The following is a 43,895-nucleotide window of genomic DNA, read 5'->3' on the forward strand; positions in this document are numbered from 1 at the left end:
CAGCGACGCCCAGAAGGCATTTGAGTATCTTCCGCAAGAAAGGTTTCGCCAAAGCCACCAGCACCCAGCGCTCGAATGATGCGATATCGGTTGTTTAAAAGTGCTGGTGTCATTTGATTTCAGGGAATAAAGCAAATAGGATGTTAGCTAATTATTTCAAGTCCAGCAAGCCATTTTCCTTAAGCTTCGGGTTGAAGCGAATTTCCGTTTGTACGCCCCGTTCCTTTAGCTGCTCTACAATTTCCGCTTCCACGCGTCGAGCCACTTTTTTCAACAGCTTGATTTGCATCAACTCATCACCGTTGTTATAGCTTGAGCGTTCCTCCTCCGTCATTGTCGGTTTTGCATCTATCGGTTGAGTCCAAGCTGCTTCATCCGCCCCATTACCCGGAGGAACATCACCATTATCGCGAATCCACGCTTCCCGCACGCCTTCTAATAAAGTGCGATTGGGGCGATCAATGGTTTGTACTTTTAGCCAGTAACAACTGTTGGGCTGACGCACAAGATGCTGTTTGATGCTGAGATAAATATCGCGAGAATAGCCAACAAATTGTAGGACTTGCTGACGATCAAAAATCGCATAAATCCCAATTTTCCCCAGCAGTTGTTCCGGTAATTCACCGTCCTCATTTAGGTACGGGATATAGTCTAAAGTTTGAAGAGGTTTAATTTCTGTTTCAGTAGACATTGGTAAATAAATATTCTAGTTAACGATCTTATAAATGGCGCAAAGTCGGCTGGGGTTGAAAACTTTTGCTTTGAACATAAAGTTCGGTGGCACGTTAATGATCGCATAATCATCAGATTCGTGATACTGCTCAAATTCTGCTGGCATCCCTTTGGGAGTTGCCGTTGTGTAGGGAATCGGTTGAAAAAGTAACTCTGTAAATTCCACAGTTTGACATTTAGCTTGTCCGGCTATTTGGCTCAAGAAGCCTTCACTTTTTAACAAAGTAAATAAGTTTTCTCTAGCTTCTGGGTCAAGAACAAAATCACTGTCAAAACTATTAACGATTTTTAATCTAGCCATGCTTAATAAAACGGGTGGAGCGTAGTTGACAACAGGGGTGATTATACCTGAGGTACCTAGCTCTTACCAAAGCAGAAGCCGTCATGGTAACAACTTGTAGCAGTTTAGTCTGGCAATTTTGTAACTAGGAATCAGACTCAACAAAAGTCTAACCTTCGAGGCAAAAAACCTCTTAACTGGAAGAGTACTGACATAATAGGTTTGGCGGCGCTGAAGCCCCTACTACGAACCCTCAAGTCTCCTAACCTCTCTTCTCTGTGCCTCTGCGTCCTCTGTGGTTTATAAAAAAGAATAGACTTTGCACCACAAGCTAAACCCCAAAAGGAGAAACAGATGTCACGCGTTACCGAGATTTTAAACTTCTGGTTTGGTTCCCCTGAGTCAGAGGAATATGGCAAGCGGCGTCAGTTCTGGTTTACCAAAAGTGCCGAGTTTGATGAAGAAGTGCGATCGCGTTTCTTAAGCGACTACGAACAAGCCGCATCAGGACAACTAGACGACTGGAAAGACTCCCCTCTTAGCTGTTTAGCGCTAATTATCCTCCTCGATCAGTTCCCCCGCAATATGTTTCGCGGTACAGCCAAAGCCTTTGTCACCGATCCGCAAGCCCTCGCCGCCGCCCAACACGCCGTCGCCCAAGGCTTCGACAAGGAACTGCTACCAGTACAGCGCTGGTTTATCTACCTACCCTTTGAGCATAGCGAGAACCTAGAGCATCAGCACCAAGCCGTTGAGTTATTTAGCCAACTACCTGACAATCCCGACAATGCCGAAACCCTAGACTACAGCAAGCGACATAGGGCAGTAATTGAGCGTTTCGGACGCTTTCCCCATCGCAACAAGATTTTGGGGAGGGAAAGTACTCCAGAAGAAGTGGAGTTTCTCAAGCAGCCAGGTTCGTCGTTTTAGAGATGAGATGCGTGCATTCTTATCAATAGTTATGAGTAGCGATCGCTTTCATATTGTAGGGAAAGAGCGATAAGCCTACGGCATAGCTTCGCTTAGCGCTTTTCGTGCTGCTTCGGCTTTGGGGGAGTGACTTTCGAGGAGGATGGAGCGATTGGAATATTGCTATGATACTATCCGTGATACTATTCCCGGATGGGCAAATTAAGGAAATTAATAGAGCAATTCCTCAACCAACCGCCGGAAGTGCGGTTTGAAGACGTGCGCTATCTATTGGAAGCTTTTGGCTTTGAAGAAAAAAGGTCTAAGGGTAGCCACCATAGTTTTCGAGATTCACAAGGTAGAAAAGTCACTGTACCCAAAAAAGGCGGACAGAAAGTTAAAGGAGTTTATGTCCAGCAAATTGTTGAACTATTGAACTTGGAAGAATGGAGCGATGACAACACTGAATCAGAAGAACAAGCAGATTGAGAAGCAACCACTGGAGTATTACTTGAACCTTCAGTATCCAGTAACACTTTACCCCGACCGAGAGGGGGGATATGTGGCTCAAATTAAAGACTTGCCTGGATGTTTAACTCAAGGTGAAACGTTGGATGAGGCGATCGCAAACATTCAGGAGGCGCGGGAGTTGTGGATTGAGACAGCTTATGAAGCTGGAGATGAAATTCCTTTACCCAGTACTGATGATTCTTACAGCGGTAAACTACTCCTGCGGATGCCGAAATCTCTGCATCGTCGTTTGGCGGAAAAGGCTGACGGAGAAAATGTGAGTCTCAATCAGTACATTGTGTCTGTGTTGAGTAGGGGATGAAGCGGCGCGATAAGCCTACAGCGTGGCTCCGCTTATCACTTTTCGTACTGCTAAGGACTATAGAATTTAGATTTATCTGCTAGGCGAATGATTGTATTGCGAGAGCCGCAAAATGGTCAGTACGCTACACAACAAATTATTTATGAAGGGGCAATTGTGCCGTTAGCATTTCTAGATATTCAGGTATTGGTTGAGAGACTTTTGGCTTGAGCCTTTTGCACCCGTGGATAGGGGGCGATTGCGATCCTCTGTAAGTATTTACTTCAACTTGCCTTAAAGCCTATTTCTCCACGTTTCTAGAGCTTCAGATACCAGATCGTCTATATAACCGCCAACTTGTTTGCCTCCTTCATATAAGAAATACAATGTCGTGCGTCCTATCTCCATTTTGCCAATTCCTTTTGGAACATGACCGAATGCCCAATAAACATTCCACTCAGTATCAACATTACCTACTTGCATCCTACCAACAGCTTTTGTCTTACGCTTAGGAATGGGTAACCAGAGGAATAGTATAAGCTTTTTCGACTTTCTTTCAAAAACTAACTCTGCACATAACTTTGTCTTTCCTCTTCCATACTTTATACTCTTAGACTCCGTTATTTCTTGCATAAGGTTATCAAAGGCAAGTATCTGCTGTCGAATTTTGAGAATTCCTTCTTCCTCGCTAACTGTACACGAACCTAACCAATCTAGGAGTAATCTAGGAGGAGTTAGTACACCTTCATTAATATTATTAAAGTCTATCTCACGATAGGGAATTTCTATTGAATAAACTTGTTCTGTATCTATATTATTTAATTGCAAATAAAAATTATCCTTCTTAAAAACTCCTAAATGTAAAAAATCTAATTCAAGCTTGTTGTATTTACGATCTATCAAATTATGCTTATGAAAACTTGGTGCAACTGCCACTAGACGAACAGGTTTTTCATAATCCAATTGTTCCTTGAAGGGTTTTCCCTCTAGCAAGTTGTCATAATAACGAGTTAGTTGCTGAACAAGATAGCGATCTTCAGCATTTTTCAGCTCAATTACAACTAATTTCTGATTGTTATCAATTGCTAAAATGTCGCAGACTTCGCCTTTGACAGAGTATTGTCGCTTTAGGGGAACCAACCCTAGTAGCTGCTTCAAATTAGCCCAGACGAAATCTTCCAAAGCTGCTTCGCTTGAAAATTCCCATCCCGACCCTGTCTTCCTTAAGGCTGCACCACTCAGCATTATTATCTCCTTGTTTCAGCAAATAGCTACCTTACGACCAAGGCGCGATCGCACGGTTTAAGGTTAGTCTGTTTGTCGTTACAGTCACAATCGCCCCCTTCCTACATCTAGTTCGGGAGGCTGTAAACCCAACTTTAGCAGAGCATTGCGGAACTTATTTCCGATGCCGTTGGCACAACTAAAGAGCGTGAAGCGTAGCTATCCCGTAAGGAATCGCCACCCTACAATACGGCTTAGTCCGCCTATCATCCGAATGATGCCTTAAGAGCGATCGCCTTTGTAAAGCTCCAACACGATCGCTCCGCCATTCCAACAAGTTAACCTTGAGAACAGAGCAATCAGGAAGTTAGCAATGTCACGAGCAATTGACGCAACAGAAGTTGGTAACCACATTAGTGAATTGATCCAGCAGGTTGTTGAACAGCAGCAGCCTCTGATTATCGAATCTGAAGGGAAGCCTCAGGTTGTCATGCTTTCTATCGCTGAGTACGAGCGTTTGCTCTCAGCTAACAGAGTAGAAGTAGGGCAAACCCCTTTGGGCAGGAAACTCTCTCGAATTCGTCAGCAGATTGTTGCTACTGGTGAACCGCTTCTAGATTGGGATGAAGTCAATCGGGAAGTGGCTGAACGTCGAGGCGAAAACGGCTAGAACATTGCATGAAGCGTACTTTCATTGATAACGACTGAGAAACCCAGTAAACCCATGCATCGTGTAACGAAGATCAAGGTTATTTCGATCGCTCTAAACGAGTCCTGAAGTGCGATCGGAAGCACAATTGCCTTTGGCACTATCTAAAGAGCGATCGCTCTCCTTAACCATCAACCTGATTCGACTCCGGTAGGAATTCAGGATTCATCACTTGCTCTGGAGTGTAGGGACATTCTTCTGGAAAAACCTGTTCGCCCAACTGAGTCTCTCGAATCGCCAAAGCTAAGCCGAGTTCGTAAGCAGCGAGGAAAACCTCATTAAGATAGGACTTCAAACTAGGACTATCCTGCAAAAGTAATCTAATCTGAACCCGTTGTTCTCGAATTGTACCCAACCAACTATTGCTGCGTTTGTCAGGTTGAAATTGCCATTTCAGCAGGTGTCCTAACAATACTCCCAGCCGATTTCTCAGCTCTTGTCGCTCTTTCCTGCCCAACGATTCAATTTCCTCAATCAGGTTGAGTGTGTCTAATTGCTCCCACTGCTGAGCTTTGAGCAGAGTTACCTGCTCTTGAGTCCAGCCATAAAAATCTGTTTCATAGAGGTGAGATATATGCATTCTCATCAAATGATTTAGTAGAGAGAGTTTGAGAGAAAGAGCGATCGCCTAAAAAGGCAGGTACTCAACCACATTGAGCCATTCCTCAGGTTCTGAGGCGAGAGCAATCAGTTCCAAATCCTTGACAAACTGCCCAATCGTACCTCCTAACTGGTGTCCAAATATCAAACCCGCAAACGGTCGTTCCTGACGCTGCCAATCTTCAGCCAGTGCTTTAAAGCGGATATCCTGAGTGAACAAAACTCGACCCAGCGAACTAGTGCGTTCCAAAAGTGCCTCATCAGTTAACTCGGCTGAATTGTCTTCAATTGCAGTGAGAACGTCTACACCACGACGACGCAACTGATCCGTAATAGCTTGAGGTACATGAACATCCATATAGAGCGCGATCGCCACTTACAACAGCCCTCTTGCCTTCATCCGCACAAAGAATGGAGTTGGCGATGCTTGAGATTTTGCCTGTTGCGCTTGCTCCCATTCCAGGCGAATTTCATTGTCAATCTCATCTTGGCGATCGAAGTAATACACCATCGCCGCATGAGCTTCTGATAGCGTCAGGTAAGGATGCTGTCGGCACATTTCTTCAACTGACCAACCATAAGCCAAATAATCCATGACAATCTGAGCAACGCGCACACGCGGTATCCGTTGTAACCTTGCGGGTTGACCTTCTGCTTTCTCTATATGAGGATAAATTACTCCTGATGTCATGGCATTGGTTTTGAATCCCTACTGAAGCCTAGAATAACAAGTCTGTTGGGTATTCGCTTTCCTTAACTATTCACCTAATTACAAGTTCTTTAAGCATCACCCTTCCCAACTCCCGGAACTTTGCGATAAATCGCCGCAATATCGCACCGGAAATCTATACTATCGAAGTAAACTTTATCTCCTGTTTCATAAGTTTTAGAAACCCAACCTTCTGACTCAGACAAGCAAAAACACTCAACACTCATCTGAGATTGATTAATCAACACATATTCCCGTAAAGATGACAAAGTTTGATAATCAGCAAATTTTTCTCCTCTATCAAATGCTGCTGTTGAGGGAGATAGCACCTCAATAATTAAAGAGGGGTAGAGAATGAAATCTTCTGTAGAGTTTGTATCTCGCTCATCACAGGTGACAACAACATCTGGATAATAATAGCAGTTCGCTTCCTCAAGTCTGACTTTAATATCTGAGGTAAGAACAAGGCAAGGGCTATCATTGAAGTGATTACCCAAAAGTATTATTAAATTACTTGCAATAACAATATGAGGTTTCTTTGCCCCAACCATTGCATAGACATGTCCGCGTCTATACTCGTGTTTGATCGGGCTAACTAGTTCTCCCTCTAAGTAATCTTTTGGAGAGATGTAGAATTGGTTGTTGCTAACAGTCATTGAATCACCCCAGTGGGAAGAATATGTTCAATCGCTATTGGTCTAGCAATCCAGTCACATCTGGTACGGTGGATCTCGGCATTAATTTATAGATTGCCTCCTTCCCGCATTTAGTTTAGTAGGCTGTGACCTAACTTTAACAAGCATTGCGGCACTTAGTTTCAAATGCAGTTGGGATGACCAAAAAGCGATCGCACTCTAAACGAATTTACTCAGGCAATTCTCCAAAACGTTCTCGATAACGAGCCAATAGAGCCTCAGCTTGTTCTGCTCGCTCCTCGGCTTGCTTCCGAGCCGTAGCTTCTTCCTGAAGAGCCTCCACCAACTCCTCCGGAATCAACAACTTCTCGCCCGTATCCTCGCGGGTAAAACTAATCAGTTCCCCCTCCACAGCCAAGCGTAGCTGTAACGGTTCGCTCCGACTATCTGTAATCGGCTCATAGCTCTCTCCCCGGAGACGATAGCCCCGCAATCGTTCTTCTATCCACTCCCCTTTGGGGTCAAATAGCCAGTATTCCTGAACCTCTAATTGCTCGTACAAGGTTTTTTTGAAACTTATATCTTGCCCTTGCGTTCCTGCGGAAGTCATCTCAAAAATTACAACAGGTACTTGACCTTCTTCCCAGATTTTGTAATTGTCCCTTCCTCCAAGCTCAACATCAAAAATCACCATCACATCCGGAGCAACTCGCAACTTAGGAAAACCCTGAGCGTAGTACAGAAACTGATTACCTAAAACTGTTGCCTGACGACCCTTCAGATATTGCCTCAAAACTTCTAGAGTTGTCAGTAAGGCGTAGAGATGAACAAAAGTTTCTGCCACGGGTTCGCCGTCACTACTGGGGTATAAGAGTTGGGACTGTTTGGCTGCGGGAGTAATAGCTGTCATAGTTGCAGATTTTAGCGTTACTGTCTATTATGTCAGCCTCTAATTAGCTAGCCCTGTCAAGATGAGCTTAAGAAATTTACGTTATTGAGCGCGAAGCTTGTTAATAATCAATAGAGAATGACTGTATTAAAACAGCAATTTTTGTTTAGTCGGTTACGGCTTCGCCTAACTACGAAATTCTAAGACGCCACAAGAACAATCATGATTGAGGTGGCTAAGAAGAGGTCAAACGTTATTTGTTATGTCTGACAAAGAAAATCTCTACCAACAACTTCTACAACTGGATGGTCGCGGGTACAAAGCCTACAAAGCCATTCAAGGTCGCTACAATTTCCCAGAATTTACCCTAATTATCGCTCGTGTTCAGGGCGATACGTTCGCTTCTCCCAGTCATTTCCGGGTGCAGATGTCGCAGTTAGTTGCGGGTTTTCCTCCTCAGCTTTATCAAACCCACAGCCGGGAAATTGCGCTGCGAGATTACCTAACGCGGCAGTTTGCTCAGGTAGCCAGACAAACTAGCAGTCGTCGGGGAACGGGTAGGAGTGGGTTAATTGCCATTACCTCTGTGGGGCAAACGGTGCTGGAACGCACTGCATGTGGGGTGAATGGGGAATCTGTGGAAGTGCGATTTGTGGTGGGATTACCTGCGAGGGGGAGGCAAATTTTAGGGCGTCAGGCGGCAGAGATGCTGTGTGAAGATATCCCGGAAATTGTCGGGCGATCGCTAAAATACTCACAGCTTGACCCAATAGCGATTCAGCATCACGTTGAAACGGTTGAGGATGCAGACTGGCTGCGGCAGCAGTTAAGGTCACGGGGATTAGTGGCATTTATTCCCGATGGGGCAATCTTACCTCGCCGCAGTGGAGTGGACGATCGCCCGTTAGAAACAGATGCTGTACCGTTTGAGTCACCCGACTCCTTACGCGTGGAGTTTACCTGTCCCAATCGCGGTTTAGTTAGGGGGATGGGAGTACCAGCAGGAATTACCTTGATTGTTGGCGGTGGCTATCATGGTAAGTCAACCTTGCTCAGAGCAATTGAGTTAGGCGTTTATAGCCACATTCCCGGTGATGGGCGGGAGTTGGTGGTGACTGACGCGGCAACGATGAAGATTCGCGCCGAAGATGGACGCAGTATTGTCGGGGTGGATATCTCGCCGTTTATCAATCAGCTTCCCCAAGGTCGTTCTACTAGTAACTTTTCCACTCCTAATGCTAGTGGTAGCACCTCTCAGGCGGCAAATATTATTGAAGCGTTGGAAGCGGGAACTCAAGTATTGCTAGTGGATGAGGATACCGCCGCCACTAATTTTATGATTCGCGATCGCCGGATGCAACAACTCATCGCTAAGGACAAGGAACCAATTACCCCCTTCATTGACAAGGTGCGGCAGCTATACAAGGACTACGGGGTTTCCACCATCCTAGTCATGGGGGGGAGTGGCGATTACTTTGATGTTGCCGATACGGTAATCGCGATGGAGAATTTTCAATCCAGCGAGGTGACGGAAGATGCCAAAGCGATCGCCCAACAATATGCCACCCAACGCATCGCTGAAGGCGGGAAGCAGTTTGGGCAAATTACTCCCCGCGTGCCATTACCCGAAAGTATCGATCCGAGTCGGGGAAAGCGAGAGGTGAAGTTGAAAGTCCGGGATGTGGATCAGGTTGTCTTTGGCAGCGAAGATATCGATCTGTCGGCGGTGGAACAAGTTGCTGAGGCGGGACAATTACGGGCGATCGCGGAGGCGATTGTTTATGCCAAGCAGCAATACATCAACGGCAAGCGTACCCTACCAGAAGTTCTTGATCGCCTCATTGCAGATATCGATTCTGAGGGGTTAGATATCCTTACCCGCTTTCCTGAAGGAGATTTAGTGCGATTTCGTCGTTTTGAGTTTGCGGCTGCCCTCAACCGCCTTCGTACTCTCGAAGTTCGCTAACTCAGGGATTGTTGCAGTCAGGGCATGGCAGTGCTATGCCCTTATAAGTGGTGTTCTAAGCCAGAAAATACGTAAGTCCTGTTCGGATCGGCTCGGATGGGAACTCAAGTTTAAAGCGCGATCGCGTACTCACCTGGAGGATAATAAGCACATGATCGCGCTTAAGGGAGCAAAACCCGTGCAATCCAATCTCGAAGCCTTCTGGATGCCCTTTACTGCCAATCGGCAGTTCAAAGCAAAGCCCCGCTTGCTAGTTGCGGCGCAGGATATGCACTACACCACGGCGGATGGTCGGCAAATCCTGGATGGAACAGCGGGATTGTGGTGTGCCAATGCAGGGCATTGTCGCCCTCAAATTGTCGAGGCAATTCACAAACAAGCCGCGAATCTGGACTTTGCCCCGACGTTTCAGATGGGGCATCCAGGGCCGTTTGAGTTGGCAGAACGCTTGCTGCCCATGATGCCGGGGAATTTTGACCACGTCTTTTTTGCCAATTCTGGTTCGGAAGCGGTAGAGACAGCCTTAAAGATTGCGATCGCTTATCATCATGTTCGCGGTGAAGGCACGCGACAGCGACTGATTGGGCGAGAACGGGGCTATCACGGCGTCGGCTTTGGCGGCATTTCTGTGGGCGGGATTGCTAACAATCGCAAGTACTTCGGCAGTTTGTTGGCAGGCGTCGATCATCTTCCCCACACCCATAACTTAGAACACAACGCCTTTACTCGCGGACAACCGCAATGGGGGGCGCATCTTGCCGATGAGTTGGAACGCCTAGTTGCGTTGCACGATGCCTCAACCATTGCGGCGGTAATTGTCGAACCTGTAGCGGGTTCGACAGGGGTACTGATTCCCCCGGTAGGCTACCTAGAACGCCTGCGGGAAATTTGCGACAAGTACGGCATTTTGCTAATTTTCGATGAAGTCATCACCGGGTTTGGGCGTTTGGGAGCCAGCTTTGCCACAGAATACTTTGGGGTAATGCCGGATTTGGTGACAGTCGCTAAGGGTTTAACGAATGCGGCGGTGCCGATGGGGGCGGTATTTTGTCGGGAAGGGATTTATGACGCATTTATGAATGCCCCAGAAGGAGCAATTGAGCTATCCCACGGTTACACCTATTCTGGTCATCCCCTTGCTTGTGCGGCGGCAATAGCAACCCTCAACATTTACAAGGAAGAGGATTTGTTTGCTCGTGCTCGCGATTTATCTAGCTATTGGGAAGATGGTGTGCATTCTCTCAAAGGCTTACCCCACGTCATCGATCTTCGCAATCTTGGTTTAGTTGCGGGAATTGAACTAGAGGCGTTTCCTGGTAAACCGGGTTTCCGGGGTGCTGAATGTCTCCAGCGTTGCTACGACAATGGGCTACTGATCCGCACAACAGGGGATATCATTGCCCTCTCGCCACCGTTGATTGTCCAGAAAGAGCAAATTGACCAAATGTTTGAGATTCTGGCTGGGGTGTTACGGACGCTGAATTAAGTGCATCGGTTGCTTTCTTGAGAAGTTGTCTGCAATGTCCGAAATCTGTCAGGGCTGAGGCGATTTTTAACGAACCGCACTAAGCACCGGGGTAGTCAAACCTCAGCGCTTCATTATCCGCACAAACGTGTAGAGACGGTTGGTTTTATACTTGCCGCTGCGATCGCGTATCGAAATACAGTTACGTCCTTCGCTCATCGTAACCCCTGCTCCCGCAACAAAGCATCAGCCCAAGCCGCATCAGTTTCTGATAACGCTGGCACTGGTTCGCGGGTGTAATCTATCCGCATCTCGTAACCCGCTACGTCATACATGTTATTCAATAACGCCTGCAAATCTAGAACGGGTTCGACATCTTCTGACTTCAAAGGTAGGGAGAACTTAGGAATTGTATGTTGTAAGTTAAAAGCGTATAAATCGGCTATAGGACGGCGATCGCTCCGACAAACTAAAATCCGGTAATCGCTTTGAATCCCATTACTAAAAAATGGCATGGGCTTCCCACTTCGTAGGAGGTCGATCTCCAGTAAATGCGTCGAACTCCCCAAGACTTTCTGACGTTTTTTCTCATAGGCTTTGCGTCCTTCCCCAGAGCGTTTGTTGACGGGAGAGAGAATTTCTATTGCTGTTACGACTTCTTTTGTTTCCACCTCTCGGATTTCTAAATATCCCTGCTTGACCGTTTCCGGTATGGGAACTGTTACTTTCAAAGGTTGCGATGGCGGTGCAGCGACAGTAACATTTGTTTTGGGATTTGTTGCCGTTAGCGGGCGTTGTACCACCACGTCGGGAATACCGACAAGCAGCGAATCTTCTCCGCTGGTTTCATAAATTCGCACCTCAACTGCAACTATGTATTTAGGACGCAGTTGAGGAGCTAATGTTCTCAAAATCTCACTAATTAGCAAGTGATGTACTCCCGACCAAAAGTCAGGATGTTCTAAATAGGGATTCATTCCCGGAAATGGAGAAGGCATAATCATATCGCCTCAAGTCTTATCCATCTGGAGTTCTACTTCACATCGTAGCCAAACAAATTAGGGTCAACTTTGGAAGAAATTGCCCACACCACCTGACGCGGAGCGCGGATATTGATGTCTTTATCCACCACAATTACAAACTTGGTGTAAGTAAATTGGGGCAACGCACTCCAAAAAGCGAGGGCAGCACGACGGGCTTGTCCGGGATAGGCTTTGTCAATGGAGATAATTGCCGCTTTGTAGCTGAGGGCTTCCATGGGCAGGAAGAAGTCTACAATTTCTGGGACTTGTTGCCGCAGGATGGGGGTATAGATGCGGTTAAGGGCGATCGCGCACAAATGTTCCGTAGATTTTTTTACTTCATCAAAACTTGATAATTTCCTCAGTTAATATACTCAGTATTTAAAGATTAGATGAAGCTAAGTTTTGTGAATTGACAGTATTTATGCCAAATGGAGTATTGTACTGGGTATGAAATTCAAGTTTTAAATTTAGTAAGAGCGGGGACAAAATCCATTCTTACGCGGTTTTCGTAAATAACAGCTCTTAATAAGCGATTTAGTAAGCTAACAAGCTTGCTAAAAGCAATTTATTTTTTAGCGTCTTCAATTTTGAAGTACGTAAAGATCTGCTTTTATTTAGCGATTTCCTAATAAAAAACTGGATCTAATCAGTTTTCCTACAACTACATAAGTCATAAATCATGAAAGTTTTACCTAGGAATGTACCTCGTTCCCAGGCAATTGTTGCTGCGGAATCATCGACTAGTTTTGTATTCCAGAAAGTCAAGCCTTCAGACAACAAGCAACTGACTTTACTGACATCCTTTGCTGGAATTGTTGCCAAAGATTTGTTTCTGGGAACGCCAGCTTTAGGTGAACCCCAAGAGCATTTAGAGGCTGCCATTAGCTGGCTCAAGCAAGCCCACAATCTTAGCCCTGACGAGGGTGTGAGTTGGGGATATTCCCTTAAAGGTGGGTGGCGAGCCTCTTACCGCGAGACATCTGGCTATATTGCGGTGACGTTCTTTGATCTGGCGAAACAGTTGCAGGACGAGGATGCTTGGCAACGGGCAGTAATGGTTTGCAAATGGCTGTGCCAAATGCAAAATGCCGACGGCTCTTTTTCTGACCCCCGCTATGGTTCCGAGGGAATTGTGTTTGATACGGGTCAGGATTTGTTGGGGCTAGTCCGTGCTTATACGGAGACGCAAGATCCGTGTTTTCTAGAGGCAGCGGAGAGAGCGGGAGACTGGCTCGTTGAAGTTGCGGATGCCTCCGGACGGTGGACGCGTAACACGCATTTAGGCATTCCCCATGTCTACAACACCCGTGTTGCCTGGGCGTTGTTGCAGTTACACGCCATCAGCCCCAATGCAGAACGGGAGCGGGTAGCACGGACAAATTTGGACTGGGCATTGAGCCAGCAATGCAATGGATGGTTTGAGCAATGTGCCTTTACTACGGGGGCTGCTCCCTTTACCCATAACATTGTCTACGCGATTCGAGGTCTTTGGGAATCGGGCTTGCTGCTGAAAGAGCAGAAATATCTCGATGGAGCGATCGCGGGTGCTGAAGCAATGCTGGGACATCTGCGTTCTGATGGCTTCATTCCCGGTCAGATTGACCCCAGTGGCAAAGCTCAAGGGCGCTACTGCTGCCTAACTGGTAACTGCCAAATGGCGATCGTTTGGCTTCAGCTTTTTCAACACACAAAGGAGCAGCGTTATTACGATGCTGCCGCCGCTAGCCTCCGTTATGTGATGTCTTGCCAAGACATTCACACTACTAACGCCAACATCCGGGGCGGCATCAAAGGTTCGCAGCCTATTTGGGGCAGATACACGCGGTTGTCCTATCCCAACTGGGCAACCAAATTCTTTATTGACGGCATGTTAACGCTAATTAGGGCACTACCATGACTCAAGTACAAGTTTTAAATCGCCGGGTTGACTCTAGAACAAACGCCGATGCTGTTTTGGATGACAGGATTGAGCGGGTGCAAATTCTCAACAGCAGTTTTGACGAGATTACGACAAAAGAAACGGTGGATTGGGCAACTCGTTTAATCCTGTCCGGTCGTCGAGGATATATCTGCACTGTCAACGTTGCCATTTTAATGATGATGGCTTCTGATACCCGGCTACAACAGTTTGTCGATCAAGCCGCGTTGATTGTAGCGGATGGTCAACCACTCGTTTGGGCGTCGCGGTTACTTTCTCGCCCTTTACCGGAGCGGGTAACGGGTGTTGATTTGGTGGATGCTCTAGCCAAACGAGCTGAACAGAAGCAGTTTAAAGTCTACCTAATGGGCGCAACTCAAGAGGTGATCGAAGCAACTGCCACGAAGCTCAAGGCGAAGTATCCTCTGCTAAAAATCTGCGGCGTTGCCGATGGCTATTTCTCAGAAACGGAAGCGCCTGCACGGGTTCGGGCAATCCGCGAGAGTGGCGCACAAGTTCTCCTAGTAGGGATGGGAGTACCGAGACAGGAATACTTTCTGGATCAGTATTGGTCGGAGTTGGGGGTTAATCTGGCACTCGCCGTTGGTGGCAGTTTTGAAGTGATTACCGGGAGGAAGAAACGTGCGCCACGCTGGATGCAGAAAGTTGGGCTGGAGTGGTTTTACCGACTACTTCAGGAACCGCAACGCCTCTGGAAACGTTACCTAACGACTAATTCAGAGTTTATTTATCGGTTACTAGTAGAAATGCTCCGGACGAGTTTTAGAGATCATCGTCCGGAGCAAAGTCACCTGGCTTACAAAGACAGGTTTGCGAAAGTCAAGTCTTGAGTTGGGGAACTCAGACCAGTTGAGCGATCGCGGCTACGATCGCTCTCGATAAAAAGTAACATTTTTTTCTGGCAATAGTGATTTGAAGAGGTGGGCATTGCCCACTTTTTTGATCGCGGCTCTACACCGAGGCTGGGATGGGAAGGAGGGTTGGCAACCATTCGGCTCGTAATTTCGCGATCGCCTCTTGTTTAAGTTTGGCTTCAATCTCAATCCAAGGCGCATCGGTGTAGGCACTGGGCATAGTTGCAATCAAATCGCTATGATGTCTGTCTCCAAAGGATTCCCGCCCATTAGAAATATGCACTAACTGCCATTGGGGAACTGACCAGGTTGTCCGCGCCGCCGCCAGAATTTCTGCAATGCTGGGGTGTTCGTAACTATCTAAGGCTTCGTGAATAACGTGGTGGTGGGCATCAAAAACCATCGGCACCCCAGCTTCACGACAAATCGCTAAAATCTCATTGGCACTGTAGGCGTATTCGTCATTTTCCAGTGCTAGTCGGGTGCGAATGTTATCGGGTAGGTTGCGGATTACCTGAATGAGTTGTGCGGCGCGATCGCTTTTACCACCATGAATCTCGATAATTGCCCAAGGCGATCGCGGTAAGGCGAGTTTATCCATAATCATCGCCTGCATTTCTAATATTTTGATGCTATTGGCGACGACTTCTGGTTTATCGGAACTCAGGACAACAAACTGATCGGGATGCACAACCATACGCAAGGGAACTTGAGAAGCGCGATCGCCAGTATGCAATAACTCCTCATTCAGTTCCTCTAATACACTTCTTCCTAATTCGATATCTGCGAAGGGAAATAAGCCAGAAGGAATCCGATAAAGCTGAATATTATTGGCAACGCAAAAATCAATTGCCAGATTCAGGCGTCGTAGGTTATCAGCGTACAGTTCCCGTAGCATTTGGGCTTGCTGTATTTCGGTAAACTGCAACAACCGCTTTCGCGTCAAAGTGCGAAAGCGTACCTCTTTGGAGGTGGTGATGCAGACTAACCCCAAATGAGGTGTACTGCTGCTCGGACTCATATTGACCACGGGTTACTACAGTTTCATTGTGATCAAAGTCTCCCAGCACGGCACCCGCCGTGAGAGTGACTCTTTAAGGCTTTTAATTATTTGCGTCCATCATGAGTAGACCTCTTGCATAAGTCGAATAGACCCCCCTTAGTAAGGAGGGAGACTTGAAATCTTGCCCCCTCCCCTTACTAAGGGGAGGGTTGGGGAGGGGTCTGGTACATTTTTGCAAGAGGTCTAGTGACGCATTTTGGTTTAAGACCCCACCTATAGCGGGGATACAAATTACTGGCGTCAGTCCTGTCCATCTCAATTGAAGGTTACTGACTTGAGGGAAAAATAGTTGTTCTTGAGAAAAACCCAGTTTGGGGGGCTTCCCCCCAATCCCCCCAATCCCCCACGCTTGGGATGAGTGCCTCCCCCAGACCCCCTGCACAAGGTTTGATCGGTTGTGAGGAATTTTCTGGAGTCAGTGCCATTCCGATCTCAATTGAAAATATAGGGGTTCTCGTTTGCCTAGAGTACAGGTTTCTGACTGAGAGCTGCTGAAAAAAAAGGACAGCAGATTAATGTGCTGTCCTTCAAGGAATTAACCAATTAGAAGTGTTTTGAGACTAGGCGATCGCTGCCATTTTGATATCGTTGTTTGCCAGTAGCTCTTGCAGTTCCTCAGCATCAACGGTTTCTTTCTCAATCAGCATTACCGAGAGTTTGTCGAGGATGTGCTTGTTGCTGACCAACACATCTTTGGCGCGTAGATAGGCTTCATCGACGAGCTTGCGGACTTCGGCATCGATAGCAGACGCGGTGGTATCGGAGAAGTCGCGGTCAGAAGCAATTTCCCGACCCATGAACATGTTGCCGTTCTGCCGTCCGAGGGCAATCGGGCCAAGGCGATCGCTCATGCCAAAGCGAGTCACCATCTGACGAGCAACGCGGGTTACTTGCTGCAAGTCGTTAGAAGCACCAGTGGTGACTTCTTCTTCACCGAAGATGATTTCTTCTGCAAGGCGACCGCCCAAGGCAACTGCCATTTGATTTTGCAGGTAAGAGCGGGAGTACAAGCCAGAATCCATCCGGTCTTCGCTGGGTGTGAACCAAGTCAAACCACCTGCACGACCGCGAGGAATGATACTGATTTTCTGCACGGGGTCGTAGTCGGGCATCAAAGCACCCACCAAGGCGTGACCCGCTTCGTGGTATGCAACTAGGGTCTTGCGCTTCTCGCTCATCACCCGGTCTTTCTTCTCTGGCCCTGCCAACACGCGGTCGATGGCGTCGTTGACTTCGTCCATTGAAATTTCGGTGAGGTTACGACGGGCGGCTAGAATTGCCGCTTCGTTCAGCAAGTTAGCTAAGTCGGCTCCAGTAAAACCAGGGGTACGACGGGCGATTTTTTCCAAATCAACGTCTTTTGACAGGGTTTTACCGCGAGCGTGGACGTTGAGGATTTCACTACGTCCAGCATAATCAGGGCGATCGACGACCACTTGACGGTCAAAACGACCGGGACGCAGCAGGGCAGAATCCAAAACGTCGGGGCGGTTAGTAGCGGCAATAATGATGATGCCAGTATTGCCTTCAAAGCCGTCCATTTCCGTGAGCAACTGGTTGAGGGTTTGCTCGCGCTCGTCGTTACCGCCCCCTAAGCCAGCACCGCGCTGACGACCAACGGCGTCAATTTCATCGATAAATACGATACAGGGAGCATTGCTCTTGGCTTGCTCGAACAAGTCGCGCACGCGAGAAGCACCGACACCCACGAACATTTCCACGAATTCTGAGCCAGAGATGGAGAAAAACGGCACTCCTGCTTCTCCTGCAACAGCACGCGCTAGGAGGGTTTTACCTGTTCCCGGAGGGCCAACTAACAGTACACCCTTAGGAATCTTGGCACCAATTGCGGTGAAGCGGTCGGCGTTTTTCAGGAAGTCAACAACTTCGTTGAGTTCTAGCTTCGCTTGCTCGATTCCGGCAACATCCCCAAAGGTTACTTGAGTTTGTGGTTCCATTTGCACTCTGGCTTTGGACTTACCAAAGTTCATGGCTTGGGAGCCAGGGCCATTTTGGGCGCGTCGGAGGAGAAAGAACAATCCGACCAAAAGCAGCACGGGTAAGAAGAGGCTGCTTAAGGCTCTAAACCAGAAGCTGTCATCGCTCTGGGGTAGAACGGATATGTCAACATTGTTGGTACTCAGGATGTTGATCAGCTGCGGGTCGTTGGGCAGGTTAACAATGACCTGGGTACCGTCTTGAACCGTAGCGAGGGCTCTGCTGCGGTCAGCACTCAGCTTGACGTTTTCAACTCTGCCAGATTGAACTTCCTGAATCAGTTGGCTGTATTTCCAAGTCTCCCGACTTTGGGGCTGTTTGTCTAGAAATGCTGTTGCTAGTGCAACAACGACTATCGCTAGTAATGCGTATAGCCCAGCATTTCTCCACTTCTTATTATTCACTCTTTTCTCCTAACTTTAGGATGGGGATGTCCTAGGATGTTTCTTCTATTATTAACTAATGTTAACGTCTCTCAGGATGTATTGACACACTGTCGCTGGAGAGAAGTTAGTCCTCTTAATTTAATCTTACCTACAGGACTGGAACTGGGGGAAGCAGGGGAGGCAATAGAAGGATGCCCTCAACAAGAAAGGGGAAGGCGACGGATAGTAACGACAGTCAAGCTCTTTCGGCACTCAAAAGCATGAGATTAGCTTTCATCAGCAGCTTGCAGAACAGTCTCATATCACTTCATCGAAGTTGGGTTGTGATGCTTTGTAGAAGCCAGGTTTTGAGATCAACCATGGCAAAGCTCAGTGGAAGAAACGACTATAATTTTCTGCTTTATACAAACTCCGCAAAAATTCTAGACTCCCGTGCTGGGAGTTGTAGGTGAGGGGAGTGGTGGTTGTGATTACTGTATGGATGGGGATGACTTCTACGACGCTGTTTGTGTAGGCGATCGCTTCAAAGTTTCTCACCAACTCCCTATCCCAAACCTCCTCTTGCACAGGTTGATGATCATTGAGCCAGTTGATGATTTGCGATCGCGCCACTCCTGGTAAGATGCCTGCGGCTAAGGGTGGTGTCCACCAACTACCCTGCTGATAGCCCCAAAGATTACCCGTACTCGTCTCCACCCAATTTCCAGATTCATCGACTAAAATCGCTTCCGTCGCCCCTAGTTGCTGGGCTTTTTGCAGAGCCAGCCAAGCGGGTAAATAGTTTCCCGTCTTGTGTCCGGGAAGAGAACGAATAAATTCTGGTGCATCGCCTAGCCACGCCGTTATCCCTTGTTGCTGACGTTCGGCTAAGTTGGCGGGTAAGCCACGCCCTGTAATCCACTCGCGTCCGTCAGGAAACAGGGTAATTCTCAGCACTGGGTAAGACGCCAGCAAGTTTTCTGCCCCTTGTCGGACTCGTTCCCAATCAGGCAACTGCCAACCAAAAGTTTGTAAGCTGGAATAGAGGCGATCGCCATGGGCTGTCCAGTTCGTCAACGGATGCTCTAAAGACTGGTGATAGACACGCAGCGTTGTAAATACCGTGGCACCGTAAAGCAAGCCAGGGTCATTAAGTGCTAGTTCTAAACTATTACCTTGAAGAAGCTGACCATCATACCAAAACAACAATTTTGACACCCGCCTAATATCATCACCTGTTAAGTAATTCGCCGCCAGACATTGATGCTACCTTTACTCAGAATCAATCATTTGTAGGAAGTTTATCTGTCGTCAACTGTCTTAAATTAGTTCGTAGTGAGGGCTAAATTCCTCAAAATAAAGCCAACCCCCTGACTACAAATCTCTAATTATTGGCTTCGTCCTACTTCGCATCTTGTAATCTATCATCATTGCCAACTACACAGCTAATTTAAAAGAACTGTACTATGGGTTTCTATTCAAACGTTATTCTCCCCCGTTGCCTAGACTGGGCGATGTCAGATTCCACTCTTAGCCAGTATCGTGAAGAAGTCTTAGCTGAGGTATCTGGGGAAGTTTTAGAAATTGGCTTTGGAACCGGGTTGAATTTACCTCATTATCCCAAAACTGTTGAAAAAATCATCACGATTGATGCCAATCCTGGCATGAGCTCAATCGCCACAAAACGGATTCAATCTTCTTCAATACAGGTAGATAATCGCGTCCTGAATGGTGAGAATCTACCCATGGCTGACAACAGCTTTGATAGCGTGGTAAGCACCTGGACATTGTGCAGCATCGCCAAAGTAGAGCAGGCTCTTAAAGAAATTCATCGAGTGCTCAAGCCCGGTGGTAAGTTCTATTTCATTGAGCATGGACTGAGTAATGAACCCAAAATCCAGGTATGGCAAAACCGCTTAACCCCAATTCAAAAGGTAATAGCTGATGGTTGTCATCTCAATCGAAATATTAAGCAACTGGTGGAAAACAACTTAAAAATTGTCAAGTTAGAAGAGTTTTATGCTCCCATTGGTTCAAAAGTTGTGGGTTACATGTATAAAGGCGTTGCTACTAAAAATCTCTAATCCTAATTCTTGAGCAGCCGCTGTGACTCTAAATTAAATAACCATTTAAAATAAGTAGGGGGTAATAAATCAAAGTATTGGGTTCGGTGTAAATGTTTTTAAATTGATTCGTAGTCAAGGATTAGATTTTATGAATAGGGCTAAGAGACTGTTTCTAAAGTAATGCTAACTGGCTAGATTGCCTAACGATTGGATAGATCCCCCCTAGCCCCCCTTAAAAAGGGGGGAACAAAATCTCTTGAAAGTCCCCCGTGATATCAAAGGCGAAGCAACATCTAGCTTCCCCCTTTTTAAGGGGGACGGGAGGGGGATCTCCGAGGGGGATCTCCAGGAATTTACAATAAACCTTTAATTATTTACATGCCATACTTATTAGTAAAGGTCTGTAAATTAGATACAAAATAGCTGATCAGGAAACTCTCAGAATCTTTCGTTAAACTCAAAATTAACTGATTGTAACCCGTTCTAAGTTTCCCATCAATGAAATTTTCCCAGTATTTGCGGCAAGCAATGGGTAAGGCTTTACAGCAGGTTGACCCTTCTTCACTACGGGTGCGGTTGACTGTGGGAGTGGCGGCTGTCTCGGCTGTGGGATTAGGGGGGGTTGCTTTCTGGACAAGCTGGAAGATGCAGCAAATCTTGGTGGCGACTCATAAGCAAACTGTTGAATATATTGCCGATCGCTTCCCAACAGATGTAGAAATCTACAGCGATATGATGTCGTTGGAAAGTGGGGTGCCAAGGGCGATCGCTAATCTGACAAACGTTAATACATTATTGTGGGTGCGGCATCCAGATGGCAGGGTTGGGGCGCGATCGCTGAGGTTGAGCGCCGGGGCTGAAGCAACGCCGTTGCTATCTTTACCCCAAAAGCCCTTTCCGCCTCAAGTACAACTGCTCAACGGACGCTACTGGGTGCTATGTGCCACTCCCTTGCAAGTCGAGGGGGAAAATTTGGGAATGCTCTATGTTGCTCAGGATATTACTAACGATCAGGTGATGTTTTTTAGCCTGGTGCGAACGTTAGGGTTTGCTAGTTTGCTGGCGATTGCAGGAATGACGATCGCGATCGCCATTTATATTCAGCGATCGCTCCAACCCCTGCAACGCATGAGTCAACTCACAGAAAATATTTCCGCTGAAGATTTGGGAGAAGCGCGAATTCATCTGGATAATCCCCCTAGTGAAGTCAGAGAACTCGTCCAAACCTTCGACAAAATGCTGGTTCGCCTTTTTGAGGCTTGGGAACAGCAACGGCAATTTGTCAGCAACGTATCTCACGAATTACGCACGCCGCTGACGATCGTTTCTGGCTATTTGCAAAGCACTCTCCGCCGGGGAGACAACCTCCGAGAACCCCAGCGAGAAGCCCTGGAAATTGCTGCCTCTGAAGCCGAGCGTACCATCCACCTGTTAAAAGATTTACTCGATTTGGCACGGGCAGATAGTGGTCACAGGCACTTTCAACTAGAACCTGTGGTGCTAAATGACCTCGTTGAGGAAGTTGCCAGCATGGCAAGACAATATAGCGATCGCGTCATTAATGTGGCATCGACTATCCCAACCCTGTCATCCGTGAGCCAGATAATCACAGCCAAAGCCGACGCTCATCGCCTCAAACAAGTGCTGCTGAATCTAATTGATAATGCGGTGAAATATTCCCATCCCGATCATCCCGTAACCCTAAACTTAAAGGAGCAGGGTGAGTGGGCAATGATTCAAGTCTGCGATCAAGGTACGGGTATCCCCTTACCCCAACAAACGAGAATTTTTGAGCGTTTCTACCGTGTTGACGAAACCCGCGCCCGTTCTACAGGCGGCACAGGTTTGGGCTTATCAATTGTGAAAACCTTGGTGGAGGGAATGGGAGGAACAGTCAGCGTGCGATCGCAACTCGGAGAAGGTAGCACCTTTACCGTCACCTTACCGAATGCCGAATCAAAGTAAGGTTAGTTTCTGGAGACTTTGGTAACCTAGGGGTGCCAAGGGTTTTAGATGGGTTTAATAAAAATCCGCTCCTCCTGTGAAGGTGATCGCCCAGGGAAAAACAAGTATTGGAAGATCTCAGGCGGCTTGTTGAAGCGGTTTTTAACTGAAGTTTCTCCTTAAGCGTGTCTGCTGTTGCGGTGATGGGGAGAGGAACTAACTGTTTTCTCCCCAACCGGAAAATATGCGGTTAGATACCCATTAGATTAATAGCTGCTAATTGCATGGCCGTGTCGCGATCGCAAATGGCATCAATCTCCCCTTGTTGCTCAAAAGTCAACTGGTGGTAGACTTCCATAAATTCTTCATAGCTATAATCTTCCATCAAGGCGTAATATTCTCTCAAGCTCTGAGCCGTTAGTACGGCGATTTTGAGCCTAGCGATTGCTCTGCAAGTTGTCATCTATTGCTCCTCCTATCCCCAATCCAGGCGAGACACTGGCGCTACGAATGGGGAAACTTAGCACTTTGCATCCGCCTGTTCGCAGGCTCCAATACTCACCCAATTACTGGAACCATCGCTAGAATGTTCTTTTTTCCAGATGGGCGCATTGTGCTTGAGGGTATCAATCGCATACTTGCAGGCATCAAAGGCTTCAAGGCGATGGGGACAGCCGACAGCAACGAGCACGCTAATTTCTCCGATTTGCAAGCGTCCGATCCGATGATGAATGACAACGCGATTGACATCCTTCCAGGTAGAGCGAATCTCCGCCGCGATCGCTGCAAATACCTGCATTGCCATCGGTTCGTAAGCTTGGTATTCCAAGGCAACCACAGGCTTTCCTGCCGTTTGATTGCGTACCGTACCACTCATCACAACCACCGCTCCATTGGCTGGATCGTCTGCTAGTGTGTAAACTTCAGCGACAGATAGCGGTGCCAAGGTAATCGAGAGACTATCAGCGTTCGATGGTTGAATCGGTGCACAGAGCGGTGTCGTTAATCCTAAATTCATTGATTAGCGTTTTCTCTATTAAAGCGTCTAAGTGCTATTTTGTTCGATCTAACAGAACAAAACTAGGAGAGCAATGGAGGAAAGAGAGTTTAGTGACAACTCCCGACGCTGATACTACGCATACAGCGTGGGCTTCTCAAGATTGCTCCTGAGAGTTTCCTGCTTCACTCGGTCTTGTCTAGGCAATGCCCCCGACAGCCCCCGTCCACAGGCAATTTCATCCACGATGAGTCCCACCGCAGAAAGTCCACGATTTCGTATCACTTGAGCACTAGCAATATCTCTGGGCTTAGTTGACCCACAATCAGGACAATAATGAACCCGAACACTCAAATCCTTTTTGACGACAGCACCGCAGTCAGGGCATTCCTGGCTAGTCCCCTTCGGGTCAACCTTTCCATAGTAGACATCCCGCTTCCAGCACACCCAAGGCAATATCTGATTAACGAATTGCCCCAAACCAGCATCAAGGGTATGTTTACCCAACATCCCTTTAGCCATAATGCGGAAGTCGAGAGCTTCAACAAATATCATCCCAGCTTGATCACAAAGATGATGTGCCAATTGAAAGTGAAAATTGCGTCTACATTCACCGAGCTTTTCGTGCAACCTGCCAATCTTCTGATTCAGTTTGCGACGGTTGGACGAGCCTTTTTGCTTATTATTTAATCGGCGTTGCAGCAATTTCAGCTGGCGGTGCAATTGATTGAAAAAGCGAGGACGTTTTACCTGTTCGCCATCAGAGGTAGACAGAAAATACTCCAGCCCGACATCAACTCCAACAGCATGACCTTGCGGCATAGAATCAGGGACACTGACATCCATCTGCACAGCAAGAGCAACATACCATCCCGAAGCCTTGCGAAGGAGCCGTGCTGTTTTCAGGGTAAACCCATCGGGGATGGGGCGATGCAGGTTGATAGCAACTTTGCCAATCTTGGGCAGATTGATTTCATTCCCCTCAATGGCATCATTGCCAATCTGAGGAAACAAAAACGATTTGAATTGCCCAAACTTTTTGAATCTAGGAAAACCGTGTCCACGTTGCTTCATAGCGGCAAAAGCAGTATCAACCCTACCAATGACATCTTGAAGTACTTGCGAGTGAACGGCTTTCAATCCCAGATTCGTTTTCTTGGCTTCAGTCATTGTTTGTCTTAGCCGCACCGAGCGGCACGACTCACGCGGAGAGTCCATGTATCCCGACGCTCACCTTTCATGTAGAGCGCGGGGATTATAGCTCCCCGAACCCCTCGTTAGCTAAGAAAATTAGTGCTGAAATACACGAAATGAAATCTCGCTCTTACAGTGGAAGAAGAGCGTCGTCTCTAACTAAAGACGTAGATGTTCAAAAACTGAAGCAGCGAATGAACAAATGTGGGTTTAGTCGATCGCTGCAACGACAATTCACCAGCCTACAGCATTGTACCTATGCGAACTAGCGAGCAAATCCGATTAGAAATTAAAGAGACTTTAGGTTTTGTCCCTCCTTTCTTCGACCCCGCGCAGCCTAGCCCACAAGTACTAGACCATCTTTGGCAACAAACTTTAAGTGGCTATATCAACAATCCTCTACCGGGGCTATTCAAGGAAAAGCTCTCTGCCTATCTCTCGCGCTACTGTGCCGTTCCTTACTGCATGATTTGTCACAGTTGCTCCTTATACCCTTATGGGGTCAAGGCACAGGAGGTATTGCAATTACTAGAATCGCCTCCTCCCTTGGCAGACGAACTTGACGAGCACCTAAGCCGACTCGCTACCTACCCAGAAAAGGTAACAGTCTTGCCACAAAATTCGGAGCTGGAACAAAGCCTCCTCTATTGTTCCATCTATGTTGCCTTAGAACGGGAGCAAGCTGATTACTGCCGTAGCGAGCTACAGCGTCTTCTAGGCACTGAGATCTATCAGTACCTGGTGATGTTTATCGCCTACATCAAAACTTGCCATGTGTGGATGGAGGCTCACCCAGAAGTCACCTATGAAACAGACAGGAGAGTACTGGATTATCTCAATTGCTTGCTTGAGGAAGAACCAGGTTTAGGCGAGTTCTTTGACAACTATCGAGAAAGAGTAAAGCGCGAACAGCAAAACTGGACGGAACGACTGGCGGTGATTGCCGAGCGAAAGCGGAATGAAGAGGCACTACGGAAAGCCGCCATTGAGAATCGGCGTCTGGCAAAGGCGATCGCTTCCGTTTCCGATGGGGTACTGATTACCGACCCCCATCAACCGGATAATCCCATTATTTATCTCAATCCCGCATTTTCCCGGATTACGGGCTACGAAGCTCACGAAGTCCTCGGTCGCAACTGCCGTTTTTTGCAAAGCCCCGCCACCGATCCCGAGGCGATCGCCAAAATGCGCCAAGCGATTAAGCAACATCAAAAAATTAAACTCACCTTACTCAACCAGCGCAAAAATGGTCAGCATTTCTGGAATGAGCTAAGACTCTCGCCCGTGTTTTCCGAGGAAGGCGATTTACTTTATTTTGTCGGCATTCAGACAGATATCACCGAGCGCCAGCAAGCAGAAGCTGAATTACAGTTACAAGGTCGGCGATCGCAATTATTTGCCGATGTCACTCTCAAAATTCGCCAATCTCTACAACTCGAAGACATTCTCCAAACGGCTGTCATTGAGGTGCAAAAAGTTCTCCAGGCAGACCGAGCCCTAGTTTATCGCCTGTGGCCCAATGGTACAGGCAGTGTAGTGACTGAAGCCGTGGGGCAGGGTTTGCCGAGCATTTTAGGACAAAGCTTCAGTGCAGAAGTCTTTCCCAAAGAATACCGACAGCTTTACAACCACGGACGCCTTCGGGTAATTGAAGATGTAAAAAAGGGAAAGATTGCACCTTGTCTAGTGGACTTTTTGCGGCAGTGGAAAGTGAAGGCAAAAGTAGTTGTGCCAATTCTTCTCAAGGAAGAACTTTGGGGATTACTGATAGTCCATCAATGCAGTGAACCTAAACAATGGGTGGCGGCAGATGTTGAACTGCTGCAACAACTCGCCGATCAAATCGGAATTGCCCTAGCCCAAGCCCAGCTTTTGGAACGAGAAACCCGCACCTCCCAAGAGCTTGCCCAGTCGAATGCAGAACTGCAACAGTTTGCCGCCGTTGCTTCTCACGATTTGCAGGAGCCACTGCGGAAGGTGCAGGCATTCGGCAATCGACTGCAATCAACCTGCGGCGAGGCGCTGACAGAGCAGGGGCAGGACTACCTAGAGCGGATGCAAAATGCCGCCCAACGGATGCAGGTGCTGATCGATGACTTGTTAGCCTTGTCGCGAGTCACTAGCAAGGCGCAGCCATTTGTGAGTGTCGATCTCGCTACAGTGACCAAGGAAGTCTTATCGGATTTGGAAGTGCGTCTCCAGCAAACGGGAGGACGCGTGGAGTTGGGTGAGCTGCCGACGATCCAAGCTGACCCCCTGCAAATGCGTCAATTGTTGCAAAATTTAATTAGCAACGCGCTAAAATTTCAGCGATCTGGGGAACCACCTGTTGTCAAAATTGATTGTAGACCTATTAACAATCAAGAACAGCCAGCTAGTGAAGGGATAGGAGGCGTTAAAGTTTGGCAAATTACGGTTCAAGACAATGGTATTGGATTTGATGAGAAGTATTTGAACCGAATTTTTAATGTTTTTCAGCGCCTGCATAGCCGCAGTGAGTACGAGGGAACAGGCATAGGTCTAACAATCTGCCGTAAAATTGCAGAGCGTCATGGTGGGAGCATCACTGCACAAAGCACACCCGGTCAGGGGGCAAAATTTATTGTTACCCTACCAAGTCAACCAGCATAAGGAGCGATTTGCGTGAATGGGATGGGAGCAACTGTCAAAATCCTCATTGCTGATGACGATGAAGAAGATTGCATGTTGGCGCGTGATGCCTTATTAGAAAGCCGATTAGCCAATGAGCTGTATTTTGTTCACAACGGGGAAGAGCTGATGGACTATCTGCATCGCCGGGGCAAATATGCGGCATTGAGCCAATCGCCACGTCCGGGGTTGATTTTGCTGGATTTGAACATGCCGAAAAAAGATGGTCTTGAGGCATTAAACGAAATCAAGGCAGACCCTCATCTTCGGCAAATTCCCGTTGTGGTGCTGACAACCTCAAAAGCTGAGGAAGACATTTTTCGTAGTTATGACTTGGGTGCAAACTCATTTATTACCAAACCCGTGACCTTTGAATCTTTGGTGGAGGTGATGAAAAGCATCGGAAAATACTGGTTTGAAATTGTTGAATCGCCACCAGAGTGGGTTGGAGAAAGTCATGGACAACACTTACATTAAAGTCTTGTTAGTTGATGATGATGAGGACGACTATGTCTTGACCCGTGATTGGTTTGCGGAATTTCAAGACACTAAGTTTAAGCTGGAGTGGGTGGCAACTTATGATACGGCCCTAGAAGCGATCGCCAGCAATCAGTACGATGTTTATCTCTTTGACTACCGCCTCAATCAGGGCAATGGTCTAGAACTGTTGCGAGCCGCGATCGCCCTTGGCTGCTCTGCACCGATTATTTTGTTGACTGGACAAGGCGATCGCGACGTTGACGTGGAGGCAATGAAAGCGGGAGCAGCAGATTATCTGGAAAAAGGTCAGCTTGGAGCCCCTTTATTAGAGCGTTCCATCCGCTACGCCATTGAACGCAAACAAGCTGAACATAAAATTCGCGAACAAGCTGCCCTCCTCGATATCACTACTGATGCGATTCTCGTTCGCAGTCTAGAGCAACAGATTCTCTTTTGGAATAAAGGTGCAGAACACCTCTTTGGCTGGCACTCTGATGAAGTGCTTGGCAAGAATGCTGACGAGCTGTTGTACAAGCAACGCTTCCCAGACCTGGAAAAAGCCCTCAAAAGTGTGGTTGAGAAAGGAGAGTGGCAAGGGGAGTTAAGGAAACTCACTAAATCTGGCAAGGAAATCATTGTCGAGAGCCGCTGGACGCTGGTACGAAATACCGAGGGAAAACCCAAATCTATCCTCACCGTCGATACTGATCTCACGGAGAAGAAACAACTAGAAGCGCAGTTTCTTCGCGCCCAGCGCATGGAGAGCATCGGTACTCTCGCCAGCGGCATCGCCCACGACCTCAACAACGTGCTAGCACCGATTCTGATGACCGCTCAACTTTTGGAAACCCAACTGCACGACCCCCAAAGTCAGCGGTTGCTCTCAATAGTGGTTACCAATGTTAAACGGGGGGCAACTCTTGTCAAGCAAGTTCTGTCCTTTGCCCGTGGACTGGAAGGGGAACGAACGATTCTACAAGTCCGGCACCTAATTGCTGAAATTAAGCACGTTATCAGAGAAACATTTCCTAAATCGATTGAATCTTATACCAACATTGATGAAGAGCTTTGGACCGTTTCAGGAGATGCCACTCAACTGCATCAAGTCCTGATGAACCTCTGCGTCAATGCTCGCGATGCCATGTTAGATGGCGGCACCTTGACGATTTCAGCAAATAACCTTTTTATTGACCAAGATCAGGCTCGGTTGCACCTAGAGGCTAAGGTTGGCCCTTACATCTTAGTTACAGTCGCAGATACTGGCATGGGCATTCCGTCGGAGATGTTGGATCGAATTTTTGAGCCTTTTTTCACAACCAAGGAATTGGGCAAAGGTACTGGGCTAGGTCTTTCCACCGTCTTGGGCATTGTTAAGAGCCACGGTGGTTTTATCAATGTGCAGAGTGAGCTTGGCAAGGGAACAGAATTCCAGGTGTACTTACCCGCAGCAGAAAGAGGGGAACCCAAGATTTTAGAAGACCATGAGCCATCAAGGGGTCAGGAAGAATTGATTTTGATTGTTGATGATGAAGCGGCAATTCGGGAAATTACGAAAACCTCTCTGGAGCTCTCTAACTATCGGGTACTAACTGCCAGCAATGGTATTGAAGCCGTCACGCTCTATGCACAATATCAAGAAAAAATTCATGTTGTGCTGACGGATATGATGATGCCATCTATGGATGGACCGACAACTATCCGCATGTTGCAAAAAATTAACCCGCAGGTCAAGGTTATTGCCGTGAGCGGACTGATGGCAAGTGAGAAGCTATCGGCGGCAGCTAACTGTGGTATTAAAGCTTTTTTGTCGAAGCCCTATACAAAAAAGGAATTACTAGAAAAAATTCAAGACACTCTTTATCCCACAGGAGAAAACAACCCTCACTACCCGCCGATCAGTTCCCAGTTTTAAATTTTGCTACCCCCCATCAAATACAGCAACGCCATTCGCACCGCAACGCCACTGGTTACTTGCTGAGAGATCAGACTGAATTGCGGGTCATCCATCAACTCTGAGCTAATTTCCACCCCGCGATTAACCGGGCCAGGATGTAAGACTTTGATGTCCGGCTTGCAGAGTTTGAGACGATCGCGCGTGATGCCATACCGCTGATGGTACTCTCGCAAACTTGGCAAGAGATGGGCACTCATGCGTTCTTTTTGCAGCCGCAACGTCATCACAAAATCCGCGTCTTGTAAAGCGGGTTCGATCTCCCAGTGGAGGAAGGGAGTCTTTTTTGAGTCCTGAGTCCGAGTCGGTGAGTCCTGAGTGGGGGAAAAAGTATGAAGTAGGAAGGATGAAGTATGAAAGAGGTTATTGGTCTCCTCATCACGCCCGCTCCCGTACTCGGCAAATAACTGAGGCACCAAAGTGGGGGGACCGGCTAAATGAACTTCTGCGCCGCTGGCGGTGAGACTCCAAATATTGGAACGGGCAACGCGGGAGTGCAGGAGGTCTCCGACGATGGCAATTTTTTTCCCGGCTAGCAACTCTAAGCGCGGGCGTTCAAAGTCTAAAAGGGAACAAATAGTAAACAAGTCAAGCAATGCTTGAGACGGGTGTTCATGCTGACCATCCCCTGCATTGAGGACGCCGACGCGGACACCGAGCCGATTCATTTCAGTGGCGATCGCTTGCGGAACTCCCGCTTCTCGGTGGCGAATCACCATCATATCTGCTCCCATTGCCAAATAAGTCTTGGCAGTATCGAGAATTGTCTCGCCCTTACTCAAGGAGGAGCTTCCCGGAGTAAAGTTGAGGGTATCGGCGGATAGGCGCTTGGCTGCTAGTTCAAAACTACTGCGGGTGCGGGTAGATGGCTCAAAAAATAAGTTAGCGATCACCTGACCTTGCAGAGCCGGCACTTTTTTTGTCCGCCGTGACAGCACCTCCCGAAAGCTAGCAGCCGTTTGCAGTACGGTGTCGTACTCTGTCGGCAAAAAGTCAGCTAAAGAAAGGATATGGCGGCGAGTCCAAGTAGTAGTAGCCATGACGTTATCAAATGTTGTGGGCGATCGCATCTAAGGGTGAAGAATATCTCCACGTCCGCTCTTGTCAGTTCTTATTATGAGTATTTAACTGGCTTCTCGTGTTAAAGGCTTGCTGAAATTCTCCTGATGCGCCGCCCTCAACACTGAATAGTGACGAATGGCAGGCACCTCAACCCGTAAGTTTTCCTCCATCTAGCTGGCGTCGGCGATCGCTAAGTAGGGAATTGGGCTGTCAGCGCTGAGTGTACAACTTTCCCAACTTCCCTGAAGGTGTGTTTTTTCAATCCCATTGCCATCGAGCGGCACTTTATCAAATCGTTTTTCTGAGCCTCTATGAACAGTATCAAAAAATGTTTCGCTCCTCTCCTCACTGGGGTGATGCTTATTAGTCTCAGTAGTTGTGGTGGTCTTGATACAACTCAAGACAATCGTTCTTCCGACGCCACCCAGGGACAGACGGCTACGGGGTCTAACTCCAGCGCCTCTCTTTCACCTTCCACTGAAACCCAACCCCCCGTCGCTAGCCAATCACTGAAGGCTGACAACAAAGCCACCACTCAAAACACCACCACCCTCAACATCTATCACGCTGATAGTCAGTGTGAGACGCTGGTACCGGAAAAAGTGGCTGTTCCTGCTGACAATTCTGTAGAAACCGCCATAGGTAAAGTACTAGAACATCGAAGTACGAGTGACTTTAGCCTAGCGGGGTATCGGGTTAACGTTAATTCCAGTACTGGCGTCGCCACAGTCGATTTTCGCCGATCTCCCAATTCCCAACGGCAGTTTGTTTCCCTCTCTAGCTGCGAACAGTTTGCCCTATTCGGCAGCTTACGAAAAACGCTGATGGAGAATGGTCAGTTAAAAATCAAAGAGGTTCATTTTACTGAGCAAGGGGAAGAAATTTATTTGTAGTTACTCGGTCAGTACTCAGTAGTCACCCTTTCAACACAAACTCTAAAGTTTAGAAACCGCTGGACAGTCCTTTAGATACCAGCGCCACGGCAAATCAACGCCTTTAGTTAAACCAATCCGAGTCGTTTGCACCACTTCGGGGATCAAGTGCGGCGAACGGTGTTCCAGCCACAAGGGTTCGCCGAGTTTTAACGGGGTGGCGTTTAGGCTGCGGTCGATTTGCAGAACTTTACAGAGTTTACCTGGCCCGGCGGCGAGGCGATCGCGTTTGAAGGAAGTCCCCGGATCAAGTTCCGGTGGGATACACTGAATCTGCAAGGCGCGAATCAGAACAGCGCTGGGAACTTGATCGCGATCGGTGACAATATTTAGGCAGTGATACATGCCGTAGATCAGATAGACGTAAACTTGTCCGGCTGATCCAAACATCACCTCATTGCGAGGGGTTTGACGCCGATAGGCATGACAAGCCGGATCGCCAGGGGCGTAAGCTTCTGTTTCTACAATCATGCCCCTGAGAAGTTTTCCATCTGCTAACTGACGCACGATTGTACAGCCTAGCAAGTCCGGTGCTACCACCGTCGATGGACGTGCCAGCCAAGAAGGTTCTACAATTTGAGTAGATTGAGTACAATTGCCCATTTACTATAAAAGGAGGCCAGTCACAAAATGGATGTCAAATTGGTTTTAGTCGTACTAACAGTTGTTTTTACTGTAGCGTGTTTGTTCTTCGGCACCAAAAATGGTTTTTACGATTCCGACAACTACCACGGCAACGGTTCTGCCCACTAAAAGCGCGTTCTAAGTCGTTAGCTTTCAGCGGTTAGTGCTTTTGAGCCGTGAGTCACCTTGGCAACTAAATCTAGCCGAGGATTTTCATCAGCCTTGACCTAAAAGCTGATAGCTAATTGCTAATAGCTAACAGCTAGTAATGAGTCCACGTTTACCTTCTACATCCTATAACCACGAACAGCTTACTTGCTTTCCCTACGGTGTTGGTCATGGGGGAGAAGGGATGTGTTTGCTGGTGCAAATGGGACCCCATCGCATTCTTCTAGATTGTGGCTTAACTGATATTTCGTCATTGCAGACAGACGGCACTCCCCCAGCAGATTTGGTGCTGTGCAGCCACGCCCATACCGATCATGCTCAAGGCTTGCTGGCACTCCATGAGGCGTTCCCTCAGTTACCGATGTATGCCAGTGAAGTAACGACAGCGCTATTGCCATTAAACTGGCCAGAACAAAAGCCAAAAGAAATTCCTCAATTTTGTCATGCCTTGCCTTGGCGATCGCCTGTTGAGTTTCGCGATGGGCTGAGTGCTGAATTATTTCCGGCGGGGCACTTACCAGGGGCGGCAGCACTTTTGCTCACCTACACCGCGCCGAATCGCACCTATAGGCTCCTATACACGGGAGACTTTTTTCTCTCCAATTCGCGTTTGGTAGAAGGACTATCGATCGAAAGCTTGCGGGGAATTGATCTAGACGTGCTGATCGTAGAAGGCACCTATGGCACCGCCCGCCATCCCCACCGCCGCAGTCAGGAAAACCAACTAGTTGAACGCATTAATTTAGCGATCGCAGAGCAATATTCTGTCCTGCTACCCGTACCCACATTGGGACTAGGGCAGGAAATTCTCATGCTCCTACGGAGTCACCATCTGTTTACAGGTCGCAATATAGATATCTGGGTAGATGATGCTGTGGCTCAAGGCTGTGATGCCTACTTGGAACTGTTGACCCACTTACCCACCTCAGTACAGAACTTTGCTCGCCATCAGCCGTTATTTTGGGACGAACGAGTGCGTCCACGGGTACGGCGATTAACTCCAGACCAGCAAGATTTAATTGGTAAATCTCCCTGCATTGTTCTCACTGAACAAGCCGCTGACCTCCACCAGTACTACCACTCCTCCTCTAATCCCTGGCTGATCCTTCTAGCAGATCGACCCGGACGCAACGTTTCCACTGTCACTTTGCCTACTACCTCACCCTCTGGATCGGTTGATCCGACCAGAAATCCTGCCCCTAGACGTGCGGATAATATTAAACCAACCACACCCCTGATCCAGGTAGAAACCTATTTACTGGCCCAGCATGGAGATTCTCAGGGAACCACCCAACTGATTCACAACCTCCGTCCCCAGCACGTCGTTTTTGTTCACGGTTCCCCCACCTACCTATCCGATTTAACGGGACTGGAGGAACTGCAAAACCGCTACCATTTACATTCCCCTGCTGTAGGAACCTTAGTCGAACTGCCAATTGGCGAGACGTTTATTCAGCCAGCGGCACCCACAGAAACCAACTATGAAGGCGAGTTGACCGAATTTGGCACCGTTGTCACCATTACTTTACCTGAAGCGATCGCTGCTGACCCACGCTGGCAACATTTTGCGGACACTGGCTTAGTGGAAGCCCGTTGGCAGGGTGAAGAACTAGTACTACGTGGCTTACCTCAACGGGAATTACTCAGTCAGAGCAACGATGCTAGAGTCTCGCCTGAACTAGAATGCTGTGCCAACTGCCGTTACCAACGCGGTCAACGCTGCTGGAATCCCGCTTCTCCCCTGCACGGTTTCAAAGTCACGCCAGAAGGTTACTGTCTCGTCTTTGAACCCATACCTCCTTCCTCAGAAGATTAAAATGAGCAGTTGTTAATGGCTAATAGTTATTAGTTTTCTCTCCCCATCTCCCCAACTTCGCCAATCCCACATTACAAAAAACCCAATGCAGGTTATCCTACATTGGGCTAATTTCAAAAAGTAGTGGTCTAATCTTGATTAGAATCGGGATAACGCGGATGAATTTGTTCAGCTTCTGGACAATCGTCAGAAACTAAGGGTTCGGCATTTCCTCGAGGGACAGAAGCCAGTTTTTGAGTCACAGAACCGATGCTTTCTAAACGTACCATTTCTTCCCAAGAACACAACTCATCTTCTTCTTCGGTTTCATAGCGGATGGTGACCAAATCACCTTCAATATCCACAATTCGAGCGCGTTCAATCCAACGTTGCTGGTCCCGCAAGAAAACACAAACTTCACGGCCATCGCAACACAGTTGATAAATCTTGCGGTGTAGCATATTTAGGTTCTCCTGAGCAAAATACTCTTTCAATACTTTTGAATCTGCAACCCCTTTGCTGGGGTACAAGTTCATTAGAACTTGACGCTGAGCTGACTGATGTAAGATTCGTTTTAGTCAAAGGGGAAATATCTTACCTAACAAGCTCTCAGTTTGAGGCTTGGTAATTTAGCTTGAATCCAACAGCGTCTTGAGAACGATTGCATAAGACTTGGTGGTAGCCGAAAGCAGCTTTTGGCATTATTCAACGTTATAAGTAGTAGAAAAACTTGGATCAAGGCAATAGTGGAGAGAGATTTGCCATGTGATTTGAGAAAACAAGGCAGCACCAGGAAATAGATGTCGGCAGAGAGCTGAAGCATGTGAAGGCACTAATAACTTTTGCCCTTGCAACGAGTGCTGGTTTTCTAGGGAAAAATCTTGGCTCACCAGTATTGATTGTATGAGTTTCTGAAGTTTTAGACCTTACTGTTATTGTGACACACTCAGGGCACTATGTGTCTGCCATCTGGAATATAGAAAGGATTAGTTGGGGAGGAGATGAGGAGATGGGGAGATGAGGAGATGGGGAGATGAGGAGATGAGGAGATGGGGAGATGAGGGATAGAACAAGAAGAAGGGGAACTCTGTAATCAACAAGGACATCACACAAGGTGACTGCCCTAGATTGCCAGAGAGCAAAAATGAAGAAAGGCTTTAGTCGAGATGCTCCAGAGGAAGATTTTGACAGCTACGCGATCAAAGCCATTGCATTTTTGCACCGGGCTTCTCGTTGGATTTGTCCACTATTCAAGGCTTCATTAAGTGCGTTTAACGCTTCTAAGTCCGAAGGCTGATAGCCTTTCATTTCTAACACCTGACGGATTAGGCCCTCAGAAGCAACACTGAGGCAACCTGTTTGAAAAGCCGATCTTACAAGCGTGCGAATCATGAACCCTGTAGCATCCTTAGTAGGTGTTGTTACTAATATCGAATACTTCTACACTCTAGAAACTGACCGAAATCAGTTGAGAGTTGTGATCTTGTAGGCATTTGGGAGTGATCGCGATCGCAAACTTAAAAATTTGTAAGCGACATCACTAAGACAGGGAGTTGTCTTTGGCACAACAGGACTTACGGAAAATACCACTATGACTCCGTAAATGTTTGACTTATAGCTTGTAGCTTAAGAAATTTCCTGTGAAGGATGTGTAAATCGCAGGGGGTATTTTCAACAAGAGTTTGTTAAAGTTCCAGACGGTTGGCTAAAAACAGTTTTTTGGGAGAAGACAACAGTGTTTGCGATCGCCACAGAGCAACAACAGTACAAAACCTATATCCTCAGTGACCAGAACGCTCAGTCTCGACTAGAAATTGTTCCCGAACGCGGCGGTATCGTCACCCGTTGGAGTCTGCACAACCAAGAGATTCTCTATATGGATGCCGAACGCTTCGCTAACCCCCAAATGAGTATTAGAGGCGGCATCCCCATCCTCTTTCCCATTTGCGGCAACCTCCCCGACAACCTCTACACCATTGACGGCAAACAGTACACCCTCAAACAACATGGTTTTGCCCGCGACCTTCCCTGGGAGGTTACAGAACAATCTACCCAAGACTTAGTCAGCCTCACACTTGTCCTCAACAGCAACAACCAAACTTATGCTGTTTATCCCTTCGACTTTCAACTGGCTTTCACCTATCAACTTAAAGGGAACACGCTGACAATTCAGCAACGCTATACCAATCGTTCAGCCGAGCCAATGCCCTTTTCTGTCGGTCTGCATCCCTACTTCTATACCGCCGACAAAACGCAGGTTGAGTTTGATATCCCCGCCTCCCAATACCTTGACCAAATCAGCAAAGAAACCCATGACTTTTCCGGCGGCTTTGACTTCAACCGCGAGGAAATCGATGTTGCCTTCACCTCTATCCGTCGCCAATCTACTAGTGCTACAGATACAGGACAGCAAGTAAAGATCTCCCTCACCTACGACGACCTCTACTCCACTCTGGTCTTCTGGACAGTCAAAGGCAAAGACTACTACTGCCTAGAACCTTGGAGCGCTCCTCGCAACGCTCTAAACACCGGAGAACAGCTCCAACGCCTTGAGCCAGGAGCCAGTTGTGAGGCATCAGTACAGCTACAAGTGACTTTTTTTTAATTGCCTCTTTTCATCTTCAGATAAAGTATGTTATGTTTGTAAATGGCGCGTTTAAAACGGCATTCAACGGGTCGCTAACTCAACGGTAGAGTACTCGGCTTTTAACCGATTTGTTCCGGGTTCGAATCCCGGGCGACCCATACAAACAGGCAGAAAAAAAGTGATAAAGACTGCTTATTGAGCCGATATGAGGCACAATTTTCTAAACGGTAGCTGTAAGTTACTATCGGCTGGTAAAGTATCTTAAGATTATCCTAAGAAGAATTAAGCTCGTTTAGAAATTAACTGGCTGACAACTATTAACTGTTAGGAGGACTATTTATGGCGCTCGTACCAATGCGGCTGCTCTTGGATCACGCAGCTGAGAATGGCTATGGCATCCCAGCTTACAACGTAAATAACATGGAGCAGATCCAGGCAATCATGCAGGCGGCTCAAGAAGCTGATAGCCCCGTGATTCTGCAAGCTTCTCGCGGCGCTCGTACCTATGCCGGAGAAAATTTCCTACGCCATCTGATTATGGCAGCAGTGGAAACTTACCCCCATCTGCCCATTGCCATGCACCAAGACCACGGTAATAGCCCAGCGACTTGCTACTCTGCGATTCGCAATGGTTTCACCAGCGTCATGATGGATGGATCTTTGGAAGCAGATGCCAAGACTCCATCCAGCTATGAGTACAACGTTGAAGTGACTCGCAAGGTTGTTGATGTTGCTCACGCTGTCGGCGCGAGTGTTGAAGGCGAACTAGGTTGCTTGGGTTCTCTGGAAACTGGCAAAGGTGAAGCCGAAGATGGTCATGGATTTGAAGGCGCTCTTTCCCACGACCAACTGTTAACCGACCCTGATGAAGCGGTTGACTTCGTTGAGCGGACTGGTGTTGATGCTTTGGCTGTTGCCATTGGTACCAGCCACGGTGCTTATAAGTTCACCCGCAAGCCAACGGGTGAAATCCTTGCCATCGGTCGGATCGAAGAAATTCACCGCCGCTTGCCTAATACCCACCTCGTTATGCATGGTTCTTCTTCTGTACCAGAAGATTTGATTGCCATCATCAACCAGTACGGCGGTTCGATTCCTGAAACCTATGGTGTACCTGTTGAAGAAATTCAAAAAGGCATCAAGTGTGGTGTTCGTAAGGTTAACATCGATACCGACAACCGCTTGGCAATCACTGCGGCTATCCGTGAAGCGGCTGCCAAAGATCCTTCTAACTTTGACCCCCGTCACTTCCTGAAGCCTTCTATCAAGTACATGAAGCAGGTTTGCTTGGATCGTTACCAGCAGTTTGGGACTGCCGGAAATGCCAGCAAGATCAAGCAAATGTCTTTAGAAGATTTTGCGGCTAAGTACGCTAAAGGTGAGATGGGCGTTGCAGCTAAGAAGGCTGTGACTGCTTAATTAATCTGTGTAAGGGTTTGGCAATGCCGAACCCTTAGGGAAAATCAAACCGCAACTTCTGTAATAAGAAGGAGCGGTGGGGAAATTCACGATTTGCCTTTCTAAATATTTTGGGTAGCTGTTGAAGCTACCCAGTTTTTTGTGGTGTCTCCTAATTGCGATCGCTCCGCATTAGAAAAAATATCGAATTGCCAATCCCGTGATCAAACAAATACTCGATGTTGCAGGGCAGGCATTTGACGGCGAACCTGTTCAAGGCGTAGGGGGTTGATTTCAGCGATCGCGACTCCGGGTGTATCCCCAGCATCGGCTAAAATGATGCCCCAAGGGTCAACAATCATCGCATGACCGTGAGTTTGCCGCATCGCGTAATGCCGCCCTGTCTGGGCGGGGGCGATGACATAGCAGGTGTTTTCAATCGCTCTGGCTTGCAGGAGTATTTGCCAGTGATCTTTTCCGGTGTAGGCAGTAAATGCCGCCGGGACAAATAGCACGTCGGCTCCTTTAGATGCCAAGTGTCGATAAAGTTCAGGGAAGCGCACGTCGTAGCACACTGAAAGCCCCAGCGTTCCCAACTGGGGACAAGAGTGAACGGGAGGCAGTTCACTTCCTGCCATCACAGTGCTGGATTCTCGGTAGGTGTTGCCGTCGGGAACATCAACATCAAACAGGTGCACTTTTTTGTAGCGAGCCAGTTCTATGCCACTAGGAGCGATCAGCAGGGCAGTATTGTAGACTTTGCCACTGTCTACGGGAACCGGGAAGCCGCCTCCCAGGATTGTCACCTGGAAGCGTTGAGCCATGGTTGTGAGAAATTTTTCGGTTTTCTGGGCAATCGCCTCAGCTTGGGCAATTTTGTCTTCTTCTTTACCTAAAAATGAAAAATTCTCCGGTAAGCTTACTAGGTCGGCACCCCGACGCACGGCAAGTTCAATCAAGTCTTCCGCCTGAATCAGGTTGCTTTCCAGATCCGGCTGGCTGGTCATTTGGATGGCGGCGGCGAGATAGGATTTCATCAAGTAAAAGCTAGGAATCGCGTCAAGGAGATTATGAAACTGCTAAGTGTTGCAACTATAGCAGGCGTAGGGATTTCAGGGCTATAGGTATAACAAAGGAGGGAGTATGCGATCGCTCGAATTATGACCCTTATTCTAAATATCTCTCTTTAGATAGAGATTGACATTATTCATCCGGAAGGCTGACACAAATCTTAAGCAACTTCGTCTTTAATAAATAGTCGGAATTGGCAACAGAGGGGTTGTGGGTTCTCTTTGCAGGAAAGATGTAACTAGTAAGCCTCAGTCTAGCTCGTGATGATGTTCCCATTAGCCGGAAGGATTCAGGAAACTGAAATTTGCGCCTACCGTCTAGATATTGAGCCAATCTACCTAGCAACACAACCTAAGAGTTGAGAGTCTACCAGAGGCAAGTTCAGGCTTAATAACTCAGTTATATGTAAAAATCCCCAATTACCAGTCACTTGTTAAGTGAATGAGGAGACGTCAAGTGAATCTAATTCGTGAAATTGTTCAACAAGCCATTGCTAGTGGCTATTTGACGGCAGAAGCAGAAGAGCAGCTCCGTCAGCTTTTGAGGACAAAGTATGATTTTGAAGACTTCCAAGCGTTCATTCTCTTGCAACGAGAGGCGATGGAAGGCAGAGTCAAGCAAGAATCGCGAGAGTCCATGCATTCTGGGAATTTAGCGGCGGTAGCTTGAGCCGACACTTCCCTTGAATCAGACCAAAATATTTGTCACCGGAAGCGATATCACTCTGGTACCCCTCGCCGTGAACCAGAGAGGGTAAGGGTGATGGTGATCCCAGCCGACACAAGACTGAATAGTTAGTGCAATTTCACCCGCAGGCTACCTCCGTGGAGAAAACCGGGGAAAGGGCTAAGCAGAATTTTTTTGTTGACAAAGTTGAATTAAATCAACAATAATGGTAGATTGTCTGTCTATTCCTGCTCGGATCAGGTGAAGACACAGCAAAAGCTGGCAACAACTACTTTTTTCGTCTCGTGCTTTTCAGACGGATTATGAGGTTGTGGACAACCCAGTAACCAGCTACCTGTACGGCAACTTTAAAGGACAATCCCATGACTTATGCAATTATCGAAACTGGCGGCAAGCAACTGCGAGTCGAACCCGGTCGCTTCTATGACATTGAACTTTTGCCCGTTGAGGCAGACGAAAGCATCAGCCTCGAAAAAGTTTTGCTGGTCAGCCACGATGGCGAAGTGACCATTGGTCAGCCACTGATCGAAGGCGCAACGGTGGAAGGAACAGTGATGCGGCATCGGCGCGGTCGTAAAATCATCGTTTATAAGATGAAGCCGAAGAAGAAATACCGCAAGAAGCGCGGACACCGTCAAGAAATTACCCAGCTAATGATTAACTCCATTAGCCTGAATGGTTCAGTGCTGGCGGCGGCTGACGAAGCGGCAACGCCTGCGGCTGAGGAAACCACTGAAACTGCGTCAGAATAGAAGTAAGGGGGTCACAACTTGACCCTTTGTTTTTGACGCTAACTGTTAAACAGATTGTAACTACGAAGAGAACCTAAAATGGCTCATAAGAAAGGAACAGGTAGTACTCGTAACGGACGTGACTCTAATGCCCAACGTCTAGGGGTAAAACGCTTCGGTGGACAGGTTGTTAAAGCAGGCAACATTCTCGTGCGTCAGCGCGGTACCAAGTTCCACCCTGGCAACAATGTAGGGATCGGTAAAGATGACACGTTGTTTGCCCTCATCGACGGCGTTGTGACCTTCGAGAATAAGACTAGAACTCGTAAGAAAGTAAGCGTTTACGCTGTTCAGGCAGCAGAACCAGAAATGGCAACGGCTGGAGCTTAAATTTCATTATCGGTAAGGGAGATACTTTATTCCCATTTTTGCCAATACTACGAAAGGGCACCCACTTAGGGTGCCTTTTTGGCTAAAGTGGGTATTCTCAGAAATCTTGCTTGAGCGATCGCCTTTAACAGAACGTTACCAAACCAGCAAGTAAGGCAGCAAAAGGAGGCTTTAAACTATTAAGACAGCGCTACACTTAACCCATCTTTTTGCTTCTCCTTTACAAACGCCTTAGTTGTTCAGAGCGCCACTAACAACTAAACCCTAACAACCACTGATTAGATACTATGTTCCCTACTCACCGTCCTCGTCGCCTCCGTCAGACAGCCATGCTGCGTCGGATGGTGCGTGAGAATATTCTGACCACAAGCGATTTAATTTACCCTCTGTTTGCTGTTCCCGGTGAAGGATTTGCCCAAGAAGTCAAATCGATGCCAGGTGTTTACCAACTGTCGGTAGACAAAATTGTTGAAGAAGCGAAGGAAGTTTATGACCTCGGCATTCCTTCAATCATTCTGTTTGGGATTCCTCAAGACAAGGATACCGAAGCAACGGGGGCGTGGCACGATTGCGGCATTGTCCAGAGAGCGTCAACAGCCGTGAAAGAAGCGGTGCCCGATTTAGTCGTCATTGCCGACACCTGTTTGTGCGAGTACACCTCCCACGGTCACTGCGGCTACCTAGAAGTGGGCGACCTAACCGGGCGAGTTTTGAACGACCCGACGCTGGAACTGCTGAAAAAAACGGCTGTGTCGCAAGCAAAAGCAGGGGCGGATATTATTGCCCCGTCGGGCATGATGGATGGTTTTGTACAGGCAATTCGGCAGGGATTGGATGAAGCGGGGTTTGAGAATATACCGATTCTTTCCTACGCAGCTAAGTATGCCTCAGCTTATTATGGGCCGTTTCGCGATGCGGCGGACTCATCCCCTCAGTTTGGCGATCGCCGCACCTATCAGATGGATTCTGCCAACGCCCGCGAAGCGCTCAAAGAAATCGAACTCGATATTGCAGAAGGCGCAGACATGCTAATGGTGAAACCGGCTTTAGCTTATATGGACATTATCTATCGCGTCAAGGAAGCAACCAATCTCCCTGTCGCCGCCTACAATGTCTCTGGCGAGTATTCCATGGTGAAAGCTGCTGCCCTCAACGGATGGATTGATGAAGAACGAGTTGTGATGGAAACCTTAACCAGCTTTAAACGAGCGGGTGCCGACTTAATCCTCACCTACCATGCCAAAGATGCCGCTCGTTGGCTACAAGCCTAGATTGAGTTCGGCAATAGGTTTGACATAAAGGGTATAGACGAATTGGCTATCCTTATTTCCTAGCAACCGAATTCGTCAACAGCATCCTCCGGTCGTCAAGTATTTAACTTAAGTTCTGCCAAAAAAGGCTCCTGTATAGCAACAGGAGCCTTTTCATTATTGAGGATTCAGTTGTGAACTAAGCCCAATAACTAACCTAGTCGAGGTTAGGCATGGATAGCACAGCTTCAGTATCACGGTCGATACCTTTCTCAAAGCCAGCGGCAGCCGCACGAGCACGACCAGCATGCCAGAGGTGACCGACTAAGAAGAAGAATCCCACCACAAAGTGGAAACATGCCAACCAAGAGCGAGGAGACACGTAGTTAAAGGAGTTGATCTCGGTTGCAACTCCACCTACAGAGTTCAAAGAACCCAGAGGAGCGTGAGTCATGTACTCAGCAGCACGACGTGCTTGCCAAGGCTGAATGTCATTTTGAATCTTGTTGAGGTCAAGACCATTAGGACCACGCAGAGGCTCAAGCCAAGGTCCTTGGAAGTCCCAGAAGCGCATGGTTTCACCACCGAAGATAATTTCACCAGTAGGAGAGCGCATCAGGTATTTACCCAAGCCAGTCGGGCCTTGAGCAGAGCCGACGTTAGCACCCAAGCGTTGGTCGCGAATCAAGAAAGTTAGAGCCTGAGCCTGAGAGGCTTCAGCACCTGTGGGGCCGTAAAACTCGCTGGGGTACGCCGTGTTATTAAACCAGACGTAGCAAGCAGCAATGAAGCCCATTAAGGACAACGCACCTAAGCTGTAGGAGAGATAAGCTTCTCCAGACCAGATAAAAGCGCGACGTGCCCAAGTGAACGGCTTAGTCAGGATGTGCCAGATACCACCTGCAATGCAGACGAGGCCAACCCAGATGTGACCGCCGATGATGTCTTCCATGTTGTTGACGCTGACTATCCAGCCTTCGCCTCCAAATGGAGCTTTCAGCAGATAACCGAAGATCACCGCAGGGTTCAGCGTCGGGTTGGAAATCAGGCGGACATCGCCACCACCCGGAGCCCAGGTGTCATAAACACCACCAAAGAACATGGCTTTGAGCACCAAGAGCAAGGCACCACCACCGAGTAGACACAAGTGAATACCCAAGATGGTCGTCATCTTGTTCTTGTCTTTCCAGTCGTAACCAAAGAAAGCAGAGTACTCTTCTAAGGTTTCAGGACCGCGCACCGCATGGTAGATGCCACCAAGTCCTAAAACAGCAGAGGAGATCAGGTGCAGTACACCGACAACAAAATAGGGGAAGATGTCGATGACTTCACCGCCAGCACCAACACCCCAGCCAAGAGTAGCGAGGTGAGGCAATAGAATCAAGCCCTGTTCGTACATGGGCTTTTCTGGGATAAAGTGAGCAACCTCAAACAAGGTCATTGCTCCTGCCCAGAAAACAATTAGTCCAGAGTGAGCGACGTGAGCGCCGAGTAACTTACCAGAGAGGTTGATCAGGCGGGCGTTACCAGACCACCAGGCAAAACCTGATGATTCCTGGTCACGACCACCTGCAACCATTGAATTCGGTGAGAGTGTTACCACCGGGTATTACCTCTTCAACTTCTAACGAATGATTTTAATGATGATGAATGCTGAATCTCGAATGTGATCAAGATTCAGCGCTAGAACATTTTACAGAGCATTACCACGAGGAAGAACTTCCTCAGGAAACTCAAAGTTCTCAT

At 47.7% G+C, this 43,895-nt stretch carries 44 protein-coding genes, 1 tRNA gene and 1 pseudogene (1 of these 46 only partly in view); 24 read left to right on the forward strand and 22 right to left on the reverse strand.

Features of this window, described 5'->3' with window-relative positions:
• The 3 genes in view from AC5JR3_RS17730 to AC5JR3_RS17740 are tightly spaced (at most 38 nt apart) and all read right to left on the reverse strand, a layout consistent with a single transcriptional unit that may run on beyond the window.
• Positions 1 to 113, reverse strand: the start of a protein-coding gene (locus AC5JR3_RS17730; protein WP_495847875.1) for a protein kinase domain-containing protein. The gene continues 1,822 nt to the left of window position 1, outside the view; 113 of the gene's 1,935 nt are visible here — the first part of the coding sequence; its start codon is at positions 111 to 113; its stop codon lies beyond the left edge, outside the window.
• A 38-nt stretch (positions 114 to 151) separates the two neighbouring features.
• Complete coding sequence (locus tag AC5JR3_RS17735) at positions 152 to 691, reverse strand: GIY-YIG nuclease family protein (protein WP_495847876.1); 540 nt, start codon at positions 689 to 691, stop codon at positions 152 to 154.
• 15 nt (positions 692 to 706) lie between these two features.
• Positions 707 to 1,033: a hypothetical protein gene (locus AC5JR3_RS17740; RefSeq protein WP_495847877.1), complete on the reverse strand. Its 327-nt coding sequence runs from the start codon at positions 1,031 to 1,033 to the stop codon at positions 707 to 709.
• Positions 1,034 to 1,366: 333 nt separating this feature from the next.
• On the opposite strand from AC5JR3_RS17740, the gene AC5JR3_RS17745 reads away from it, so the two are divergent.
• From AC5JR3_RS17745 to AC5JR3_RS17760, 4 genes are all read left to right on the forward strand, one after another.
• Positions 1,367 to 1,942, forward strand: a complete 576-nt coding sequence (locus tag AC5JR3_RS17745; protein ID WP_495847878.1) for a DUF924 family protein — start codon at positions 1,367 to 1,369, stop codon at positions 1,940 to 1,942.
• A 192-nt stretch (positions 1,943 to 2,134) separates the two neighbouring features.
• Positions 2,135 to 2,410 (forward strand): type II toxin-antitoxin system HicA family toxin, encoded by a 276-nt coding sequence (locus tag AC5JR3_RS17750; RefSeq protein ID WP_495847879.1) that lies wholly within the window; start codon positions 2,135 to 2,137, stop codon positions 2,408 to 2,410.
• Entirely contained in the window at positions 2,376 to 2,753 is a 378-nt protein-coding gene (locus tag AC5JR3_RS17755) for a type II toxin-antitoxin system HicB family antitoxin (RefSeq protein WP_495847880.1), read from the forward strand. Before AC5JR3_RS17750 ends, AC5JR3_RS17755 begins: the two co-directional genes overlap by 35 nt.
• A gap of 87 nt (positions 2,754 to 2,840) precedes the next feature.
• Positions 2,841 to 2,963 (forward strand): hypothetical protein, encoded by a 123-nt coding sequence (locus tag AC5JR3_RS17760; protein ID WP_495847881.1) that lies wholly within the window; start codon positions 2,841 to 2,843, stop codon positions 2,961 to 2,963.
• 63 nt (positions 2,964 to 3,026) lie between these two features.
• Here AC5JR3_RS17760 and AC5JR3_RS17765 read toward each other — a convergent pair whose 3' ends face one another.
• A complete protein-coding gene (locus AC5JR3_RS17765; RefSeq protein WP_495847882.1) occupies positions 3,027 to 3,977 on the reverse strand; it encodes an endonuclease NucS domain-containing protein in 951 nt (316 codons plus the stop codon).
• A gap of 352 nt (positions 3,978 to 4,329) precedes the next feature.
• On the opposite strand from AC5JR3_RS17765, the gene AC5JR3_RS17770 reads away from it, so the two are divergent.
• On the forward strand, positions 4,330 to 4,626 hold the full coding sequence (locus tag AC5JR3_RS17770; protein ID WP_495847883.1) for a type II toxin-antitoxin system Phd/YefM family antitoxin: 297 nt from the start codon (positions 4,330 to 4,332) through the stop codon (positions 4,624 to 4,626).
• A gap of 163 nt (positions 4,627 to 4,789) precedes the next feature.
• Here AC5JR3_RS17770 and AC5JR3_RS17775 read toward each other — a convergent pair whose 3' ends face one another.
• The 5 genes from AC5JR3_RS17775 to AC5JR3_RS17795 all read right to left on the reverse strand — a co-directional run bounded on the left by AC5JR3_RS17775 (position 4,790) and on the right by AC5JR3_RS17795 (position 7,519).
• Complete coding sequence (locus AC5JR3_RS17775; RefSeq protein WP_495847884.1) at positions 4,790 to 5,245, reverse strand: DUF29 domain-containing protein; 456 nt, start codon at positions 5,243 to 5,245, stop codon at positions 4,790 to 4,792.
• 48 nt (positions 5,246 to 5,293) lie between these two features.
• The gene (locus tag AC5JR3_RS17780; RefSeq protein ID WP_495847885.1) at positions 5,294 to 5,641 is read right to left on the reverse strand and encodes a DUF5615 family PIN-like protein; all 348 of its coding nucleotides are present in this window, start codon (positions 5,639 to 5,641) and stop codon (positions 5,294 to 5,296) included.
• A complete protein-coding gene (locus tag AC5JR3_RS17785) occupies positions 5,642 to 5,956 on the reverse strand; it encodes a DUF433 domain-containing protein (RefSeq protein WP_495847886.1) in 315 nt (104 codons plus the stop codon).
• Positions 5,957 to 6,045: 89 nt separating this feature from the next.
• Complete coding sequence (locus tag AC5JR3_RS17790) at positions 6,046 to 6,630, reverse strand: Uma2 family endonuclease (protein ID WP_495847887.1); 585 nt, start codon at positions 6,628 to 6,630, stop codon at positions 6,046 to 6,048.
• 208 nt (positions 6,631 to 6,838) lie between these two features.
• Complete coding sequence (locus AC5JR3_RS17795) at positions 6,839 to 7,519, reverse strand: Uma2 family endonuclease (RefSeq protein ID WP_495847888.1); 681 nt, start codon at positions 7,517 to 7,519, stop codon at positions 6,839 to 6,841.
• A 241-nt stretch (positions 7,520 to 7,760) separates the two neighbouring features.
• Here AC5JR3_RS17795 and AC5JR3_RS17800 point away from each other — a divergent pair, with 241 nt between their 5' ends.
• A complete protein-coding gene (locus tag AC5JR3_RS17800; protein ID WP_495847889.1) occupies positions 7,761 to 9,464 on the forward strand; it encodes an ABC-ATPase domain-containing protein in 1,704 nt (567 codons plus the stop codon).
• A 151-nt stretch (positions 9,465 to 9,615) separates the two neighbouring features.
• A complete protein-coding gene (gene aptA, locus AC5JR3_RS17805; protein WP_495847890.1) occupies positions 9,616 to 10,950 on the forward strand; it encodes an omega-aminotransferase AptA in 1,335 nt (444 codons plus the stop codon).
• Positions 10,951 to 11,144: 194 nt separating this feature from the next.
• Here the strand turns inward: aptA and AC5JR3_RS17810 are convergent, their stop codons facing one another.
• Together AC5JR3_RS17810 and AC5JR3_RS17815 are read right to left on the reverse strand one after the other, a co-directional pair.
• Entirely contained in the window at positions 11,145 to 11,927 is a 783-nt protein-coding gene (locus AC5JR3_RS17810; RefSeq protein WP_495847891.1) for a DUF4058 family protein, read from the reverse strand.
• Between the two features lie 62 nt (positions 11,928 to 11,989).
• Positions 11,990 to 12,268: pseudogene (locus AC5JR3_RS17815) on the reverse strand (UbiD family decarboxylase); the annotation flags it as partial.
• 365 nt (positions 12,269 to 12,633) lie between these two features.
• Here AC5JR3_RS17815 and AC5JR3_RS17820 point away from each other — a divergent pair.
• Positions 12,634 to 13,851, forward strand: a complete 1,218-nt coding sequence (locus tag AC5JR3_RS17820) for a hypothetical protein (protein ID WP_495847892.1) — start codon at positions 12,634 to 12,636, stop codon at positions 13,849 to 13,851.
• A complete protein-coding gene (locus AC5JR3_RS17825; protein WP_495847893.1) occupies positions 13,848 to 14,723 on the forward strand; it encodes a WecB/TagA/CpsF family glycosyltransferase in 876 nt (291 codons plus the stop codon). Before AC5JR3_RS17820 ends, AC5JR3_RS17825 begins: the two co-directional genes overlap by 4 nt.
• Before the next feature lie 121 nt (positions 14,724 to 14,844).
• Here AC5JR3_RS17825 and uvsE read toward each other — a convergent pair whose 3' ends face one another.
• The 3 genes from uvsE to AC5JR3_RS17840 form a co-directional block, all read right to left on the reverse strand.
• Positions 14,845 to 15,768, reverse strand: a complete 924-nt coding sequence (gene uvsE, locus AC5JR3_RS17830; protein ID WP_495847894.1) for a UV DNA damage repair endonuclease UvsE — start codon at positions 15,766 to 15,768, stop codon at positions 14,845 to 14,847.
• Positions 15,769 to 16,370: 602 nt separating this feature from the next.
• Complete coding sequence (gene ftsH3 / locus AC5JR3_RS17835) at positions 16,371 to 18,212, reverse strand: ATP-dependent zinc metalloprotease FtsH3 (protein ID WP_495847895.1); 1,842 nt, start codon at positions 18,210 to 18,212, stop codon at positions 16,371 to 16,373.
• A 351-nt stretch (positions 18,213 to 18,563) separates the two neighbouring features.
• Positions 18,564 to 19,391 carry an aminotransferase class IV gene (locus AC5JR3_RS17840; protein WP_495847896.1) on the reverse strand — a complete coding sequence of 276 codons (828 nt, stop codon included), beginning with the start codon at positions 19,389 to 19,391 and terminating at the stop codon, positions 18,564 to 18,566.
• Positions 19,392 to 19,639: 248 nt separating this feature from the next.
• Here AC5JR3_RS17840 and AC5JR3_RS17845 point away from each other — a divergent pair, with 248 nt between their 5' ends.
• Together AC5JR3_RS17845 and AC5JR3_RS17850 are read left to right on the forward strand one after the other, a co-directional pair.
• The gene (locus AC5JR3_RS17845) at positions 19,640 to 20,257 is read left to right on the forward strand and encodes a class I SAM-dependent methyltransferase (RefSeq protein WP_495847897.1); all 618 of its coding nucleotides are present in this window, start codon (positions 19,640 to 19,642) and stop codon (positions 20,255 to 20,257) included.
• A 480-nt stretch (positions 20,258 to 20,737) separates the two neighbouring features.
• The gene (locus AC5JR3_RS17850) at positions 20,738 to 22,204 is read left to right on the forward strand and encodes a sensor histidine kinase (RefSeq protein WP_495847898.1); all 1,467 of its coding nucleotides are present in this window, start codon (positions 20,738 to 20,740) and stop codon (positions 22,202 to 22,204) included.
• Positions 22,205 to 22,433: 229 nt separating this feature from the next.
• On the opposite strand, the gene AC5JR3_RS17855 is transcribed toward AC5JR3_RS17850, so the two are convergent.
• The 3 genes from AC5JR3_RS17855 to AC5JR3_RS17865 all read right to left on the reverse strand — a co-directional run bounded on the left by AC5JR3_RS17855 (position 22,434) and on the right by AC5JR3_RS17865 (position 24,350).
• Positions 22,434 to 22,646, reverse strand: coding sequence for a hypothetical protein (locus AC5JR3_RS17855; RefSeq protein WP_495847899.1), 213 nt, complete (start codon positions 22,644 to 22,646; stop codon positions 22,434 to 22,436).
• A gap of 57 nt (positions 22,647 to 22,703) precedes the next feature.
• Complete coding sequence (locus AC5JR3_RS17860) at positions 22,704 to 23,201, reverse strand: molybdenum cofactor biosynthesis protein MoaE (protein WP_495847900.1); 498 nt, start codon at positions 23,199 to 23,201, stop codon at positions 22,704 to 22,706.
• Between the two features lie 114 nt (positions 23,202 to 23,315).
• Complete coding sequence (locus AC5JR3_RS17865) at positions 23,316 to 24,350, reverse strand: RNA-guided endonuclease InsQ/TnpB family protein (protein WP_495847901.1); 1,035 nt, start codon at positions 24,348 to 24,350, stop codon at positions 23,316 to 23,318.
• 282 nt (positions 24,351 to 24,632) lie between these two features.
• Here AC5JR3_RS17865 and AC5JR3_RS17870 point away from each other — a divergent pair, with 282 nt between their 5' ends.
• Genes AC5JR3_RS17870 through AC5JR3_RS17880 form a run of 3 tightly spaced genes read left to right on the forward strand, consistent with a single transcriptional unit; the run spans position 24,633 to position 29,415 of the window.
• Positions 24,633 to 27,005 (forward strand): sensor histidine kinase, encoded by a 2,373-nt coding sequence (locus AC5JR3_RS17870; protein WP_495847902.1) that lies wholly within the window; start codon positions 24,633 to 24,635, stop codon positions 27,003 to 27,005.
• 21 nt (positions 27,006 to 27,026) lie between these two features.
• Positions 27,027 to 27,500, forward strand: coding sequence for a response regulator (locus AC5JR3_RS17875; RefSeq protein WP_495847924.1), 474 nt, complete (start codon positions 27,027 to 27,029; stop codon positions 27,498 to 27,500).
• A complete protein-coding gene (locus tag AC5JR3_RS17880) occupies positions 27,481 to 29,415 on the forward strand; it encodes a hybrid sensor histidine kinase/response regulator (RefSeq protein WP_495847903.1) in 1,935 nt (644 codons plus the stop codon). Before AC5JR3_RS17875 ends, AC5JR3_RS17880 begins: the two co-directional genes overlap by 20 nt.
• Here the strand turns inward: AC5JR3_RS17880 and AC5JR3_RS17885 are convergent.
• Positions 29,412 to 30,494 (reverse strand): aspartate carbamoyltransferase catalytic subunit, encoded by a 1,083-nt coding sequence (locus AC5JR3_RS17885; RefSeq protein ID WP_495847904.1) that lies wholly within the window; start codon positions 30,492 to 30,494, stop codon positions 29,412 to 29,414. The genes AC5JR3_RS17880 and AC5JR3_RS17885 overlap by 4 nt on opposite strands.
• A gap of 333 nt (positions 30,495 to 30,827) precedes the next feature.
• Here AC5JR3_RS17885 and AC5JR3_RS17890 point away from each other — a divergent pair, with 333 nt between their 5' ends.
• Positions 30,828 to 31,409, forward strand: coding sequence for a sporulation/spore germination protein (locus AC5JR3_RS17890; RefSeq protein ID WP_495847905.1), 582 nt, complete (start codon positions 30,828 to 30,830; stop codon positions 31,407 to 31,409).
• A gap of 42 nt (positions 31,410 to 31,451) precedes the next feature.
• On the opposite strand, the gene AC5JR3_RS17895 is transcribed toward AC5JR3_RS17890, so the two are convergent.
• Positions 31,452 to 32,051 (reverse strand): DNA-3-methyladenine glycosylase, encoded by a 600-nt coding sequence (locus AC5JR3_RS17895; RefSeq protein WP_495847906.1) that lies wholly within the window; start codon positions 32,049 to 32,051, stop codon positions 31,452 to 31,454.
• 27 nt (positions 32,052 to 32,078) lie between these two features.
• Between AC5JR3_RS17895 and AC5JR3_RS17900 the strand changes: the two genes are divergently transcribed.
• Positions 32,079 to 32,201 (forward strand): DUF8629 family protein, encoded by a 123-nt coding sequence (locus tag AC5JR3_RS17900; protein WP_495847907.1) that lies wholly within the window; start codon positions 32,079 to 32,081, stop codon positions 32,199 to 32,201.
• Between the two features lie 139 nt (positions 32,202 to 32,340).
• A complete protein-coding gene (locus AC5JR3_RS17905; protein ID WP_495847908.1) occupies positions 32,341 to 34,056 on the forward strand; it encodes an MBL fold metallo-hydrolase in 1,716 nt (571 codons plus the stop codon).
• Between the two features lie 128 nt (positions 34,057 to 34,184).
• On the opposite strand, the gene AC5JR3_RS17910 is transcribed toward AC5JR3_RS17905, so the two are convergent.
• Complete coding sequence (locus AC5JR3_RS17910; RefSeq protein ID WP_495847909.1) at positions 34,185 to 34,496, reverse strand: DUF6679 family protein; 312 nt, start codon at positions 34,494 to 34,496, stop codon at positions 34,185 to 34,187.
• A 1,274-nt stretch (positions 34,497 to 35,770) separates the two neighbouring features.
• Here AC5JR3_RS17910 and AC5JR3_RS17915 point away from each other — a divergent pair.
• The 3 genes from AC5JR3_RS17915 (at position 35,771) to fba (ending at position 38,041) form a co-directional block, all read left to right on the forward strand.
• Positions 35,771 to 36,640 carry an aldose epimerase family protein gene (locus AC5JR3_RS17915; RefSeq protein WP_495847910.1) on the forward strand — a complete coding sequence of 290 codons (870 nt, stop codon included), beginning with the start codon at positions 35,771 to 35,773 and terminating at the stop codon, positions 36,638 to 36,640.
• A 68-nt stretch (positions 36,641 to 36,708) separates the two neighbouring features.
• Positions 36,709 to 36,780: transfer RNA gene (locus AC5JR3_RS17920), tRNA-Lys, on the forward strand.
• 181 nt (positions 36,781 to 36,961) lie between these two features.
• Complete coding sequence (gene fba / locus AC5JR3_RS17925; protein WP_495847911.1) at positions 36,962 to 38,041, forward strand: class II fructose-bisphosphate aldolase; 1,080 nt, start codon at positions 36,962 to 36,964, stop codon at positions 38,039 to 38,041.
• Positions 38,042 to 38,244: 203 nt separating this feature from the next.
• Here the strand turns inward: fba and AC5JR3_RS17930 are convergent, their stop codons facing one another.
• A complete protein-coding gene (locus AC5JR3_RS17930) occupies positions 38,245 to 39,057 on the reverse strand; it encodes a carbon-nitrogen hydrolase family protein (RefSeq protein WP_495847912.1) in 813 nt (270 codons plus the stop codon).
• Between the two features lie 490 nt (positions 39,058 to 39,547).
• Here AC5JR3_RS17930 and AC5JR3_RS17935 point away from each other — a divergent pair, with 490 nt between their 5' ends.
• From AC5JR3_RS17935 to hemB, 4 genes are all read left to right on the forward strand, one after another.
• On the forward strand, positions 39,548 to 39,760 hold the full coding sequence (locus AC5JR3_RS17935) for a hypothetical protein (protein WP_495847913.1): 213 nt from the start codon (positions 39,548 to 39,550) through the stop codon (positions 39,758 to 39,760).
• Between the two features lie 380 nt (positions 39,761 to 40,140).
• Positions 40,141 to 40,530 carry a 50S ribosomal protein L21 gene (rplU, locus tag AC5JR3_RS17940; RefSeq protein WP_495847914.1) on the forward strand — a complete coding sequence of 130 codons (390 nt, stop codon included), beginning with the start codon at positions 40,141 to 40,143 and terminating at the stop codon, positions 40,528 to 40,530.
• 78 nt (positions 40,531 to 40,608) lie between these two features.
• Entirely contained in the window at positions 40,609 to 40,899 is a 291-nt protein-coding gene (gene rpmA / locus AC5JR3_RS17945; protein ID WP_495847915.1) for a 50S ribosomal protein L27, read from the forward strand.
• Between the two features lie 287 nt (positions 40,900 to 41,186).
• Complete coding sequence (gene hemB / locus AC5JR3_RS17950; protein ID WP_495847916.1) at positions 41,187 to 42,170, forward strand: porphobilinogen synthase; 984 nt, start codon at positions 41,187 to 41,189, stop codon at positions 42,168 to 42,170.
• 196 nt (positions 42,171 to 42,366) lie between these two features.
• On the opposite strand, the gene psbC is transcribed toward hemB, so the two are convergent.
• The gene (psbC, locus tag AC5JR3_RS17955; protein ID WP_495847917.1) at positions 42,367 to 43,752 is read right to left on the reverse strand and encodes a photosystem II reaction center protein CP43; all 1,386 of its coding nucleotides are present in this window, start codon (positions 43,750 to 43,752) and stop codon (positions 42,367 to 42,369) included.
• Positions 43,753 to 43,895: the final 143 nt, after the last annotated feature.

The organism is Kastovskya adunca (assembly GCF_059505785.1).

Coding starts and splice junctions, on each gene's coding strand:
- AC5JR3_RS17880 (WP_495847903.1), top strand. CDS start 27,481: ATGGACAACACTTACATTAAAGTCTTGTTAGTTGATGATGATGAGGAC.
- AC5JR3_RS17900 (WP_495847907.1), top strand. CDS start 32,079: ATGGATGTCAAATTGGTTTTAGTCGTACTAACAGTTGTTTTTACTGTA.
- AC5JR3_RS17790 (WP_495847887.1), bottom strand. CDS start 6,630: ATGACTGTTAGCAACAACCAATTCTACATCTCTCCAAAAGATTACTTA.
- AC5JR3_RS17845 (WP_495847897.1), top strand. CDS start 19,640: ATGGGTTTCTATTCAAACGTTATTCTCCCCCGTTGCCTAGACTGGGCG.
- AC5JR3_RS17860 (WP_495847900.1), bottom strand. CDS start 23,201: ATGAATTTAGGATTAACGACACCGCTCTGTGCACCGATTCAACCATCG.
- AC5JR3_RS17890 (WP_495847905.1), top strand. CDS start 30,828: ATGAACAGTATCAAAAAATGTTTCGCTCCTCTCCTCACTGGGGTGATG.
- AC5JR3_RS17810 (WP_495847891.1), bottom strand. CDS start 11,927: ATGCCTTCTCCATTTCCGGGAATGAATCCCTATTTAGAACATCCTGAC.
- AC5JR3_RS17865 (WP_495847901.1), bottom strand. CDS start 24,350: ATGACTGAAGCCAAGAAAACGAATCTGGGATTGAAAGCCGTTCACTCG.
- AC5JR3_RS17870 (WP_495847902.1), top strand. CDS start 24,633: ATGCGAACTAGCGAGCAAATCCGATTAGAAATTAAAGAGACTTTAGGT.
- AC5JR3_RS17930 (WP_495847912.1), bottom strand. CDS start 39,057: ATGAAATCCTATCTCGCCGCCGCCATCCAAATGACCAGCCAGCCGGAT.
- aptA (WP_495847890.1), top strand. CDS start 9,616: ATGATCGCGCTTAAGGGAGCAAAACCCGTGCAATCCAATCTCGAAGCC.
- AC5JR3_RS17820 (WP_495847892.1), top strand. CDS start 12,634: ATGAAAGTTTTACCTAGGAATGTACCTCGTTCCCAGGCAATTGTTGCT.
- AC5JR3_RS17775 (WP_495847884.1), bottom strand. CDS start 5,245: ATGCATATATCTCACCTCTATGAAACAGATTTTTATGGCTGGACTCAA.
- AC5JR3_RS17850 (WP_495847898.1), top strand. CDS start 20,738: ATGAAATTTTCCCAGTATTTGCGGCAAGCAATGGGTAAGGCTTTACAG.
- AC5JR3_RS17740 (WP_495847877.1), bottom strand. CDS start 1,033: ATGGCTAGATTAAAAATCGTTAATAGTTTTGACAGTGATTTTGTTCTT.
- rplU (WP_495847914.1), top strand. CDS start 40,141: ATGACTTATGCAATTATCGAAACTGGCGGCAAGCAACTGCGAGTCGAA.
- AC5JR3_RS17875 (WP_495847924.1), top strand. CDS start 27,027: ATGGGAGCAACTGTCAAAATCCTCATTGCTGATGACGATGAAGAAGAT.
- AC5JR3_RS17800 (WP_495847889.1), top strand. CDS start 7,761: ATGTCTGACAAAGAAAATCTCTACCAACAACTTCTACAACTGGATGGT.
- AC5JR3_RS17885 (WP_495847904.1), bottom strand. CDS start 30,494: ATGGCTACTACTACTTGGACTCGCCGCCATATCCTTTCTTTAGCTGAC.
- AC5JR3_RS17760 (WP_495847881.1), top strand. CDS start 2,841: ATGATTGTATTGCGAGAGCCGCAAAATGGTCAGTACGCTACACAACAA.
- AC5JR3_RS17785 (WP_495847886.1), bottom strand. CDS start 5,956: ATGACATCAGGAGTAATTTATCCTCATATAGAGAAAGCAGAAGGTCAA.
- uvsE (WP_495847894.1), bottom strand. CDS start 15,768: ATGAGTCCGAGCAGCAGTACACCTCATTTGGGGTTAGTCTGCATCACC.
- AC5JR3_RS17855 (WP_495847899.1), bottom strand. CDS start 22,646: ATGACAACTTGCAGAGCAATCGCTAGGCTCAAAATCGCCGTACTAACG.
- AC5JR3_RS17755 (WP_495847880.1), top strand. CDS start 2,376: ATGACAACACTGAATCAGAAGAACAAGCAGATTGAGAAGCAACCACTG.
- rpmA (WP_495847915.1), top strand. CDS start 40,609: ATGGCTCATAAGAAAGGAACAGGTAGTACTCGTAACGGACGTGACTCT.
- AC5JR3_RS17910 (WP_495847909.1), bottom strand. CDS start 34,496: ATGCTACACCGCAAGATTTATCAACTGTGTTGCGATGGCCGTGAAGTT.
- AC5JR3_RS17735 (WP_495847876.1), bottom strand. CDS start 691: ATGTCTACTGAAACAGAAATTAAACCTCTTCAAACTTTAGACTATATC.
- AC5JR3_RS17825 (WP_495847893.1), top strand. CDS start 13,848: ATGACTCAAGTACAAGTTTTAAATCGCCGGGTTGACTCTAGAACAAAC.
- AC5JR3_RS17770 (WP_495847883.1), top strand. CDS start 4,330: ATGTCACGAGCAATTGACGCAACAGAAGTTGGTAACCACATTAGTGAA.
- AC5JR3_RS17795 (WP_495847888.1), bottom strand. CDS start 7,519: ATGACAGCTATTACTCCCGCAGCCAAACAGTCCCAACTCTTATACCCC.
- fba (WP_495847911.1), top strand. CDS start 36,962: ATGGCGCTCGTACCAATGCGGCTGCTCTTGGATCACGCAGCTGAGAAT.
- AC5JR3_RS17895 (WP_495847906.1), bottom strand. CDS start 32,051: ATGGGCAATTGTACTCAATCTACTCAAATTGTAGAACCTTCTTGGCTG.
- AC5JR3_RS17765 (WP_495847882.1), bottom strand. CDS start 3,977: ATGCTGAGTGGTGCAGCCTTAAGGAAGACAGGGTCGGGATGGGAATTT.
- hemB (WP_495847916.1), top strand. CDS start 41,187: ATGTTCCCTACTCACCGTCCTCGTCGCCTCCGTCAGACAGCCATGCTG.
- AC5JR3_RS17745 (WP_495847878.1), top strand. CDS start 1,367: ATGTCACGCGTTACCGAGATTTTAAACTTCTGGTTTGGTTCCCCTGAG.
- AC5JR3_RS17750 (WP_495847879.1), top strand. CDS start 2,135: ATGGGCAAATTAAGGAAATTAATAGAGCAATTCCTCAACCAACCGCCG.
- AC5JR3_RS17905 (WP_495847908.1), top strand. CDS start 32,341: ATGAGTCCACGTTTACCTTCTACATCCTATAACCACGAACAGCTTACT.